This window comes from Planococcus sp. APC 3906, from assembly GCF_030407685.1.
Classification (GTDB): Bacteria; Bacillota; Bacilli; order Bacillales_A; family Planococcaceae; genus Planococcus; species Planococcus koreensis.
The window spans coordinates 56596-97663 of record NZ_JASDCW010000011.1; the positions used below are offsets into that span (position 1 = coordinate 56596).

General features: G+C 47.5%; 40 protein-coding genes (1 of these 40 cut by a window edge). 12 read left to right on the forward strand and 28 right to left on the reverse strand.

What is annotated here, in order from left to right:
- The 4 genes from QMA09_RS08385 to QMA09_RS08400 all read right to left on the reverse strand — a co-directional run.
- Positions 1 to 195, reverse strand: the 5' portion of a protein-coding gene (locus QMA09_RS08385; protein ID WP_290212768.1) for a dihydrolipoamide acetyltransferase family protein. 1224 nt of this gene lie to the left of the window's left edge; the window shows 195 of its 1419 coding nt (coding positions 1–195); it begins with the start codon at positions 193 to 195; its stop codon lies off the left edge, out of view.
- Between the two features lie 27 nt (positions 196 to 222).
- Entirely contained in the window at positions 223 to 1200 is a 978-nt protein-coding gene (locus QMA09_RS08390; protein ID WP_135500266.1) for an alpha-ketoacid dehydrogenase subunit beta, read from the reverse strand.
- A 3-nt stretch (positions 1201 to 1203) separates the two neighbouring features.
- Positions 1204 to 2316, reverse strand: a complete 1113-nt coding sequence (gene pdhA / locus QMA09_RS08395) for a pyruvate dehydrogenase (acetyl-transferring) E1 component subunit alpha (RefSeq protein ID WP_135500267.1) — start codon at positions 2314 to 2316, stop codon at positions 1204 to 1206.
- Between the two features lie 250 nt (positions 2317 to 2566).
- Positions 2567 to 3202 (reverse strand): YkyA family protein, encoded by a 636-nt coding sequence (locus QMA09_RS08400; RefSeq protein ID WP_290212792.1) that lies wholly within the window; start codon positions 3200 to 3202, stop codon positions 2567 to 2569.
- 203 nt (positions 3203 to 3405) lie between these two features.
- On the opposite strand from QMA09_RS08400, the gene def reads away from it, so the two are divergent.
- Complete coding sequence (gene def, locus QMA09_RS08405; protein WP_290212769.1) at positions 3406 to 3972, forward strand: peptide deformylase; 567 nt, start codon at positions 3406 to 3408, stop codon at positions 3970 to 3972.
- 34 nt (positions 3973 to 4006) lie between these two features.
- Here the strand turns inward: def and QMA09_RS08410 are convergent, their stop codons facing one another.
- Positions 4007 to 4777 carry a Cof-type HAD-IIB family hydrolase gene (locus QMA09_RS08410; protein ID WP_135500270.1) on the reverse strand — a complete coding sequence of 257 codons (771 nt, stop codon included), beginning with the start codon at positions 4775 to 4777 and terminating at the stop codon, positions 4007 to 4009.
- Between the two features lie 279 nt (positions 4778 to 5056).
- Between QMA09_RS08410 and QMA09_RS08415 the strand changes: the two genes are divergently transcribed.
- Complete coding sequence (locus QMA09_RS08415) at positions 5057 to 5269, forward strand: DNA-dependent RNA polymerase subunit epsilon (protein WP_135500271.1); 213 nt, start codon at positions 5057 to 5059, stop codon at positions 5267 to 5269.
- A gap of 3 nt (positions 5270 to 5272) precedes the next feature.
- Entirely contained in the window at positions 5273 to 6940 is a 1668-nt protein-coding gene (rnjA, locus tag QMA09_RS08420) for a ribonuclease J1 (RefSeq protein ID WP_290212770.1), read from the forward strand.
- Between the two features lie 62 nt (positions 6941 to 7002).
- Here the strand turns inward: rnjA and QMA09_RS08425 are convergent, their stop codons facing one another.
- Together QMA09_RS08425 and QMA09_RS08430 are read right to left on the reverse strand one after the other, a co-directional pair.
- Positions 7003 to 7662, reverse strand: a complete 660-nt coding sequence (locus tag QMA09_RS08425; RefSeq protein ID WP_135500273.1) for a potassium channel family protein — start codon at positions 7660 to 7662, stop codon at positions 7003 to 7005.
- 116 nt (positions 7663 to 7778) lie between these two features.
- Entirely contained in the window at positions 7779 to 8075 is a 297-nt protein-coding gene (locus QMA09_RS08430) for a hypothetical protein (RefSeq protein WP_135500274.1), read from the reverse strand.
- 335 nt (positions 8076 to 8410) lie between these two features.
- Between QMA09_RS08430 and QMA09_RS08435 the strand changes: the two genes are divergently transcribed.
- From QMA09_RS08435 to QMA09_RS08460, 6 genes are all read left to right on the forward strand, one after another.
- The gene (locus QMA09_RS08435) at positions 8411 to 8953 is read left to right on the forward strand and encodes a helix-turn-helix domain-containing protein (RefSeq protein ID WP_135500275.1); all 543 of its coding nucleotides are present in this window, start codon (positions 8411 to 8413) and stop codon (positions 8951 to 8953) included.
- Positions 8954 to 8968: 15 nt separating this feature from the next.
- On the forward strand, positions 8969 to 10075 hold the full coding sequence (locus QMA09_RS08440) for an ABC transporter ATP-binding protein (protein WP_290212771.1): 1107 nt from the start codon (positions 8969 to 8971) through the stop codon (positions 10073 to 10075).
- Positions 10065 to 10889 carry an ABC transporter permease gene (locus tag QMA09_RS08445; protein ID WP_135500277.1) on the forward strand — a complete coding sequence of 275 codons (825 nt, stop codon included), beginning with the start codon at positions 10065 to 10067 and terminating at the stop codon, positions 10887 to 10889. Before QMA09_RS08440 ends, QMA09_RS08445 begins: the two co-directional genes overlap by 11 nt.
- Positions 10873 to 11676, forward strand: coding sequence for an ABC transporter permease (locus QMA09_RS08450; protein ID WP_290212772.1), 804 nt, complete (start codon positions 10873 to 10875; stop codon positions 11674 to 11676). The genes QMA09_RS08445 and QMA09_RS08450 overlap by 17 nt, the downstream gene beginning before the upstream one ends.
- A 1-nt stretch (position 11677) precedes the next feature.
- Complete coding sequence (locus tag QMA09_RS08455; RefSeq protein WP_290212773.1) at positions 11678 to 12754, forward strand: ABC transporter substrate-binding protein; 1077 nt, start codon at positions 11678 to 11680, stop codon at positions 12752 to 12754.
- A gap of 106 nt (positions 12755 to 12860) precedes the next feature.
- Positions 12861 to 14054 carry an MFS transporter gene (locus QMA09_RS08460; protein WP_135505670.1) on the forward strand — a complete coding sequence of 398 codons (1194 nt, stop codon included), beginning with the start codon at positions 12861 to 12863 and terminating at the stop codon, positions 14052 to 14054.
- A 63-nt stretch (positions 14055 to 14117) separates the two neighbouring features.
- Here QMA09_RS08460 and QMA09_RS08465 read toward each other — a convergent pair whose 3' ends face one another.
- From QMA09_RS08465 to fadH, 6 genes are all read right to left on the reverse strand, one after another.
- Positions 14118 to 15233 (reverse strand): N-acetyldiaminopimelate deacetylase, encoded by a 1116-nt coding sequence (locus tag QMA09_RS08465; protein ID WP_290212774.1) that lies wholly within the window; start codon positions 15231 to 15233, stop codon positions 14118 to 14120.
- Positions 15234 to 15246: 13 nt separating this feature from the next.
- Complete coding sequence (dapD, locus tag QMA09_RS08470) at positions 15247 to 15960, reverse strand: 2,3,4,5-tetrahydropyridine-2,6-dicarboxylate N-acetyltransferase (RefSeq protein WP_135505666.1); 714 nt, start codon at positions 15958 to 15960, stop codon at positions 15247 to 15249.
- A 66-nt stretch (positions 15961 to 16026) separates the two neighbouring features.
- A complete protein-coding gene (locus tag QMA09_RS08475) occupies positions 16027 to 16902 on the reverse strand; it encodes a transcriptional regulator CcpC (protein ID WP_135505664.1) in 876 nt (291 codons plus the stop codon).
- Positions 16895 to 18370 carry an MDR family MFS transporter gene (locus QMA09_RS08480; RefSeq protein ID WP_290212775.1) on the reverse strand — a complete coding sequence of 492 codons (1476 nt, stop codon included), beginning with the start codon at positions 18368 to 18370 and terminating at the stop codon, positions 16895 to 16897. The genes QMA09_RS08475 and QMA09_RS08480 overlap by 8 nt, the downstream gene beginning before the upstream one ends.
- 69 nt (positions 18371 to 18439) lie before the next feature.
- Positions 18440 to 18883, reverse strand: coding sequence for a cyclic-di-AMP-binding protein CbpB (gene cbpB, locus QMA09_RS08485; protein WP_135505660.1), 444 nt, complete (start codon positions 18881 to 18883; stop codon positions 18440 to 18442).
- Between the two features lie 122 nt (positions 18884 to 19005).
- A complete protein-coding gene (fadH, locus tag QMA09_RS08490) occupies positions 19006 to 19773 on the reverse strand; it encodes a 2,4-dienoyl-CoA reductase (protein WP_290212793.1) in 768 nt (255 codons plus the stop codon).
- 137 nt (positions 19774 to 19910) lie between these two features.
- Between fadH and QMA09_RS08495 the strand changes: the two genes are divergently transcribed.
- The gene (locus tag QMA09_RS08495) at positions 19911 to 20372 is read left to right on the forward strand and encodes a YkyB family protein (protein ID WP_183736410.1); all 462 of its coding nucleotides are present in this window, start codon (positions 19911 to 19913) and stop codon (positions 20370 to 20372) included.
- Between the two features lie 38 nt (positions 20373 to 20410).
- On the opposite strand, the gene QMA09_RS08500 is transcribed toward QMA09_RS08495, so the two are convergent.
- The 5 genes from QMA09_RS08500 to QMA09_RS08520 all read right to left on the reverse strand — a co-directional run bounded on the left by QMA09_RS08500 (position 20411) and on the right by QMA09_RS08520 (position 24999).
- Entirely contained in the window at positions 20411 to 21271 is an 861-nt protein-coding gene (locus QMA09_RS08500; RefSeq protein WP_290212777.1) for an NAD(P)-dependent oxidoreductase, read from the reverse strand.
- Between the two features lie 195 nt (positions 21272 to 21466).
- Positions 21467 to 22693 (reverse strand): DUF4129 domain-containing protein, encoded by a 1227-nt coding sequence (locus QMA09_RS08505; protein ID WP_290212778.1) that lies wholly within the window; start codon positions 22691 to 22693, stop codon positions 21467 to 21469.
- Positions 22690 to 23844 (reverse strand): DUF58 domain-containing protein, encoded by a 1155-nt coding sequence (locus QMA09_RS08510; protein ID WP_290212779.1) that lies wholly within the window; start codon positions 23842 to 23844, stop codon positions 22690 to 22692. The genes QMA09_RS08505 and QMA09_RS08510 overlap by 4 nt, the downstream gene beginning before the upstream one ends.
- A gap of 1 nt (position 23845) precedes the next feature.
- Positions 23846 to 24781 (reverse strand): AAA family ATPase, encoded by a 936-nt coding sequence (locus tag QMA09_RS08515; protein ID WP_290212780.1) that lies wholly within the window; start codon positions 24779 to 24781, stop codon positions 23846 to 23848.
- A gap of 29 nt (positions 24782 to 24810) precedes the next feature.
- A complete protein-coding gene (locus tag QMA09_RS08520; protein ID WP_135505757.1) occupies positions 24811 to 24999 on the reverse strand; it encodes a hypothetical protein in 189 nt (62 codons plus the stop codon).
- A gap of 221 nt (positions 25000 to 25220) precedes the next feature.
- On the opposite strand from QMA09_RS08520, the gene QMA09_RS08525 reads away from it, so the two are divergent.
- Entirely contained in the window at positions 25221 to 25832 is a 612-nt protein-coding gene (locus tag QMA09_RS08525) for a CPBP family glutamic-type intramembrane protease (RefSeq protein WP_290212781.1), read from the forward strand.
- A 53-nt stretch (positions 25833 to 25885) separates the two neighbouring features.
- A complete protein-coding gene (locus QMA09_RS08530) occupies positions 25886 to 26569 on the forward strand; it encodes a hypothetical protein (RefSeq protein ID WP_290212782.1) in 684 nt (227 codons plus the stop codon).
- 78 nt (positions 26570 to 26647) lie between these two features.
- Here QMA09_RS08530 and QMA09_RS08535 read toward each other — a convergent pair whose 3' ends face one another.
- The 10 genes from QMA09_RS08535 to QMA09_RS08580 all read right to left on the reverse strand — a co-directional run bounded on the left by QMA09_RS08535 (position 26648) and on the right by QMA09_RS08580 (position 40882).
- Positions 26648 to 27091: a MarR family winged helix-turn-helix transcriptional regulator gene (locus QMA09_RS08535; protein ID WP_175580334.1), complete on the reverse strand. Its 444-nt coding sequence runs from the start codon at positions 27089 to 27091 to the stop codon at positions 26648 to 26650.
- A gap of 93 nt (positions 27092 to 27184) precedes the next feature.
- Positions 27185 to 28534 (reverse strand): TrkH family potassium uptake protein, encoded by a 1350-nt coding sequence (locus QMA09_RS08540; RefSeq protein WP_290212783.1) that lies wholly within the window; start codon positions 28532 to 28534, stop codon positions 27185 to 27187.
- Positions 28535 to 28640: 106 nt separating this feature from the next.
- Positions 28641 to 29924, reverse strand: coding sequence for an anti-sigma-I factor RsgI family protein (locus QMA09_RS08545; RefSeq protein WP_290212784.1), 1284 nt, complete (start codon positions 29922 to 29924; stop codon positions 28641 to 28643).
- Positions 29921 to 30670, reverse strand: a complete 750-nt coding sequence (gene sigI / locus QMA09_RS08550; protein WP_290212785.1) for an RNA polymerase sigma-I factor — start codon at positions 30668 to 30670, stop codon at positions 29921 to 29923. The genes QMA09_RS08545 and sigI overlap by 4 nt, the downstream gene beginning before the upstream one ends.
- A 231-nt stretch (positions 30671 to 30901) precedes the next feature.
- On the reverse strand, positions 30902 to 31678 hold the full coding sequence (locus QMA09_RS08555; protein ID WP_135505649.1) for a TerC family protein: 777 nt from the start codon (positions 31676 to 31678) through the stop codon (positions 30902 to 30904).
- 217 nt (positions 31679 to 31895) lie between these two features.
- Complete coding sequence (locus tag QMA09_RS08560) at positions 31896 to 32975, reverse strand: SDR family oxidoreductase (protein ID WP_290212786.1); 1080 nt, start codon at positions 32973 to 32975, stop codon at positions 31896 to 31898.
- Positions 32976 to 33047: 72 nt separating this feature from the next.
- The gene (locus QMA09_RS08565) at positions 33048 to 36107 is read right to left on the reverse strand and encodes an efflux RND transporter permease subunit (protein ID WP_290212787.1); all 3060 of its coding nucleotides are present in this window, start codon (positions 36105 to 36107) and stop codon (positions 33048 to 33050) included.
- Positions 36108 to 36244: 137 nt separating this feature from the next.
- Entirely contained in the window at positions 36245 to 37813 is a 1569-nt protein-coding gene (locus QMA09_RS08570; protein ID WP_290212788.1) for a peptide chain release factor 3, read from the reverse strand.
- 542 nt (positions 37814 to 38355) lie between these two features.
- The gene (locus tag QMA09_RS08575) at positions 38356 to 39816 is read right to left on the reverse strand and encodes a UDP-N-acetylmuramoyl-L-alanyl-D-glutamate--2,6-diaminopimelate ligase (RefSeq protein ID WP_290212789.1); all 1461 of its coding nucleotides are present in this window, start codon (positions 39814 to 39816) and stop codon (positions 38356 to 38358) included.
- A gap of 10 nt (positions 39817 to 39826) precedes the next feature.
- Complete coding sequence (locus QMA09_RS08580; RefSeq protein WP_290212790.1) at positions 39827 to 40882, reverse strand: M42 family metallopeptidase; 1056 nt, start codon at positions 40880 to 40882, stop codon at positions 39827 to 39829.
- Between the last annotated feature and the right edge of the window lie 186 nt (positions 40883 to 41068).

A 41068-nucleotide genomic window follows, 5' to 3' on the forward strand; every position in this document is an offset into this window, starting at 1 on the left:
TGTTCCTTCTTCGACAATGATTTCTTTAACTGTGCCCGATACTGGCGACGGCATTTCAACTACCGCTTTATCGTTCTGCACTTCAAACATGATGTCGTCTTCTTCAATGCGGTCTCCCGCTTTTACGAACCATTTTACGATTTCACCTTCGTGGATACCTTCACCGATATCCGGTAAACGAAATTCAAAAGCCATTAGTTTCACCCTTTCTATTCTCGAACATTAAAACGTTAGAACTTTTTTAGCTGTTTCTACTATATCCTTCGAATTTGGAAGCCAAACTTGTTCAGCCTGCGAGAATGGGAAGATGGAATCCGGTGCAGTTACACGCAGAACCGGCGCCTCGAGGCTCAAGATTGTACGGTCCATCAGTTCTGCAACGATGTTTGCAGCGATGCCCGCTTGCTTCTGAGCTTCTTGCACGACCATTGCACGCCCAGTTTTCTCAACTGAAGCGACAAGCGTTTCGATGTCAAGCGGCTGGATAGTGCGCAAATCGATCACTTCTACTGAAAAATCTTCTTTTTCAAGTTCTTCTGCAGCTTTCAAGCTTTCTTGGACCATTGCGCCATAGGCGATGATCGTCAAGTCTGTGCCTTCACGCTTCACGTCGGCTTTGCCGAGTGGAATCGTGTATGATTCTTCCGGAACTTCCTGGCGCCCTGAACGGTATAATTTCAAATGCTCCAGGAAGATGACAGGATCGTTGTCGCGGATAGAAGAAATAAGCAAGCCTTTTGCGTCATACGGTGTGGACGGGATGACAACTTTCAAACCTGGCTGTGAAGCCATCAAGCCTTCCAATGAATCCGCGTGCATTTCAGGTGTGTGCACACCGCCGCCGAAAGGCGAACGGATTGTGACAGGCGAATTCAAGCTGCCGCCGCTGCGGAAACGCATGCGTGCCATTTGTCCGCTGATTGAATCCATCACTTCATAAACAAAACCGAAAAATTGGATTTCAGCTACCGGGCGGAACCCTTGAAGGCCTAAACCGATTGCCAGTCCGCCGATTCCTGACTCTGCCAAAGGCGTGTCAAAAACGCGGTCTTCTCCGAATTCTTTTTGCAGCCCTTCCGTAGCACGGAAAACGCCGCCGTTATTGCCGACATCTTCTCCAAAAACCAGAACATTTTCATCGTCTTTCATCTCAGTTCTTAGAGCGTCGGTGATTGCTTGAACCATAGTCATTTGTGCCATCGCTTATTTCGACTCCTTTGCTTTGTAGATATCGAGCTGTTCCTGAACGTTGAATGGGATTTCTTCGTACATAATTTCAAGCATATTCGTAACCGTCTGCTTCGGAGCGCTGTCTGCTTTTTTGATCGCGGCTTTGATTTCATCCTTCGCCTGTTCAATTACTTCGTTTTCTTTTTCTTCGTTCCACAAGCCTTTCGCTTCAAGGTATTTACGGAAGCGGATAAGCGGATCTTTCTTTTCCCACTCGCTGTCTGTGTCCGATGTACGGTAGCGTGTCGGGTCATCCCCTGCCATCGTATGCGGTCCGTAGCGGTAGCAAAGCGTTTCGATCAATGTCGGGCCTTCGCCTTTGACAGCGCGCTCGCGAGCGTCACGTGTTACTGCATAAACCGCCAACGGATCCATGCCATCTACTAGGACGCCTGGGATTCCGGCTGCAACAGCTTTTTGGGCAATTGTTTTAGCGGATGTCTGAAGTTCACGCGGAGTGGAAATCGCGTATTGGTTGTTTTGCACAATGAAGATAGCCGGCGAACGGAATGATCCCGCAAAGTTGATGCCTTCGTAGAAATCTCCTTGAGATGAACCGCCATCACCTGTATATGTAACAGCAACTGCTTCTTTTTTGCGTTTCTGCAAGCCTAATGCAACACCGGCTGCCTGAATGAATTGCGCGCCGATAATGATTTGAGGAGGCAAAATGTTCAAGCCTTCTTCCATTTGGTTCCCCATGAAATGGCCGCGTGAAAATAGGAAGGCCTGGTGAAGCGGCCAGCCGTGCCAGATCAATTGAGGTACGTCGCGGTAGCCCGGTAAAATGAAATCGTCTTTCGTCAACGCGAAATGAGACGCCAATTGTGAAGCTTCCTGTCCTGCAGTAGGTGCGTAGAATCCAAGGCGCCCTTGGCGGTTCAATGAAATCGAACGTTGGTCAAGAATGCGTGTGAACACCATGCGGCGCATCAATTCCTGCAAATCTTCATCCGATAGTTTCGGGTCCGCCTCTTCATTGACGATCTCGCCTTCTTCATTAAGAATCTGGACCATTTCAAACTTTTCTTCAATTGCGTGCAGTGTTTCCACTGGTTGGAACTGCTGTGATTTTTTCGCAGCCATAATAGCAACTCTCCTTTATCTGTATTAAAATTATTTTATTCAATTAGTAATACAATGCATATACTTTTTCAGTATACGTGAGAAAATTTTGCAGGTCAATCATAGCTAACCTATAAGCCATAAGCATTATATGAAAATAGAAAATTCCATCACATTCCATCTGTACTAGTTAAAGTGAAAGACCTGTGCTATATTACAGTGAACTTCCACGAAGCTTTTATAACACAGAAAAAGCGGCCGCGAGGGCCGCTTACTCTTCACTTTTTTCAATTTCGCTGATGACGCTGTTTTTCAGTTCATTGAACTGTTCGGTCTTTTCATTGAATGCTGTAACAGCATCCTGTACAAGCTGGTTCTGGCCATTGACCGCCAGCGCTTTTTCCTGCAAGGACTGGAGAGTGGAGTTTTCATCTTGCAGCATCGTATATAATTCCTGCTGCTGCATGTTCAGATTTTCATAAGCGTCAGCAAAAGCCGCGTGCGCTTCAAAGCGCTCCTGCATCTTCGCCTTTAAGTCCGTCAAACCGGATTTGACGTTCTCTTCGTCGGTTTCTTCTATTACTGCGTCAATTTCTTTGAAATTTTCCTGCGCAGCAGCCATCGATTCCTTCTCACTAGCCAGAAGTTCCAAACGTTCCTTGGCTGATGCAATCGCTTCTTCTGCTTGCGCACCAACTTCTTCCTGCTCTTCCTGAGTCAATGACATGATCGACTCAAAAAGCTGTTGTTCATCCTCTTCCAGTTTCTGCATATCTTTTTGTGTATCGCGATAATCTTTTTCAGCATCAAATGTACTTTTTAAAACGCTATCCAATTGTTCTTCCGCCGCCGGCCCTGAACATGCGCCTAAAAACAGTGCACTTGAAATTACAGTGGCCGTAATCACTTTATTCAATATAAACCCTCCCCTTAATCCTTCCTTTAACTATAATGTCGCCATTTAAAAAACACAACTGCGTGATGGATAGAGCGGAACGGATGACCAATTAGTTATTTTTCCTTCAACATTTCATAAGCTGATTTTCTTTTCCTGAAAAGCTTTTTTAAGATATAATTACTATAACGGCAAGAATGAAAGGATGAAACCTGTTGATATTAATGAAAGACATTATACGCGAAGGCCACCCGACCTTAAGAAAGCGATCGGAAGAAGTGGCGCTTCCCCTATCGGCTGAAGACAAGGCTTTGGCTGAAAGCCTTTTGGAATATGTAAAAAATAGCCAGGATGATGAGCTTGCTGAAAAATACGACCTTCGCGCAGGCGTCGGGATCGCGGCTCCGCAAGTCAATCAAGCAAAGCGGATATTCGCACTTTATTTCGACCCTTCCACTGAAGAGAATATGAGCCTGATCGCAATTAATCCGAAAATTGTCAGCCACTCTGTGGAAAAATCCTATTTGACCACTGGCGAAGGCTGCCTATCGGTTGACCGCGCCGTGCCCGGCTATGTGCCGCGCTATGCACGCATTACCGTTAAAGCATACAACCTACAAGGTGAAGAGTATAAAATGCGCTTGAAGGGATTGCCGGCCATTGCTTTCCAGCACGAACTCGACCATTTGAATGGCATCATGTTCTTCGACCACATCAATGCCGAGAATCCGTTTGCCGAAATTGAAAATGCAACACCAATTGAAAGAGGCTCGGGAGAATAATCTCCCAAGCCTTTTTTTATGCTTTTATGCGCTATTAAATTAAGCCCAAATGTTTGAAGGCTTTCGCTAAACCGTCGTTGTCAACATGATCTGTGATGTAAGAAGCGATCGCTTTTGTCTGCTCATGCCCATTGTCCATCGCGACACTGTATCCGGCGGTCTCCATCATCTGCAAATCGTTCAAGCCATCGCCGAATGCAATCGTGTCTTCGATTGAATGGCCGGTCAATTTGATGAGGCGCTTGATGCCGCTTGCTTTCGTGCCGCCTTTTGGCAAGATATCGCAAGACACGCGGTGCCAGCGCACGAAATCGACCGTCTTGAACTTGTCGTGGTATTGCTGCTCCTCTTGTTCTTCACAAAAAACCAGCGCCTGGTAGATTTCGTTGTCGGCATGAAATCCTGCTTCGGTTTCCGGGTGCAAAAACTTAAGGCTCTTGATGCTTTCCTCAATGTGGGGATGGTAATCGATCGATGACACCATTTTGGTTTCATTCATGAAGACCAGAGGATGGTCCTGCTGTTCTGCATATTCGTAAATCGATTCGAGTGTTTCCGGATCCAGCGATTCTTTGTGGATCGGCTTTTGCTGGTGGACGATATACTGGCCATTAAATGAAATGAATGTGTCGATGTCCAGCTCTTTCCGCAATTCTTCAAACATGAATGGCGCACGGCCTGTTGCGATTGCCAATTCATGGCCGTTTTCACGCGCTTGTGCTAGCGCGGATTTTGCGCTGGCCGGCAATTCCTTGTGTGAGTTCAATAAGGTTCCGTCAATATCGAGCAATAATAATTTTCCCATTGGTTAAAATCTCCATTTCTAAAAAAGAATATGCAAAGCCCGCACCTTTACAATTGTCAGAAAATATAGTATAATGCCGGCAAGGAGTGAGTTAGCCATGCTGAAACGTCTAAAGAGAAAACTGCTTAGACAGCTCAATGGCATCATGAACAAAAAGAAAATCGCATAATTATTCGGCCCTTCTAAAAGAAATTAGGAGGGCTATTCTTTATTTTAGAACATTGTCGTGATAATATAAAGAAAGTGAATTTAATTGAACGTGTAAAAGGAGAGCAAAATATGATTTTTAAAGTATTATATCAGGAAAACCGTGCAGAGGTACCAGTTCGCGAAAACACTCAAAGCCTCTATGTTGAAGCTTCATCCGAGCGTGAAGTAAGAGACCATTTGAAAGACCGCAATTACAACATCGAATTCATCCAGCTGCTTGAAGGCAACCACCTTCAATACGAGCAAGACAGCCCGAATTTCGAATTAGAGAGTTTGGAATAAACGATGAAATTCGTTAAAAATGATCAAGTTGCAGTTTTCGCCCTCGGCGGACTAGGTGAAATCGGCAAAAACACATACGGCGTGCAATTCCAGGATGAAATCATCCTGATTGACGCCGGCATCAAATTTCCGGAAGACGATTTGCTCGGAATCGATTATGTAATTCCGGATTACACTTATTTGGTAAAGAACGCTGATAAGATCAAAGGCCTTTTCATCACACACGGCCACGAAGACCATATTGGCGGCATCCCTTATTTATTGAAACGGATCAATATCCCGGTATATGGCGGCAAGCTCGCTTTAGGTCTGCTCCGCAAAAAATTGGAAGAACATGGTTTGCTGCGCCAAACGAAGATGATCGAAATTGGGGAAGACGATGTAATCAAATTCCGCAAAACTTCTGTCAGCTTCTTCGGCACAACCCACAGTATTCCGGATTCGTTCGGCGTTGTCGTTAAGACGCCGCCTGGCAGCATTGTCCATACAGGAGATTTCAAATTCGATTTCACACCTGTCGGCGAACCGGCGAACTTGTTGAAAATGGCTCAAATCGGCAGCGAAGGCGTTCTTTGCCTGCTGTCCGACAGCACAAACGCTGAAATTCCGAACTTCACGATGTCGGAACGCAAAGTCGGCGAAACGATCAAAGACATTATGAGAAAAGTGGATGGCAGATTGATCTTTGCTACATTCGCTTCGAATATTTACCGCTTACAGCAAGTTACAGATGAAGCGGTAGCGCAAGGCCGCAAAATCGCGGTATTCGGCCGCAGCATGGACAACGCCATGACGATTGGCCGCGAACTTGGCTATATCAATGCGCCTGAAGATGCCTTTGTCGATACCCAAACCTTGAACAGATTGCCGGCAAACGAAACATTGATTCTTTGCACTGGTTCCCAAGGTGAACCGATGGCGGCTCTGTCGCGCATCGCTAACGGCACACACCGCCAAATTCAGATCCAGCCAAATGATACAGTCGTCTTCTCGTCTTCCCCGATTCCGGGCAATACGAGCAGCGTCAACCGCACGATCAACTTGCTGTTCCGCGCCGGGGCTGATGTTATCCACGGTTCGTTGAACAATATCCATACATCCGGCCACGGATCGCAGGAAGAAAACAAATTGATGCTGCGTTTGATCAAACCGAAGTACTTCATGCCGATCCACGGTGAATACAGAATGCAAGCACAGCACGCAGAACTTGCTGTCGATTGCGAGGTACCGCGTGAAAACACATTCATCATGGAAAATGGTGACGTGCTGGCAATGGGCGAAAACGAAGCTTCAGTTGCCGGCCGCATCCCTTCCGGCGATGTTTACATCGACGGCAGCGGAATCGGCGACATCGGCAACATCGTTTTACGCGACCGCCGCGTCCTTTCTGAGGAAGGGCTGGTTATCGTCGTTGTCAGTGTCGACATGAAGAACAATAAAATGGTGTCTGGTCCGGATATCATCTCCCGCGGTTTCGTCTATATGAGAGAATCCGGCACGATGATCTACGAAGCCCAGCAAATGCTGAACCGCCATTTGAAGAAAAAGATCCACGGCAAGGATACGGAATGGTCAGAACTAAAAAATGACATTTCCGATGTCTTAGGACCGTACCTGTTCGAAAAAACAAAACGCCGCCCAATGATCTTACCGGTCATCATGGAAGTGTAAACAGAACTAAAAAGACAGTCCCGCAAGCCATTGATGGCTTGCGGGACTGTCTTTTTTAGCGTTTAATTCAATACTTTTTTCTCAAAGCGGTTGATGTCCGAATCCGAGCCGATAATGATCAGCACATCCGCCAACTCGATTTCCATGTCCGCTTGCGGTGACACGATGATGTCTTTTTCGCGTTTAATGGCAACAATGTTGATGCCGTATTTTGCGCGGATATCGAGGCCAATCAATGTGCGTCCTGCAAGTTTTTCATTGGCCTGGACTTCTGCAATCGAATGCTCGTCTGACAGCTCCAAATAATCGAGTACGTTGTTCGACAGCATATTATGCGCAATGCGTATACCCATATCCCGTTCCGGGTGGACAACGCGGTCAGCACCGATTTTGTTCAGCACTTTCGCATGATAGTCGTTTTGGGCTTTTACGGTGATTTGCTTGACCCCGATCTCTTTCAGCATCAATGTTGTCAGGATGCTGGCCTGAATGTTTTCGCCGATCGCGACAATGACGTGCTCAAAATTACGGATGCCCAGCGATTTAAGTACGGTTTCATCTGTTGTATCCGCTACTACCGCTTGAGTCGCAATTGACGCAAATTCATCCACCCGTTCCGAGTCTTTATCAATCGCCATGACGGCTGCGTCCTGTTCGATCAGTTCACGGACAATGCTGCCGCCGAAGCGCCCTAGCCCTATTACTACGAATTCCTTTTTCATGTCCATCCCCCAAACTCATTGACTGTTCTCATTTTATCACAAGTACCAGATGGATTGACAAGCCTTGTTGCGTTTTCCCCACTTATCCACCACAAAAAGACAATAAAAAACCCCGCTCATCGGCGGGGATCCAGCGGCCTTTTCGGCCGTTTGTCACAATATTCGCATGTGGCATCGCTGCATTTCTCTTCGCGCCATTCGTTGCAGCCTGAGCAATAGCTCGCATCAAATTCGTCGTCGAATGTCAGTTTTGACAGGCAGGAATGGCAATACGTATGAACGTCCATCCAGTTGATGAACTTTTTATCTGCCAAAAGGTAAAGTCCCTGCTGTTCTTGTTTGTAATTCATAATAGAAGATTTTTGGACTACACGTTTTTTAGGGTCCAAGAAAAAATTCATTTTGCTATTCACTCAAATCACTCCCAAAATTGGTTAAGCTTTTTCCGTTTTGCTGCGAGCGGTGGCTGGGATTCCGTTGCACGGAATTCCCGGCGCCCATCAATGCGATGGCGCAGCCAATTAATTTATAAGTTCGCTGTCATTGTATGTTTTGTGTTTTGCACTTTCTCTATGATAGTAAATCATTGCAGTAAAAAGCAATAGATATGTTCCAATTAAGTTTAAATAATATCAATTTGACTCTCCTCTGTTTTTTTGTATAATAAAAGATGCTAATAGTAAACTTTCAATCTACTTTAACTAAACTTTTGTTTGATTGGCTCAGTAATTCTTAATGGAGGGATAATATGGAGATCGGGGCAAAAATCAAGCGCCTGCGCTTAAAGAACGGTTTGACACAAGAAGAACTTGGCGAGCGGACAGATCTGAGCAAAGGGTTTATTTCCCAGCTCGAACGGGATATGAACTCCCCTTCGATTGAAACTCTTTTTTCCTTGCTTGAAGTGCTGGGCACGACGCCCAGAGATTTTTTCGACGATACAGATAAAGAAACGAAAATCAGGTATACGCCGCAAGACCATGTTGTGCACAAAGACGAGGAAGCCGGCTACGAAATAGATTGGCTCGTCGCCACTTCAAATGAAAAAGAGATGGAACCGGTTTATTTGACGCTCTACGGCAACGGGCATTTCAAGCGGTTCGAGCCTTCCCTGGCGGAGACGTTCATCTATGTTATTGAAGGAAGCGTTCGCCTGGTCCTTGGCAGCACTGAATACACAGCAAATACCGGTGACTCCATTTATTACGAAGCTTCCGACAATCACCAATTGATCAATAATGCAGACGGCAAAACGGAATTGATCATTGTCGCCACACAATCTTATTTATAAACCAGGAGGGATCATATGTCTGACCAATCAATCATCCGATTTGATAACGTGACACAAACTTATAACGGGGATGCCCCGGTTCTGAAAGATATCAGCTTTGAGCTGGAAAAAGGGAAATTCTATACACTTCTTGGTCCATCGGGCTGCGGCAAAACGACGATTCTGCGTTTGATTGCCGGCTTTATCACGCCGACGCAAGGCGATATCTATATCGAAGGCAAGAAAGTCAATAAGATACCGGCGAACGAGCGCCAAGTAAACACGGTGTTCCAGGATTATGCCCTCTTCCCTCATTTGAATGTCTTTGAAAATGTCGCATTCGGCCTGCGCATCAAGAAAGTGAAAAAGTCGGAAATCGACCGCCGCGTCAAAGAAGCGTTGGAATTCGTCAATTTGAAAGGCTATGAAAACCGTGAAATTCTGGAGATGTCCGGCGGCCAGCGCCAGCGCGTCGCCATCGCCCGCGCAATCGTCAATGATCCTGAAGTGATTTTGCTGGATGAACCGTTGTCCGCATTGGACTTGAAGCTCCGCACCGAAATGCAGTACGAGCTGCGGGAATTGCAGCAGCGTTTGGGCAAGACATTCGTTTTCGTCACCCATGACCAGGAAGAGGCGCTCGCGATGTCCGATGAGATCTTCGTCATGAAAGACGGAGAAATCCAGCAAAGCGGGACACCGATGGATATTTACGATGAGCCGATCAACCGCTTTGTGGCGGACTTTATCGGTGAATCGAACATCGTTGCCGGTGTCATGGCCGCCGATTACCGGGTGCGTTTCGCCAATAAGGAATTCGAATGCGTCGACCAGGGCTTGAACCCGAACGAGCAAGTTGAAATCGTCATCCGTCCGGAAGATTTGGAAATCACTTCGGTCGAGCAAGGAAAAATGGCGGTCGTCGTCGACACGCAATTATTCCGCGGCGTGCATTTCGAGATTTCCACACTCGATGAAGTGGGCAACGAATGGCTTGTCCATTCCACTAAAAAAGCGGAAGTCGGTTCACGCATCGGGCTCGATTTCGAACCTGAAGCCATCCACGTCATGCGCTTGAACGAAACCGAAGAAGCATTTGACGCGCGGCTTGAATCGTACGGGGCTGAAAGCCATGAGAAATAATTCATCGCGCCCTTTCTACCTGATTCCGTATTATTTGTGGATTGCACTCTTTGTCATCGCACCGATTGCGCTGATCGTCTATTATTCGTTTTTTGACATCAGCGGCAATTTGACGTTCGATAATTACAAGAACTTTTTCTCTTCCGTTTATTTGCGGCTGACGCTCAGCTCGTTCTGGTACGCCTTCCTGATTACGGTGTTCACGCTGATCGTTGCGTACCCGACAGCCTATTGGCTGACCAAGACGAAGCATAAGCAATTATGGCTCCTATTGATCATCATCCCTTCTTGGATCAACTTATTATTGAAAACCTATGCGTTCATCGGCATTTTCGGGCTTTATGGCCCGGCGAACCGATTCCTGAAAGCGATTGGCATCGGCGAACAGCAGATTCTCTTTACTGATTTCAGCTTTATCTTCGTGTCGGTTTATATTTTCATTCCGTTCATGATTTTGCCGATTTTCAATTCGCTCGATAAGATGAATCCCGCATTGATTGACGCGTCACGTGATTTAGGCGCTTCTTCATGGGTGACTTTCCGCCGCGTCATTTTTCCGCTCGCCATCAACGGCGTGAAATCCGGCATCCAGGCCGTCTTCATCCCTGCCCTGTCGCTTTTCGTCATCACACGCTTGATCGCGGGCAATAAAGTCATCACGCTGGGTACGGCCATTGAACAGCAATTCCTTGTCACCCAAAACTGGGGCATGGGTTCGACAATTGCCGTATTCCTGATCTTGTTCATGATCATCATCATGATGCTGACCGGCCAGCGCGACAAAGGAGGCATGGCAAATGGGAAAATTAAGTAAGAAAGGCAAAGCCTATTTGGCTGTGGTCTTCATCATCCTGTATGCACCGATTTTTTACCTGATTTTCTATTCATTCAATAGCGGCGGCACGATGTCGTCGTTTGAAGGATTTACACTGGAGCATTACGGCGCTGTTTTCAGCGACACCCGCCTCATCATCATTTTGATGAACACGGTCATTGTTGCCCTGCTTTCTTCGCTGATTGCGACCGCGATCGGCGTGCTCGGCGCGATCGGCATCGTCTTTTTGCGCAACCGCAAAATGCGCAATGCAGTCTTGTCGCTGAATAATATTTTGATCGTCAGCCCGGACGTCATCATCGGGGCATCATTCCTGATTTTGTTCACGATGATCGGTGTCAAGCTCGGCTTCGCGTCCGTGCTGATTTCGCACATCGCGTTCAGCATTCCGATTGTTGTCATTATGGTGCTGCCGAAGCTGCAGGAAATGAGCGATAGCTTGATCGATGCAGCGGCAGACCTTGGTGCATCAAAACGCGATATCCTGACGAGGGTCATCATCCCGTTCATCAAGCCCGGAATTTTTGCCGGCTTTTTCTTGGCGCTCACGTATTCATTGGACGATTTCGCGGTGACGTTCTTTGTCACTGGCAATGGCTTTTCCACATTATCGGTAGAAATCTACTCGATGGCACGCGCCGGTATCACATTGACGATCAATGCATTGTCAGCTCTCATCTTCATCGTCACGCTTGGACTGGTGATCGGTTATTACAGCTTTAGCCAGCGCGCGTCTCGCAATACGCCAGGAACAGGAGGCCTGTGATATGAAAAGCATCGTACAGACAAGCATAGCGATCCTCATCGTCTCGGCATTGCTGATTTACGGGGTATCTGCATTGGAAAAAGGCTCTTCTGCATCTGGAGGCGGAACAATTACCGTCTACAACTGGGGCGAATACATCGATCCGGAATTGGTCGCGCAATTTGAAGAAGAAACGAACATCAACGTCATCTATGAAACCTTCGATTCGAACGAAGCCATGATGACGAAAATTGAGCAAGGCGGCACCTCGTATGACGTCGCCATGCCTTCTGAATACGCCATCGAAAAAATGAAGGAAAACGATTTGCTGATCCCGATTGATTTGGAGAAGATCCCGAACCTCCAAAACATCGACCCTTATTTCCTGGATTTGCCGTTTGATCCCGGCAATGAATATTCCATCCCCTATTTCTGGGGGACTGTCGGCATCGCTTTCAACCCAAGCTTGCTTGACGGCCAGACGTTCGAAAGCTGGGATGACCTTTGGGACCCGTCTTTGAAGCAGGAAGTCATCCTCGTCGACAGCGCACGCGAAGTGATCGGCATGGGCCTCAACAGCCTCGGCTACTCGCTGAATTCGACCGATCTTGGCGAGTTGCGTGAAGCAACGGATAAACTGAAGACGCTCGGCCCGAATACGAAAGCGATCATCGGCGACGAAATCGTTGAAATGATGCGCCGCGAAGAAGCGGCTGTTGCATTGACTTGGTCGGGCCAGGCAGCCGATATGATGTACGTGAATGAGGAAATTGATTTTTCCGTACCCGAGGAAGGTTCAAATCTATGGTTCGACAACATGATCATTCCGAAAACTGCCGATAATGTCGAAGGCGCACACGCATTCATCAATTTCATGCTGGATGCGGAAGTAGCCGCGCAGAATGCCGAATATGTCGGCTATTCGACGCCGAACCAGGCCGCGATGGAGTTAATGGATCCTGAAGTTACTGGAGACGAGCGATTCTATCCGACAGAAGAAATGCGCGAACGCCTCGAAGTCTATGAAAACCTGGGCCTTGAGATGCTTGGCGTCTACAACGAATTGTTTTTGGAATTTAAAATGGATATGGAAAAATGACAGGCAGAGCTTCTGCCTGTTTTTTTCTTTGGCTTCCGGGTATTGTATTAAATGACGTTGTGGTAAACTTTTAGACACACGAAAGAATAAGAGAGAAGGATCGACGATGGCCCAAAAATCAAATAAATTCGCTTTATATGTGCTGATGTTCAATATGTTCATCGCGATGAGCGGCATCGGGCTGATCATCCCTATCATGCCCGAATACCTCGATACATTCGGGGTTGCCGGCCAAGCGCTCGGCACATTGATTGCCACTTTCGCCTTGGCACAATTTCTGTTTTCTCCGCTGTCCGGTGAACTTTCGGACAAATACGGCCGCAAGAAACTGATTATCATCGGCTTAATCATCTTCGGCTTATCTCAATTGGTCTTCGGCCTTGCTTCCGATTTATGGATTTTATACTTAGCACGCTTTTTCAGCGGATTAGGGGCTGCTTTCCTGATTCCGCCGATGATGGCTTTTGTAGCGGACATCACCACCTACGATGAACGCGGCAAAGGAATGGGGCTTCTCGGGGCTTCGATGTCGCTCGGCTTTATGGTCGGCCCTGGATTCGGCGGCTTTCTCGCAGAAGTCAGCCTGCAATTTCCGTTCTTCGTCGCAACCGCAGTCGCTTTGATTGCAGCCGTGATTTCGCAATTCGCTTTGCCGGACGTTGCTCCGACCATCGAAGCTGCCCCCGCCAAACGCGAAAATCTCTTGCAGCAATTGAAAAGGTCCACCTATACGCCTTACTTCGTGATGCTGATTGTCATGTTCATCTTTGCATTCGGATTGGCCAATTTCCAATCGACGATCGCTTTGTATGTCGATAAGAAATACAGTTTCACGCCGAAGGAAATCGCGGTGCTCATCACCGTAGGCGGCTTTGTCGGCGTCATCGTCCAAACATTCGTCATCGACCGGCTGTTCAAGCGCTTCGGCGAAATGAAAGTCATTTTGGTCAACCTGCTGGTTTCCGCAGCAGCGATGATTGCTGTACTTTTCGTCAACACCTTCTGGACAATCCTGCTGGTCTCGGCCATTTTCTTTACAGCAGCTTCCCTCCTGCGGCCGGCCATCAATACGCTCATTTCCAAACTAGCCGGCAATGAACAGGGATTTGCCGCCGGCATGAACAACGCCTATATGAGTTTAGGAAACATGATCGGGCCTGCGCTTGCCGGAATCCTCTTCGATATCGACATGAGTTTCCCGTATATTTTTGGAACAGCCATCTTGATTACCTGCTTCTTCCTGGCAAATACGTGGTCATTGCGAAAACGCCAATTGCTTGCTGAAAGCCGGTCTAGCTGACGGCCTAATCGAGTGGCTATAATAAAAAAACAGACAGACGGCCACATGGCTGTCTGTCTGTTTTTATTGGCTTTTGAAAAATTCATAGATGAATTGCGGCAGCGTTGCCAATACCGCTTCATCCGGATCCAGTTTGGAATGGTGAAGGCCGTAAGGAGAACCGACACCCGCCCAAAACATGAGCCCCGGAATCTGATTGGTGAAATAACCGAAATCCTCACCCGTCATCGCCGCTTCGGCGCGCTGAGCAGAAACGCCTTTATAGCCGGCGGCGAATTGCAGAAATTGTTCTGCCAATTCTTCGTCATTATTCACTTCCAGGTAACTTGAGCCGTAATCGATGGTGACTCGGCAACGGAAACCTTCTTCTATTGCGCGGCAATGTGCTTCAATGCGGGACTTCATGTTCTGCATCGATTCCAAATTCAATGTGCGGATCGTCCCTTCAAGCCGCGCGTGTTCCGCTATGACATTCTGGACGGTCCCTGCAGTGAATTTGCCGACCGTCAATACCGCGGAATCCATCGGGTTGACGTTGCGGCTGACGATTGTCTGCAGCTGAAGCAATAGCGATGCCGCTGCCACTGCCATGTCTTCCGCATGATGCGGAAAAGCGGCATGGCCGCCTTTGCCTTGAAGGTCGATGAACAATTCCGAAGTGTTAGCAAACAACAAGCCCGGCTTTGTCGATACCGTCCCTGCCGGCATTTCCGGCGCGATGTGCAGGGCAAAAATGCGATCTGGCAAAAATGCAGGCATGTCGGCTTTCAGCCATTCCCGGAACGGCAAGGCACCGCCCGGCCCTTCTTCCGCGGGCTGGAACAAGATCACCACGTCATCTTTGATCGGCTCTGCAGTTAATTTCTCCAGCAATCCAAGCGCAACCGCCATATGGACATCATGCCCACAGGCGTGCATACGGCCTGGATGGACAGATGCAAAGTCATTGCCCGTTTCTTCCGTAATCGGCAAGCCGTCGATATCCGTGCGCCAGCCGATCAATTTGCTCGGGGCCGTGCCGGAAACCTTTACGGCCAAGCCGGTCTTCCATTCCACCACTTCCAGGCGCGCTTGCGGAAGCTCCTCGATGATGCTTTTCAACAGCGCCTGGGTTTTGACTTCCTGGAATCCGATTTCCGGTATTTGATGCAAAGCTCGTCTGATTTTTACTAAATCCATCGCAAATCGCCTCTTATAACTGGCGAAGTTCTTGTTTGATTTCCGTTTTCGAACGCGTTTTCTCGTCCATCAATTTAAGGACGCGCGCTGGCGTACCGCCGACTACTGAGTTGGCTGGAACGTCTTCGATGACAATCGCGCCGGCTGCAACAACTGCGCCTTCACCGATGCGGACGCCTTCCAAGACCACTGCATTCGCACCGATCATGACGTTGTCTTCTACAATGACAGGAGTCGCTGATGCAGGCTCGATCACGCCGGCCAGCACTGCGCCTGCTCCGATGTGGCAGTTTTTGCCGACAGTTGCGCGGCCACCCAAAATAACACCCATATCGATCATTGTGCCATCGCCGATTACCGCTCCGATGTTAATGACAGCACCCATCATGATGATGCAATTATTGCCGATTTCCACATTTTCACGGATAAATGCGCCTGGTTCGATGCGGCTATTGATGTTTTTCATATCCAATAACGGGATTGCTGAGTTTCTGCGGTCATTTTCTACCACTGAGTCTTCGATAGCTGCGCTATTCGCTTCAAGTGCTTTTTGCACTTCCGCCCATTCACCGAACACGATGGCATGATTGCCTTCGCCGAAAACTTTAGAGCCTGTGCCGTAGTCCAAAGAAGCAACGTTTTGCCCTTTAACATATACTTTGACTGGCGTTGATTTTGTTGCATTCTGTATGTACGAGATAATTTCATTTGCATCCATTTGTTTCATCAATAAAAACCTCTTTCTATGAGTGATGGTGTTATTATAACGGATTCAGAATAATAATTCAGTACTTTAGCTTAATAAAGCGGCATGTTTTTTCACGATATCGACAAATGCTTCTACTTGGCGCAGCTGGAATGCGGATTCGTAGCCGATAAGCCACGTATCACGAGTCAACTCCAATTCTTCCGCGCTGCTCGACAGCGGAATCTTGTGGACGCCTTCTGTCCCAGTCAGCGTGATGGAAGGCAGAATCGCATAGCCAATGCCGTTGACGGCCATTTGCTTGCACGTTTCAATCTGGTCGACGGTAATTTGGCGCTTCGGGCTTGAGGAAAAATGCTTTTGCCACCATTGTTGGATTTCCTCGTAATAATTCGAATCGCTTTTAAACTGGATGAACGGCCGTTCCGTCTTTTCCACTTGTTCGAGCGAAGTGATTTCCTTATCGACCAAATACAGCGTATCGCGGAATAAATGCATCTTCGTGCCTTTCCAATCGGTCTGTCCCCGGACGATGCCGACATGCGCTTCGCCTTCATATAGCGCACGGACGATATCCGAACTCCATCCGGTGATCAGCTGGATTTTCGCTTCCGGATAAAGCGTGACGAAATCTTTCAGCACTTTCGGCAGCCAATTCTGGCCAATGATTGTTGCGCAGGCGATTTTCAATGTACCGTGGACTTTAGACGTCAATGTATGAAGAATCTCGAATACCTCTTCTTTTCGCTCGATCATGTCAATCGAATAATTGATGACAAGCTCTCCCGCAGGCGTCGGCGTCAACCCTTTCTGCGAGCGGATGAACAATTGCTGCCCCCAGTCTTTCTCGATGGACTGCAGGCGCTGCGACAAAGCCGGCTGTGACAAGAACAGCCGTTCAGCCGCTTTCCGCATATTGCCTTCTTCCGCCAGCACTTTGATGATCAGTTCTTCATTAGCCATCGCTTTTCAGCCCTCTCTTTCGCGGCAGCCCAAAAATCAGCAGCAAGCTGATCAAGGCAAAAACCGCGGTCAACCCGTAAACGTTCTGAGATCCTAATTCGAGCCCTTCCTGCAGCACGCTGATCGTCTCCGGGGATAACGCTGCCCGGCTCTTCTCTGTCAGCAACTCGTTGACCGAGTTCAGCGTAAAACCTTCCCCGGTGCTGCGGAAATAATTCAGCAGCGTCACATTCAATACACTCCCCAACAATGCTGCGCCAATCGTACTCCCTAGATTCCGCATAAAAATGTTTGAAGCAGTCGCGGAGCCGCGCTGTTCATAGGAAACCGCCGATTGGATCGAAACGATGAACGCGGTGCTAGTAAGCCCCATCCCGACGCCGATGAAAAAGCTCGACATCGCCGCCCACCACGGGCCGAAACTTGCCTGCATCAGGACGAACAAGACGGTGCCGATAACCAATGACACGCCGCCAAGCAGCGAGGTTTGGAAATAACCGATTTTCAGCAGCAGTTTTCCTGAAAAGAACGCTGCAATCGGCCAGCCGATCGACATCGCGGTCAGCGTGAACCCGGCAATTGTCGCGGACTGTTCCATGACGCCCGTGACGTAGGCAGGCAAATAGCTCGTAACGCCAATCAGGATAATGCCTGTAAACAAGGAAACCAAGTTCGCGAATAAAATCGATTTATTGCGCCAAATGGAAAATGGCATCATCGGATCTTCCGCTTTTCGCTCCACAAAAACGAACAGGGTGAAAATGGCGGCCGCCCCGCCCAATAGCAAGAATGACTGAATAGATGCCCAGCTGAAACCGACGCCGCCTTCCACGAGCCAATAAAGGAACATGGACAGCGCAAGCGTCAGAAGAGCTGCTCCAGCGAAATCGATCGCCGGTTTCTTATGGTTCACCGGTTCCACCAAAAAGAACAGCACTCCCAGCAACGCCAGAATGCCGAGTGGGATATTGACCCAGAATACGTATTCCCAGCCGACTGTCGCCACTAAGACGCCGCCAATTGCAGGTCCGGTGACTGCGGAAATTCCCCAGACACTCGACAAATAGCCTTGTATTTTCGCACGTTCTTCATTCGTGTAGATATCTCCGACGATTGTCGTGGCAATCGGCAATACAGCTCCCGCTCCAATTCCTTGGACAAAGCGGAATAAGATCAATTGGTCCATTGATGTTGCCAGCCCGCAAAGAAGCGAACCGATCAGAAACAAGATGATCCCGACAGCGAATATCGGCTTGCGGCCAAAAATATCAGATAGCTTCCCATACAGCAGTACCGTAACCGTACTCATCAGCAGGTACGCCGAAAACACCCAGCTGTATTTGGAAAATCCGCCAAGCTCTGCAGATATGCTCGGCATCGCGGTTGAGACGATCGTCGCTTCCACTGCCCCGATGAACATCGCCAGCATGACGGACGCTAACACCAGCGGACGATTTGTTTTTTTCATATATTATGCCCTCTCTCTTGATGACAGAAAAAAGGCCTCGCAATGAGACCTCAAATGGCTATCCGATTCTTATTTTTTCAACTGGTAAATTTGCTTTTTCAATTGTTTCAGGACGACTCGGCGAGTCAAAATCCCCATAAACATTCCATCATCATCGATGACACATAAAAAGTTCTGGTCAATCAGCAGGTCCAATGCCCGCCGGAAGCGTTCATTAATATGGATCAGCGGAAAATCCCGCTCCATGATATCGTCTACTTTGATGTCAGGCAGCCGTTCATATTCAATGTGGTCGAGCCCCAGAATGGCGTCAGTTATACGCTGGGCGTTGATCAAACCGCGAAAACGGTATTTCGGATCCAGTACGGGAATCGCGGAATAGCCTGTTTTTGTCAAAACCAATAATGCGTGTTCTGCGCTATTGCCGACTTGGACATGGGCAACTTTTTCAGAAGAAATGATGAATTGTTCGATTGGCATATCAAGAAAATCTTTGCTAGGTAATGAAATCATGTACTCTACTCCTTTAACTTCATAAACGAGCCAACCTAAATCCGGTCGTTTTCATCATAACATATTACGGTAGCCGAAACTATTTTTCACTTTGTATTTGGCGAATAAACTGTAAGAATTTTCTAGAACGGGAACTTGTTTAGCCATTGTCCGCCGTCCAATGTGACAATCTCCCCGTTCATATAAGAAGCTCTTTCCGACATGATGAACGCTGCCAGTTCTGCCACTTCTTCCGGCTTCCCAAGGCGTCCAAGCGGAATAGATTCAAGTGTGCGTTTTGCCGCTTTCTCGGATTCCCATAATTTATCGGCTCCGCCTGTGCGTTCAATCGGCCCCGGTGCAATGCCGTTGACCCGGATGCCGTATTGCGTGCCCCATTCCACTGCCAATGTACGGGTCAATGACATGACTCCTGCTTTGGCGGCCGCGGAATGGGCAACACCTGCTCCTGCGTTCCATGCATAAGTGGCGAGCATGTTCAGGATATTTCCTTTCGTGCCATTTTCAATCCAGTAATTACCGACCGCGTGTGAACAGAAGAACGTGCCGTTCAATACGATATCAATGACAGAACGCCAGCCGTTAGGCGACAGCTTTTCTGCATGGACGATGAAATTGCCTGCCGCATTATTGACAAGGCCATCGATGCGCCCGAATTTCTCGTGTGCGAAGCTTACCATCGCTTTTGCGTGTTCCGGTTCACGGACATCCATTTGGAATACTTCCACAGAACCATTAAGCGCTTCCATCGAAGTGACAGCAGCATTCAACTTTTCCATATCGCGCCCCGTGATGATGACATTCGCACCTTCTTTTGCAAAACGTTCTGCCATATGATAGCCCATGCCGCTCGATCCGCCTGTTACAATAATCGTCTGCCCTTTGAACATTTCCATTTTCCCAATCCCCTTTTATGTGGTATTTTTCAATCCGGCGCCGCTGCCCGTCCAGTATACAGGTTCCCATTTATTTGGTATGATGGACATGCTTAATTAAGCAAATTCCAACTACAGAAAGGAATGGGTCCATGGCTACACAAAAAACGGATGCGGAAATTGCCCAAGCTATCTTCACCGTCAACCGGCACGCGAAAACCGCCCCTGACAACCAGTATTTATACGCCTTGAAAAAAGAAGCCTTATCGGCGATGATCAACAAAAACCGCGCCAAAAAAATCGGTCTTCACTTCAGCAAAAATCCCCGGAAAAGCCAACAACAATCATCAGTCCTCGTTCAATGCGGAAACTACTATTTTCACATGCTTCCGAAAAAAGAAGACTTTGAACAGCTTGACCATTTAGGCCAGTTGGATGAATCCTATCGGAATCCACCCAGCAGGATGAACCTGAAAACCGCCAAGGAGATCCTCAGCTCTTTCACTGGCCTTCAGCCGCAAAAGAAAGAAACTCCCCAAGCGCCTTTCGCCAAAACCTACCAGCCGAGAGACGCTGACCGGTTTTATTCACCTAAAAAATCCTATTTTGATTGACCTTCTCTTCCGCAGGCTCCCTGAGCCTGCGGATTTTTTTACTCTTCGTAATACTTGATCAATGCTTGTGTGCCGTTTTCGCCGTAGCCTTTATCAGCCAAGCTTTCATACATGCGCAATGATTGGCGAAGGCCTGGCAGTTCAAGCCCCATGGCTTCAGCTTCTTCAGCCGCGATTTTCATATCTTTGATGAAATGCTTTATGTAGAATCCTGGCTCGAAATCGCCATTGATGATGCGAGGCGCCAAATTGGACAGCGACCATGAACCCGCCGCGCCGGATGAAATCGACCGCAGCACCTGTTCCGGATCAAGTCCCGCTTTTTTCGCGTAGATCAGCGATTCGCAGACACCGACCATATTGGAAGCGATGATGATCTGGTTGCACATTTTCGTATGCTGGCCAGCACCCGCAGCCCCTTGATAGACGATATTCTGTCCAAGCAATTCGAATAACGGCAAAACCTCTTGGAAAACTGCCTCTTCTCCTCCGACCATGATTGACAAGGTGCCATTCTGTGCCCCTATGTCACCGCCAGACACCGGGGCATCCAACGATTTCACCCCTTGATCCTTAGCCGCTTCGTAAATCCGCTGCGCCAGTTTTGGCTGTGACGTGGTCATATCGACCACTACTGTTCCTATTTTAGCGCCTGCCAAGATGCCGTTATCGCCGAAGTAGACTTGTTCGACATCCGATGGGTATCCGACCATCGTGAACAATGTCTCTGCATGTTCCGCTGCCTGACGCGGCGACTCCATTAGCTTTGCCCCTAAAGCCACAAGGTTCTCCGCTTTTTTTGCCGTCCGTGTATAAATCGCCACTTCATGGCCAGCCTGCAATAAATGTTTGACCAGGCTATTGCCCATGACACCAGTCCCTATAAATCCAATCTTCATATGCAATCACTCCTTCTCTATATTACCAGTTTAGCAAAAATCTTCTGTTAATTCACATAAATATTAAACAACCCTGATCGCTGGTCCAAAAAATGCGCAAAAAAAAGAAGCCGATCCGCTATTCGGACCGACCACAAAAGGGGGAAATGAGAATGTTGCTGTGTTCAAGTATACTATGCCCCGTCTATCAAAAGCTTAAACCTTTTCTTTGAAATTCTTTTCTGAAAGCTGCTCGATTTCTTGCAAGAAAGGATTTGCTTCAGCGGCCGAAACTTCCCCTTGGCCATACCGGACAAATTCATATGTTGCAAAAAAATTTTCGGATGCCTGCCACCCCATACGCGCTGTCCATTCCCGGACAGTCTCAGAAGCGAATCGGCCATATCCTGCTGCTTCAGCCTGCCGCTCGAAATCACGGTACACTGCCCGGATGTGCTGCAGGCCCACTGGCGCAGCAAGAATATCGTCTTGATGCTCGAGATCTGAGTTTATGGCAGCGCTATTCATGTTCATCCGTTCAATTGACAGATGCTGCTCTAATTTAGGCTCTGTTTTATCCGGACGCCATTTCTTGAGCCATAGCACCAGAGCGGCGGCTATCCCCAATAGCAATATGGCCAACATCACTTCAACCGGAAAATCGGCGGCAGCCGGCACTGACTCCAGCTCGTTTTTATCCGCTGTTTCAGAAGGCCCCATTTTATCGATGGTTTGCTGCGCTTGTTCTGAGTTTGACAAAGCCGATAGCGAAACGCCCAATTTTTCCATCAGTCCGGAAAATGGCCATAGCACCAAATGCAGCAGCCAGCCTGCGGCGGCCCCTGCTCCTTGCCTGGTGTTTTCTGCGATAATATAGACCAGCCATGCTGAAAAGGCGCTTGCAGCCAGTACAATGCCTCCTGCTGCCGCAAGCTGCGATAAAGCGACGCCTTCCGGCCGATGCTTCAAATACCGGTAGCACAAGCTGAGAAGCACATTCAAGACAATTGCCGCTGCGAAAAGCGTATACAGGATCCGTTCCGTTTCTTGTGCGGGGTTAAACATTGTTGTTAGCATGGCAATTGCAAACAACACGACGATCAATAACATCGGTTTGCTAAGTGCTTCGCCGCCATCTTCGCTTCCTGAAAAACGGGCGTGCAGACGATAAATGGCAGCCAGCATCAATGCAGCTGCGAGCCATAACGGAAATCCGATCAGCAATCCCCCCAGTGCGGCGGCTCCGGCGATGGCAGCTGCCAACCAAACACTATAAGAAAGCTTCCCAAACAGCCAGAAAGCGGACAACGCTGCGGCAAAACTCAAAATCGGCCAGAACAGCAGCAGGGGATGCAGCGCTTCATCGGTCAAAATGACAGCGATAAACGAAATGGCGAAAGCATCCATCACAAATTTGGAGGCGGCATTAAAACGGCTGCTCATGCAGGTTCCCTCCCTTGGCGGCTTTTCAATACAGCCAGCTGGGTTCGTTTGCCCCATTTTGCTGTGATGTTTGCGATATCAGCCTTCTCATCGGTCAATACATATGCCGTAGAAGGCAATCCATCATGTCGCTCCAAATGGTTCGCCATTGCATTGAAAGGCATTGTTGAATGATCCTTTGACAATACAGACAGCAATTCCAATGCTTTCTGCCTCTGCTTCTGGCCTTCCCCTGATGGGAGGTAAAGGTAAGGAACCGCCCCTGCTGCACGAACGTTTACAGCCAGCGCGTACGGAATGCCTGCCCGGTAACAGCTTTCAATGTAAGAAGCCAATTCTTCTGCCCGTTCTTCCAAATTCGGGATTGTCGCGTAATGCGAAGCGACGTTCACCGCGAACAGCACCGATTCGTTCGCTACTTGGGTGAAAATTTTGGTCTGATAACTTTGCATGCGGGCGCTCGCCTTCCAATGGATGTGGTGGAATTGGTCAGTCGGGAGATATTCCCTTGTGCCCACAGGCTGAAACGGATCATCAAACAGCGTGTGATTCAAATTGAAATAGCCGGCTTTTTGGCTGGAAGGCCTGTTGTTGAATGGGAAATTCCTCAGTTTCGGATAAACCATTTGTTCCTGCAGCAGCCGGTCCTGATACTCCAGCAGCACATGTCCGTCGCCGAATGGCAGCGGAATGTCCAATTCCATTTTTTTCAGCCTCGCCAACCCCCGATGATGTCCGATCACCGGTATCTTCACAATCATTTTTTCTTTGAAACCAATTGTAAAAGGCACATCCACTTCAACAAGCTCACCGAACTGTTCGTTATGGCTGTCCATGGGCTGGACCGCATCCTGAAACCAAACTTTCAGCGTTCCTCCCCATATCGGCAATCCGCCATTTTCAAACTCCAATTCCCATTCGGACTCTCCGCCATACAAAATACGGCGGCGCACGAAAACATTATGGTAGGCGAGTTTTTTTCCTGCCTGCTTTATATAAGCCCATTGCAGGCCGAATACGGCAGTTCCGAACGACAGCACTGCCGCTGCTTCATACTGGAGAAACACAAAAGCCATAAAAAGGGCTACGGCCAGCACCCCTAAAATGATGCTTTGCTGCCTCGTCCCTTCTTCGTGGCGAATCCACCCCATCTTAAAGCGCCTCAACAGGCATCGGGATGGATTCGGCGATTTCCTGCAGGACTTCCGACGGCTTGGCGATGAGCATCCCCTCACCTGTCAGGAGAAGGCGGTGCAAAGCGACAGGCTGCAATACGTATTTCACATCATCGGGCGTCACAAATATGCGCCCTTCGATAAACGCACGCCCTTGCGCGGCATGGACAAGCGCGAGCGCTGCGCGCGAACTCAAGCCCAGATCGACCAACGGATGCGCTCTTGTTGCCTGGACGAGCTTGATGATGTAATGCTCGATGTCTTCATGAATCGACACTTTCTTGGCAGCTTGTGTCCACGCCTGAACTTCACTGATGGATGCCACTGCGCTGATTTCTTTTTTATGCGATGCATTGCCACGGAAATCCCGGATGATCTTCAGCTCTTCCTCGAAACTCGGATAGCCGATTTCCAATCGGAATAAAAATCGGTCCAATTGAGCAGCCGGAAGGGGGAACGTCCCTTGCTGCGACTCCACAGGATTCTGTGTGGCGATGACGATAAACGGATCAGGCAGCTGCAGCGTTTCCCCGTCGATGGTCGCCTGTTTTTCTTCCATCGCTTCAAGCAGGCTGGATTGTGTCCTAGGTGTGGCGCGATTGATTTCGTCTGCAAGCAACAGGTTCGTCAACACTGCTCCTGGGCGCAATTCGAATTCTTGTGTCTGCGGGTTGAAAAAGCGAATTCCCGTCACGTCCGATGGCAAAACATCCGGCGTGAACTGCAAGCGCTGAAATCCCCCTTGGAAAGACCCGGCAAATGCTTTTGCCATCCATGTCTTGCCTGAACCCGGAACGCTTTCAAGCAATACGTGCCCTTCTTGAAGCAGCGCGATAAGCATAAAATCAATTTCTTTTTCACGGCCAACAATCAGGCTGTTTAAATGCTCCCTTATTAACGTTAATTTCTCCACTTTTCATTTCCCCCTATGTATGCGTCAAGTCATTTCGATGGTTCTTCTGTGTAATTGTAGATCGTTACGCCATGATGGTGTGCAACGCCGCGGAAATGCTTGAAATCTTCACGCGCTATTAAAACTTGGCGGAATTCCAGGAAATCTTCTTTCTCGATTGTCAAAGATTCCAATGCCCCGCTTTTCAATTGATCCAGCAATTCTGTGTAATCTGTCATTTTCCCTTTCCCCTTTCATCTTCGATTCGCCAATCAGCTTCTGCTATAATTACTAAATGGAAGAAGGCATTCAGATCCAGCGGGTGCTCCCACTGGTTTGGCATTAGCTATTTCCAAAGAAATGTTAATAACTTCGATTATACAGCATCATCTGAAGTTGAACATCTTTGGCTTCGCCGTTAGCTCTCATGAAAAACGGCTGTTATCTAGGAGGAAATATTATGTTGAATTTTATGAAAGAACATCATTTACTGCTGCTGATCCCTTCAGCTTTTCTGCTCTATTTCATCGCGTTTCAAAATACAGCAATTTTTTGGTATATGTATACATTCGCTTTGTTATTGCTCATGTCTTATGCGTTGCTGTTCACGAAAATTTTCGATGAATTGCCTACATGGAAGTCGCTATTGTTCGGGCTCGGCTATGGGACGCTGATTTACGGTCTTATCGCGGGCAGCTATGGAGTGCTGCAATTATTGCCGTTTCCAATCGAGGATTCCATTTCAAACTTCTTGGAGAACTTTGCGCCCATATCCATCTGGCATTATCTTCTACTAATGTTCATCATCGTTCCTGGAGAAGAAATCTTCTGGCGCGGCTATGTCCAGCAAAAATTGAAGAAATATATGCCGGCTTCCTTCGCAATTTTAACGTCTTCTGTGCTTTTCGGACTTGCGCTGGGGCTCGGCGGATTTATTCCAGGCATGTTAGCCGCTGCAGCAGCGGGCATGATTCTTGGTGCTCTCTATGAATGGAAACGCAGTATGCCGCTATTGATCATCACTCACCTGGTAATGGTCATCCTCTTGTTTTTGGTAAAACCTTTGCAATAAGTGAAACGTCTTGTGCGCATTAAACGTCAACTATAGGAAAGGGAGGAATTATTATGAAAAAAAATAATTTATTTTTGGCAGCAGCGGTATTGACGGTCGGCGGCCTATTGGCTGCATGTGGAAGTTCTGAAACCGAACAAGAGCCGAATGGGGCTGAAGAAACTCCAGAAGAAACGGATCCGGTCGAAGAAACTACAGAAACACCTGTAGAAACTGAAGAACCGGAAGCTGAAGAAGAGCCTGCGGAGGAAGAACCTGCACAAGAAGAGCCTGCAGAAGAGCCTGAAATAGCCGAAGAAGAACCTTCGAAAGCTGAAACTGAAGGCGAACTGGCAACGAGCGACGAACAGCAGTATAAACTGTATGTGCTGCCTGGCTTCCAATTGACTCCTGAAGAGCCTGGCAAAGACGCTTTGCTATGGGAAGAAGATTCTGCGGTATTCATGCGCATTGAAACTTTCAACAAAGAAGACATTGAATTTGCACAAGCAGAAGCCGCAATGAAGGAAGCGTTGGCAGCTTCAAACCCGGATGCTGAAATAACAGAAGCCGCAGCTCCACAAGGTGCGAAATTCCTCAACTCCATTGCTTATGAAATACCTACGCCTGAAGGAAAAGTCACTGGCGTCGTGTATGAGAAAGAAAAGCTGATTGTCCGCCTCACCGTTTTTGACACAACAGAAGTTAATGCAACTGCAGACTTCATCGACATGGGCAGCACAATCGAGCGCCCTTGATAAAGTATATAAAAAATGCGCACTGGACAAAGTCCAATGCGCATTTTTTCATTTTTTGATTGGTTGTTCCTGAATCCATTAATAGGAAAGATCTTTGATCGACAAGCCGAGTTTCTTCATCAGCTCGATTGCCTGATCTTTTTCTTCGCTCGTCAATGCATTGGTCAATTCATGCAAATTCTTTTCATGTTCAGGAAAAATCTCGCTCATGAATTCTTTGCCTTCCGGTGAAATCGCAGCGTACGTGACGCGGCGGTCTGTGGGGCAATTCACCCGCGTGATAAAGCCGCGCTTTTCAAGTTTATCAATAACGTACGTGATCGAGCCACTTGCCAATAAAATCTTCCCGCCAATTTTTTGAAGCGGCTGCTGGCCTTTGTGGTATAGAAGCTCCAATACCGCAAATTCAGTCGGATTGACACCATGTGCCTGAAAAAATTGGTTGGTCTGTTCTGTTATCGCCTTATGCGCCCGCGACAAGACGATAAAAAGCTTCAAAGACTGTTTCACATCTTCGCTCATAATTTATCCACTCATTTCCGATTTAAAGATCCTCTTAAAACAATTATATTCTTTTTTTTGGAAAAAGGCACGGTTGTTTAGCCTTTGCCTTTATTAGCCGATGATTACACGTTCTTTCGGGTAATGGTACTTCGTCGGGTCGGTCTTGCCCCCGATGGTGAAGAGGAACGAAATCAGGCCGACACGCCCGATGAACATCAACAGCATAACAATGACTTTACCGAAATCGGACAAGTCACTCGTTATGCCAAGCGACATTCCGCAAGTTCCGAACGCGGATGTGATTTCAAATAGGATTTCAACTGCCGTCGCATGAGGCTCTGAAATTAACAACGCCATTGTGGCCACAAGAACCATGAATCCGGCCAAAATGATGACCGCAAATGCCCGAAAAACATCAATCAATTCAATTTCCCTTCTGAATATCTGGATGCTGTTCTTGCCTCTCGCAAAATTGATCAAAAACAAGACAGCGATAGCCAAGGTAGTTGTCCGGATGCCTCCGCCGACAGAGCTTGGGGAAGCCCCAATAAACATCAATGCGCTCAAAAAGACGTTCGTCGCATCGCTAAAAGCAGTAATATCCATTGTCGTCAAGCCGCCTGAGCGGGATGATACTGAATGGAAGATGGATGCAAATAACTTTTCGTGCCAAGACATGCCGGCAAAAGCATTGAAATATTCCAATGCCAGATTGCCGATGCTTCCGACAAGCAGCAAAATGCCGAATGTGCTTGTTGTAATTTTCGTAAACAGCGAAAAACGGAAATTCTTGTTTTTATTGGACAGGAATTCTTTCAATTCGATTAATACCGGAAAGCCGATTGCCCCTAGAATGATCAAAATCATGGTGATGATCTGCACGAAATAATCATTGAAGTAAGGGGTAAGCGAGTTGCCAGTGATATCGAATCCGCCGTTTGTCGTCGCTGATACCGAAGCGAAAACCCCGTGGAGCAGCGCTTCGTTGAAAGTGTCATAAAACTGTGTAAAATACGAAGTCAAAATAATAGCGCCGATCAATTCAATCATCAATAGAATTTTAATGATTTCCCGGATCAGCTTCACCACACCTGACATACTGAATTGGTTATGATCAACCATAATCAATTGGCGTTCGCGCAATCCGATGCGCTTGCCGACCAGCAGCCAGAAGAACGTGCCGATAGACATGATTCCGATTCCGCCCAGCTGCAAGATGAACATGAGAACCACGATTCCAAAAACCGAGTAGGTTTCGGAAATATTCACCACCGTCAATCCAGTGACGCTGACAGCGCTGATGGCTGTAAACATCGTATCCATATATGACAGCTGTACTCCCTCTAGGTGGACATTCGGCAGTTTCAACAGCAAAAAGGAAATTGCAATTGCTACAAAGTAATAAGACACGATCACTTGGGCCGGAGTTAGACTTTTAATTTTTTGAAACGTTTTATTCATGGAGTTCATTTCCTTTCGGCCACATTATCCTCTCCCTATTCTATGAAAAGAAATGGCAAAAAGAAAGGGCAAATCATATTTCTTCCATTCAAAAAGAGCAGAAGAATCACTTCTGCTCTTGCTTTTTGCCAGTTTTAGCGCCTTTAGCGTCTTTAACAGGCTGTTTTCGCTGCTGATTCTGTGAATGCCTCGCTTCCGCTTGGATCGGTTTTTTCGGTTTGGCATTAGCCGCTTTTGCCTTCTGCTTTGGCTTCGCTTTCTGCTTTGGCTCCGCTTTTTGCTTTGGCTTCGCTTTCTGTTTTGGCTTTGCTTTCTCAACGGTTTTTGGTTTTTCTGCCGCTGGTTGATCCTGCTTCAAAACTGACGGCGCTTTTCCCGGCTGCCCTTTTGCAGCTGGATCGGCCCCCTCGTTTGATGCAGGTTTCTTTACAGGGATTTTTTCGGCTGCCTTGGATTTTACCGCATTTTCTTTCGGCTTCACTTTTTCGGATTGGGCCGGCGGGAAAGTTTTTTCTGCTTTAGCCGCTGCAGGCGGTTCAACAACTTTCTCCAGTGGCTTTTGTTCAGCTTTTTCCTTAGTGATCTGCCCTTGCCCTTTGCCGGGATTTGCTGCCGGTTCAAATTTCACTTTCATTTCTTGTTCCATCGCTTTGTTTTTGACGCGAGACTCATGTTTTTCAGTTTTCAACGCTTTAATATCCTTGTCTACATCCATTATGGCATCTCCGTCGGTTTCTACGTTTTCTTCATTAGAAAGTGAGGTGTAGTTTTCAACTTTCTTCCCGACCGGAACATCTTCTTCAACCGACTTTTCCCATTGGGCAATAGTCGCTTTTTTCACATGGACATCAATATCCCTTTTGACAGCTGCAGTGGACGCCGCCAACACCATTTGCTCGAGTTGAGTTTCAAGCGTTTCGGCATTTTCTTCAGCTGCAGTGGTTATCGTCACTTTATGAGTATCATCTTTCACGGAGATGGCGATAGAGCGTTCAATCAGTTTGTCCAGCGCTTCGCCTTTCCAATCTCCCAATCTGCTGATAAGCTTCTCTCCGCCCTCATCAAGTTCCCTAATGGATATGACGTGAATCGCTTCATCCACTCCGAATTCAATGCTGGAATCCATTTCCAGTTGGACGTAAGCAAATGCATCTTCAGAAGGAAGCACTGCACTTACAAATAAACCCAGTGTAGCAACTGCTGCGATGGCAGGAGCAAATACTGGCCGCCACTTCCATTTTGATTTTGCTGCCAGTGGATAAAAGAACCCTTCTTGTCCAATTACAAGCGGTGCTGCCGGATGGCCATGCATAAATCGGCCATCACTCATGAGGAAAACGGAGCGGTTTTTCTTTTGTTCTATGTATAAACCTTTTTGGATTTCCCTCAAAGCAACCGCTCCTTTAAATAGTCTTTTAAATAATGCAATTCACTATCGATCAATATTGCCATGGCGATGATGTATTTTCTATTTCGTTCAAGCGTTTTGCGCGAAACCCGGACAAGCTTTTCAATATCTTTGATCGGCAATTTTTTCTTGTCGGTCAGGTAATCAAAAAAATCATCGGTTTCGGCAACCAGCTGAGCAATTTGCATACAGGATTGCCGCGCATCTTCATGGGCGGGAGACACTTTCACCAATTGCTGAAAGTCCAGCCCAAATGGCGCTATAAGCTGCTGATATGCCAGAATCTCTTCTTTCCGCTTTTCAGCCTGCTGCTCTTCCTTGTAAAATTTCTCCGCCTGGCGCCCTTCAATCCAGCCGTTTGAATCTTTTTCATCAAAGGCGGCTGTAAAGTCATGGCTGTACTCCTGGCGGCTGCTTTCTTTGCGGATGAAATCAATAATGCGGCGGCGTATAATCATATGGGCAAATGTCAGAAATGAAGCATTCTTGCCTTCTTCATATCCCAGCACCGCTTCGTGGAAAGCGGACAACGCGATGCTGTATTCATCGTCGCTGCTGCTGACAAACCGTTTGCACACTTGTGAAGCCGTCTTTTTCATAAAAGGTCCATACGATTCGAGCAACTCATCCAGTGCATCCGAATCTCCCTGTTGTGCAAGTAATGCCAATTCTTCCGCTGTGCATTTTACATTGCGGCCGAATATACCGCTGATTGCAGTTATCAGCACGCTGTTCACCTCTTCTCTGACCTAACGTTACTATCATTGATTGTAACGGCAGATATTGTAAAAGAAAAGGGGATAACCGCTTATATCATAGGTATTCGGCTATTATTACATTTTTATGTCGGTAGCATTAAATAATTATTTCAAAAGAAAAAAAGACCATCAGCTGTCCGGATTATCCGAACGTGCTGATGGCCTCAGGAGCGCTGCAATCGCGCCTATCTCTTAACTCTATTAAGCATTTTCTTTTTTGTTTTTGCGAACGGATACAAGACCGCCGACTACCACGATTCCCATCAATACTGTCCAGAACGTCAACGTCCAAGGAGTCGAGTGCGGGAAGTCATGCGGCAAAACGCCGACTTTATCGTGAGACAAGGTCATAACAAGAAGTTTTACCCCTACCCATCCGACAATAACAAATGCGGCTGTTTCCAGCTGTGGATATTTTTCAAGCAATTGAACGAATTTGTGGGCTGCGAAACGCATAATGATTACACCCATCAAACCGCCGGCTAGCATGACCGTGAATTGCCCTGCATTGATGCCGCCGATGTCGTCGATGCCGAAAACAGGAAGATGCGGCAAGGTCACGGCAAGCGCAACAGCTGCAAGCATTGAGTCAATAGCAAACGCGATGTCGGCCAATTCGACTTTCAATACTGTCATCCAGAAACCAGAACCTTTTTTCGGTGCTTTTTCTTCGTCGAGGCTTTCGTCGCTATCCCCTTTTCGCTGGTCATAAATACTCTTAATCGAGATAAACAGCAAATATGCTGCCCCCAACGCTTGAATCTGCCAAATGTTCACTAGCAGCGTGATCATGAATAATGCCGCGAAACGGAACACGAATGCCCCTAGTAAACCGTAGAACAATGCTTTCTTCTGTTGGTCTTTCGGCAAATGCTTGACCATTACGGCCATTACTACAGCGTTATCCGCTGCAAGCAATCCTTCAAGCCCTACTAACACTAATAGGACCCATGCATACTGTAATAATTCTGCTTCCATTCTTTCTCCTCCTGTTTTTTGCCAGCAAAAAAGACCCCTGCCTAAATAAAGGCAAAGGTCTCGCTAAGCAATTAAAATCGCTATCATAACCGATGGTTACTAACCATGTATTGACGATTATGAAATAGGTTTCCCTACAGCTACTCCCCCTTGACTGAAAGTCAAAGTGTATTGAGTTGAAATGTTATTATAGCATTATTTTTATTGTTGTAAAACATTAGCGTATGACAATTTGGTATTTTTTGTCCGTTTTGTGCGATTCATAAAACCGGACCATCTGCGGCATAGTCTCCAGGAAATCGGCGCATTGAATCCCGCTGCCTTTCAGAAGGGCCTGCGCCTCAGCTGTGTCAAATGATGCCTGCCAAGTCAGGTAATCCAAGGTTTCTTTTTCCACGCCCAAAAACTTGCGGACCGGCGAAGCCGATAACGACCATTCAGCTAAGCGATGCGGCACACGGGCTTTCGGCATTTTACCGGTCATCTCATTCACCATTTTACGGTAAACTTCTTCGACCGGATGCGGATTCGGGTCAGTCAAATGCACCGTTTTCCCTGCCGCTTCGGGCAGTGAACTCAAGTAAATGCTGGCGTCCAATATGTAATCGATCGGCACAACGTTGATATAAGCCGATGACCGGCCGAGATACGGGATTGCTGGAAGTTTACGGACCTTGTCAATCATGTTCAAGAAGAAATAAGGCCCATCAAACTTAACCGTTTCGCCGGTAACCGAATGTCCTCTCACAATGCCAGGGCGGATAATAGTGACCGGCACCTGCTTTTTCAGTTCTTCCGTCAGCACTTCTGCTTCAAACTTGGTCTCCTCATAAAAGTTCTTGAACTTTTCGGGACGGATCAGTTCATGTTCATATAGCATTCCTTGCCTTGAGCCAGCTACATAAGCGGTACTGAAATAGATGTAGCGCCTCAGCTTTGGCAGGGACAGCACGAAGTTATTGACGTTCTTGGTGCCTTCCACGTTCACTTTCCACGCCGCCTGACGCGGCACCGCCAAATCATAAATTGCTGCCAAATGCCAAAAAACCACTTCTTGCCCTTTTAGGTATTCGGCATCTTCAGCAGCCAGGCCCAGCCCCGCTGCGGTTATATCTCCTGGGATCAAGCGGATCGGCCGGCAGCCGGTTTCCTGCTGGATTTTTCTCCCTTCCTGTTGAGCTTTTCCAATCTCCGATGGCAATACTATCGCTGAGATTCCATGTTTCCCGTTCACTGATCTTCGGATAAGCTGGCTTGCGATAAAACCTGGAAATCCTGTAAAAACAATTTCAGACATGATTGACACCTCCTCTATTTGATTATACATAATATTCCAACATAAAAGACAATAAAAAAAGAGCCCGAGGGCTCATCTTTTATTCATCTTTCTCGTTTCCCGATCAAAAAGGCTATAGACAATCGGTACGATGTATAAAGTTAGGAACGTGGAGCTGATTAACCCGCCAATAACGGTGATTCCCATCGGCTGGTTGATTTCAGTTCCTTCACCGATTCCCAGTGCCAGTGGCAGAAGGCCGAGAATGGTCGTCAATGCGGTCATCAGAATCGGCCGCAGGCGATCACGCACCGATGTTAGGATGGCTTCGTATGACGCCATGCCCGCTTGTTTTCGTTGGTTGATGTAATCGACAAGGACAATGCCGTTATTGACGACAATCCCAACAAGGACGAGCAGCCCGATGACGGCCGTGATGCTGATCGGCGTGCTTGTGACAAACCAGGCAATCGCTACGCCTATGACCATAAGCGGCACAGTGAACATGATAACAAGCGGGTATTTGAATGATTCGAACTGTGCTGCCATGACGATGTACACAAGCACTATTGCAAGCACTACTGCAAGCAGCATGTCGTTGATGGCATTATCGAATAGTTCACGGTCCCCTCCGAACGAAATGGATGTATTGTCATCAAGATTGAGCCCTTCGAGCGCTTCGTCCACTTTATCAGACATATCCCCCAGTGTGACATCGGATCTATGCTGCAGCGTAAACGATACGCTATCCGCTTGGTCAACCCGTTTGATGTCTACAGGCCCTTGCGAAATTTCGATATCTGCCAGTTCTTGAAGTTCAAGGAATTGGCCAGAAGGTGCACGCAGCTTCAGCATACGCAACTTTTCGACACTGTCGCGGAACTGCGGATCCATTTCTGTGAAGACACTCAAAACCTCGTCTTCTTCTGTCAATACCTGGGTTGTTAAAACCCCCCTGGTCAAGTTATTGACTGTCTGGGCAATTTGCGCCGGAGCTAATCCATTTTCAGTAGCAGCTTCTTTTTTAACAATCAGCTGAATCTCCTCGACCGTCTCTTCGCGGTCATTGGTCAGCTCGGTCACTTCCGGAACTTCCCGAAGCTCACTGCTGATTTTTTCGATAGCTTCATCCAGCCTTGCCTTGTCAGTATCTGTCACAGTGAAGGACAGCGTATTCGGCGAAGAACCAGCTGCCGTCTGCAAATTAAAGCTGACTTCTGCCTGTTCCCCTATTTTTTCCAGTATGCGTGGTTGGACGTCGTCGACGAAATCGAATACCGATCGGTTTCTTTCATCAAGCGGGATCAATTTAATGTAAAGTTCAGCGATATTGGTTTGTGCCGTTCCTTGCGCCTGTCCCTGCTGGGTGCTGCCGATAAGGCTGACGTAGACATCGACATCGTCTTCTTTTTTCAATTCTTCTTCAATCATATTCACGACTTCATTTGTCGCTGCGGTTGAGGAACCATTTTCAAGTGCTACAGAAACTGTGACGAACCCTTCATCGGTTGCCGGCAAGAATTCCGTTCCAACCCGGAACACGCCGAAAGTTGCCACCCCTAGGAATATCAATGTAGTCAGCAGCACGATCAAGCGATGGGCCAATGCCCATTTGATTGAACGCTCGAAATTCTTCAGGCCTTTCGAGCGGCGCTGCCTTGCTTCGATGTTGCCTTTCGGCTTGTCAAGCATCCTTGATGCCAGCATCGGAATGACTGTTAAAGCAACGGCCAGGCTGGCAAATAAGCTGAAGGAAATCGTAACAGCAAATTCAAAGAAAATTTCCCCGATCAAGCCTGTAATGAAGACGACCGGAACGAAAACTGCGACAGTGGTTAAAGTAGAGGCAGTGATTGCGCCTGCCACTTCTTTCGTGCCTTCCGATGCCGCTTGCTTCGGATTTTTGCCCATGGATAAATGGCGCTCAATGTTTTCAATAACTACAATGGCGTTGTCTACTAGCATCCCGATACCGAGTGCCAATGCGCCTAGCGTCATGATGTTCAATGCGAAGTCCGAAAAATACATTAAGACAAATGTAACAATGACGGAATATGGAATCGCTACTCCGATGATGATCGGGCTCTTGATGCCGCGCAGGAAGAAAAACAGCACGAGCATCGCGAAAATACCACCGTATATAAGCGTTTGGCCAATATTGCCAACGGCCAGTTTCACATAATCCCCTTGGTCAAAAAGGACATCCGTTTCGACTCCTGCAAAACGTTCTTCTTCTAGCAATTCATCCAGCTTAGCTTGAAATGCTTCCGACACATCTGCGGTGTTCGCACCGGATTCCTGCAACGCTGACAAGAGCACGGCGGGTTCTTCATTTGCTCTTGTTTCGCTGCTAAGCTCTTGCTCGCCAAGCGTCACTTCCGCCACGTCGCCGACCGTGACATTGCCGCCGTCCATTGGGTTAACAGTGACAACCAAATCACGGATTTCGTCTTCGCTGGCCAATGAACTGAGGACACGAGTCGTTAACTGGCGGCCGTCATCTGTCTGAATCGGCTCGCCTGGCAAGGAAATATTATTGGCTTGAATAACTTGGACAATGTCAGATTGCTGCAAGCCCTTTTCTTCCAAAAGCTCCTGGTCCAAGGAAATGAGAATCTGTTCAGTCAATGAACCGGAGATGTTAACACTGGCTACACCTTCCGTCTGTAGCAATTCCGTCTCCAGCTCTTCAGCTAGCACACGGACATCTTCACCGCCTTCAGTTGCACGGACTGCCAATTGAATAACTGGAAATTGAGATGGATCGAATTTAAAAAATTGCGGTTTATTGGAGTCGTCCGGAATCGGGGTCTGGTCAATACGCTGCATGATATCCGTTTGGACATCATCTATATTCGTCGACCAGTCAAATTCCAGCAATATGAAGTTGGAACCTTCTTCTGAAGAAGATTGCAATGATTCTATTCCTGGCAAAGTCGATAAACTTGCTTCAAGCGGCCGTGTGACTTTTTCACTGACTTCTGTCGGACTGGCGCCTGGATAATTGGTCACGACCACACCAATCGGCGGATTCAATTCAGGAATTAATGTGACGGGTATTTTAAAAAATGAAACGGCCCCTAAAATGATGATTAAAAACATAATAACAATGGTGAAAACCGGTCTCTTTATCGAAAAATCGCTTATTTTCATAAACTCATACCCTCTCTTTAACTCGTGCTTTAATCATAAAAAAAAACAAATGGAACCGCAAACTTAAATAGCCTCCGCCACATATTTGTCACTACTGCGCATATTGGCGAAAAAAAAACCTGCCTAAGCAGGTTTTTTTAAAGAAGGCTGTATAATTTGATTTCTGGATTTTTGTCTTGGAACCAGCGTGTCGCAAACTCATTTTCGAATAAGAACACGAGATTGTCATAACGGTCTTTCACCAGCATCGAACGGCTGCTCGACATCGATTCTTTGACATCTTCCTCGTTTTCGATCCACCGTGCAATTTTGTTGCCGACCGGTTCCATCCGCACGTCTACGTTGTACTCGTTTTTCATCCGGTGTTCGAACACTTCAAATTGAAGCTGTCCGACCGCACCTAAGATGACTTCCTCCAAGTGAAGCGTTTTATAGTACTGGATGGCGCCTTCTTGCACAAGCTGCAAAATCCCTTTATGGAAATGCTTCTGCTTCATGACGTTTTTCGCTGTCACTTTGACAAAAAGCTCCGGCGTAAACTGCGGCAACGCTTCAAACTGGAATTTCTTCCCGCTTGTTATCGTGTCCCCGATTTGATAGTTTCCGACATCGTGGAGGCCGATAATATCCCCTGCCACTGCCTCACTGACCATTTCGCGGTCATCTGCAAGAAATTGCGTCGTTTGAGTCAGCTTGAACGATTTTCCTGTCCGTGCCAATGTGACGTTCATGCCTTTTTCAAATTTCCCCGAAACGATGCGAACGAACGCGATGCGGTCGCGGTGTGCCGGGTTCATATTCGCCTGGATTTTGAAAATGAATCCTGAAAACGGATTTTCCAATGGATCGATCAATTCCGTGTCCTGCGTAAGTCGCGGCTGTGGCGGCGGCGCAAACTGGAGGTACGTTTCCAAGAATGTCTCCACGCCGAAATTCGCCAATGCACTGCCGAAAAATACGGGCGTCAACTCGCCTTTTTTCACTTGTTCGATTGAGAAGTCATTGCCCGCTTCTTCAAGAAGGTCGATATCTTCAAGAGCTTGGGTATAATATGATGTTTTCGTCATTTCGTGTTCACCGGCAAGCCTGCCATTTTCGTCCAACGGCATGAAACGGTCACCTTGCGAACGGAAAGGTTCGATGCGCTTGTTGTACCGGTCGTAAATCCCAAGGAATTCTTTCCCCATGCCGATCGGCCAATTCATCGCATACGACTGGATGCCCAGCACTTCCTCAAGTTCTTCCATCAATTCTAGCGGCTCTTTGCCTTGGCGGTCCATTTTGTTGATAAACGTAAAGATGGGAATGCCGCGCATTTTACAGACTTTGAACAATTTCACCGTCTGGGCTTCAATCCCTTTGGCCACGTCGATAATCATTACAGCACTATCCACCGCCATCAATGTACGGTAAGTGTCTTCACTGAAATCTTGGTGTCCGGGTGTATCCAAAATATTGACGCGATGGCCGGCGTAATCGAATTGCATGACCGAGGATGTTACAGAAATCCCCCGCTGCTTCTCGATTTCCATCCAGTCGGATGTAGCGAACTTGCCGCTCTTTTTGCCTTTGACGGTTCCAGCATCCCGGATAGCGCCGCCGAAAAGCAATAGTTTTTCAGTTAAGGTTGTTTTCCCGGCATCCGGGTGGGAGATGATTGCGAAAGTTCTTCTATTTTGAATTTCTTTTTTTAATTGGTCTGACATGTTTATACGCTCCTTTAATTCTACTCTTCCCATATTAGAGAAGGGTGCCGCAAAAGACAAGAAATTTCAATAGCCGCCAAGAAAAAAGAAGCCGTGTGCGGCTTCTTTTACAGGCTGTCGAAAAACTTAGATGTTTGTTATGCATTTCGCTTCAGGCGGACGCGTTCCGCGGGCCTGGCTTCAGTCTCCTCGTCGCTGTCGCTACTGCGGGGCCTTCAGCTCAGGCTTTGCCCGCTGGAGTCGCCGCCTTCCGCTTTATTCAAAGATATTTCTTTATAACAAGTTATTTCTTTTACTGAAGAACACGAAAAATACACTTTCTGTAGTTTCTTTCATGTTCTCCAGATATGAAGCAAAACAGCGGAGACGCCTGCGGGGCAGCGTAGCGACGAGATAGCCGAGACCCCACAAGGAGCGAAGCGACTGAGGAGGCTTGGCGCTCGCCCGCGGCAAGCGCAGCTGTTTTGCGGAATATCGGCTCCACCAGAAAAAGGATTTACCTTTCTTAACAAGCTTAAAAAGAAGCCATGTGCGGCTTCTTTTTACAGGAATTTTTTCATTGCTTGTTCGACTGCTATATCCTTGTCGCTATGCGGATATTTTGTGGCTCCGATAATTTGGTAATCCTCGTGCCCTTTGCCGGCAAGAATGATGATGTCGCCCGGCTCCGCTTGGTCTACGGCGTGTTTGACTGCTTCAGCACGGTCTCCGATGCAGGCGAATCGGGAATGCGTCATCCCCGCTTTCAAATCCGTCAATATGCTGTCGTATTCTTCATGCCTTGGATCATCAGTCGTTAAGACGACGTAATCTGCGACAGATGCTTTTGCTGCCATGATTGGCCGTTTTGTCTTGTCGCGGTTGCCGCCTGTGCCGACCAGGAAGATGATGCGGTTCGTTTTAAAATCAGTTACTGCATCGATGGCTTTTTCAATTGCATCTGGTGTATGGGCGTAATCGATGAAAATCGATACTGGCGCTTCCAGTTCGACTTTTTGCATACGCCCTTCAACCGGCGCAATGCGCGATAAAGCCTCCAGCACAGAATGCAGCTCGTAGCCTTCCGCATACAAGGCTGTGATTGCGGCCAATGCATTGGACACATTGAAATGGCCCAGCAACTTCATGGAAACCGCGAATTCACCTTCCGGGCACAATAGTTTGAACTTCGTTCCTTCATTGTCCATCGCAATTTCCACTGCTTGAAATTGCGCAGGCTCTTTTACGCCATACGTATAGACAGGATGGGATGTCATTTCGGCATAGCGTTTCGACCAAGGATCATCGGCGTTGAGCACCGCCCGCTTTTTCTCTTGCAGGTTCTGGCCGAGCTGGGAAAACAGCAAGCCTTTTGCATGGCCGTATTCTTCCATCGTGCCGTGGAAGTCCAAATGGTCATGTGTCAAGTTCGTGAATATAGCTGTGTCGAATTCGACGCCCGCTAATCGGCCGAGTACCAGCCCATGGGACGATACTTCCATCGTCATATGGGAACAGCCTTCATTTTTTGCACGGGCAATCATTTTCTGAGTGGTCAATGCATCGCTAGTCGTGTTCGCTGATTGATGCAGTTCACCATTCAGATTAAAGCCGATTGTCCCTGACAGCGCCGATGTTTCGTCCAGCTCCATCAACATCGAATGCAGCATGCCAGCGACACTCGTCTTGCCATTGGTGCCTGTGACGCCAATCATTTTGAGTGCTTTTGAAGGGTAGCCATAGAATTTGGCAGCGAGCAATCCTAGCACACGGTCCGAATCCTCGACAATCACTACCGCCGCACCAGTTGCTTCAATCGGCCGTTCCGCCACGATCAATGCGGCTCCTTGTGCTGCTGCCTGTGCTGCGAAATCGTGGCCATCGACTGTGTAGCCTTTGATGCAGATAAAAAGAGAGCCATTTCTTGCATCCCTGGAATCCATCGTGATGTGGTCAATCGTTTCAGGCAGCTGCCCTTGCAAAAGTTTATAAGGAATATTTTCGATCAATAATTTTGTGTTCATGAAAATCCTCCTACTCTGTTACTAGCGGAGACAATACATATGCATGAAGCAATGCTGCCGCAGCTTTAAGTGAATCGACATGTGTCCGTTCGTACGAATGGGAAGCTTCGATTCCCGGTCCGAAAAGCGCATGTTTGACGTCGTATCCTGCGCGGATCGCTGCGGATGCGTCAGAACCGTAATATGGATAGATGTCTACTTTATAATCGATATCATTGGTGTTCGCCAAGGCGATCAAATGTCGAGTCAGCCCATAATGATAAGGGCCGCTGGAGTCTTTTGCGCAAATCGATACGGTGTACTCATCCGATTGCTGGCCGTCGCCGATTGCGCCCATATCAACAGCGATATATTCCACTGTTTCTTGCGGGATATTCGAATTGCCGCCATAGCCGATTTCTTCATTATTGGAAATGTAGAAATGGGTGGTGTGCGGCAGCGCTACATTGCCGCTGCTCAATTGCTTCACCAATTGCAGCAATAATGCCGTACTGGCTTTGTCATCAAGGTGGCGGGATTTGATAAAGCCGCTGCCGGTTTCAGTATAACGGGGATGGAACGATATAAAATCCCCTACTTCAATTCCAAGCGCCTTCACTTCTTCGGCTGAAAACACTTTTTCATCCAGCCGCACTTCCATATTGTTTTCGTCACGGCTTGCGGTGCCGGCATCTTTGTATACATGGACAGTTGTCTGGTGCATCAGAATCGTGCCTTGCACAGTATCTCCGTCCGCTTTATGTATAAGGCAATTTTCCCCTTCAATCGCGTTGAATTTAAATCCGCCTACTAAAGATAGCTTCAATCGGCCGGAAGGTTTGATTTCTTTCACCATTGCGCCAAGCGTATCGACATGTGCGGTCAACAAACGATGCGCTTTTTGGTCCGTTCCAGCGATAGTTGCTATTATAGCCCCTTTATGGGTTTCAGTATACGCTACATTCCACTTTTCCAAGTGATTTTTGATGGTCTTTATGATGTCCATTGTGTACCCAGATGGACTCGGAATTTCTGCAAGCTCTTTTAGCAAATCGAGCGTTTCTTGTTGTTTCCATTCGAATGACATAGCAAATGCCTCCTCTATATCTATTTATCATATCAAAACACGGCATTTTCGCACAGGAAATTGTGGATTTACTGTGCATTTATTGAAATTGGAAGCAAAAATCCTTGCACGAACCGCCAAGCCCTGACTTTTCTTCCTGAAAATTGAGTGAGAACCGAAATTATATAGTAATATTAAATGCAAATC

Bases quoted from the DNA above. Each gene is read 5' to 3' on its own strand.
- QMA09_RS08475 (WP_135505664.1), bottom strand. From the start codon at position 16,902: ATGGCTAATGAAGAACTGATCATCAAAGTGCTGGCGGAAGAAGGCAAT.
- pdhA (WP_135500267.1), bottom strand. From the start codon at position 2,316: ATGGCTGCGAAAAAATCACAGCAGTTCCAACCAGTGGAAACACTGCAC.
- QMA09_RS08440 (WP_290212771.1), top strand. From the start codon at position 8,969: ATGTCTGACCAATCAATCATCCGATTTGATAACGTGACACAAACTTAT.
- QMA09_RS08570 (WP_290212788.1), bottom strand. From the start codon at position 37,813: ATGTCAGACCAATTAAAAAAAGAAATTCAAAATAGAAGAACTTTCGCA.
- QMA09_RS08505 (WP_290212778.1), bottom strand. From the start codon at position 22,693: ATGAGCAGCCGTTTTAATGCCGCCTCCAAATTTGTGATGGATGCTTTC.
- QMA09_RS08535 (WP_175580334.1), bottom strand. From the start codon at position 27,091: ATGAGCGAAGATGTGAAACAGTCTTTGAAGCTTTTTATCGTCTTGTCG.
- QMA09_RS08410 (WP_135500270.1), bottom strand. From the start codon at position 4,777: ATGGGAAAATTATTATTGCTCGATATTGACGGAACCTTATTGAACTCA.
- QMA09_RS08445 (WP_135500277.1), top strand. From the start codon at position 10,065: ATGAGAAATAATTCATCGCGCCCTTTCTACCTGATTCCGTATTATTTG.
- QMA09_RS08435 (WP_135500275.1), top strand. From the start codon at position 8,411: ATGGAGATCGGGGCAAAAATCAAGCGCCTGCGCTTAAAGAACGGTTTG.
- dapD (WP_135505666.1), bottom strand. From the start codon at position 15,960: ATGAAACAAATGGATGCAAATGAAATTATCTCGTACATACAGAATGCA.
- QMA09_RS08450 (WP_290212772.1), top strand. From the start codon at position 10,873: ATGGGAAAATTAAGTAAGAAAGGCAAAGCCTATTTGGCTGTGGTCTTC.
- QMA09_RS08555 (WP_135505649.1), bottom strand. From the start codon at position 31,678: ATGGAAGCAGAATTATTACAGTATGCATGGGTCCTATTAGTGTTAGTA.
- QMA09_RS08495 (WP_183736410.1), top strand. From the start codon at position 19,911: ATGGCTACACAAAAAACGGATGCGGAAATTGCCCAAGCTATCTTCACC.
- QMA09_RS08530 (WP_290212782.1), top strand. From the start codon at position 25,886: ATGAAAAAAAATAATTTATTTTTGGCAGCAGCGGTATTGACGGTCGGC.
- QMA09_RS08500 (WP_290212777.1), bottom strand. From the start codon at position 21,271: ATGAAGATTGGATTTATAGGGACTGGTGTCATGGGCAATAGCCTGGTC.
- QMA09_RS08480 (WP_290212775.1), bottom strand. From the start codon at position 18,370: ATGAAAAAAACAAATCGTCCGCTGGTGTTAGCGTCCGTCATGCTGGCG.
- QMA09_RS08455 (WP_290212773.1), top strand. From the start codon at position 11,678: ATGAAAAGCATCGTACAGACAAGCATAGCGATCCTCATCGTCTCGGCA.
- QMA09_RS08415 (WP_135500271.1), top strand. From the start codon at position 5,057: ATGATTTTTAAAGTATTATATCAGGAAAACCGTGCAGAGGTACCAGTT.
- QMA09_RS08575 (WP_290212789.1), bottom strand. From the start codon at position 39,816: ATGAACACAAAATTATTGATCGAAAATATTCCTTATAAACTTTTGCAA.
- QMA09_RS08560 (WP_290212786.1), bottom strand. From the start codon at position 32,975: ATGTCTGAAATTGTTTTTACAGGATTTCCAGGTTTTATCGCAAGCCAG.
- rnjA (WP_290212770.1), top strand. From the start codon at position 5,273: ATGAAATTCGTTAAAAATGATCAAGTTGCAGTTTTCGCCCTCGGCGGA.
- QMA09_RS08565 (WP_290212787.1), bottom strand. From the start codon at position 36,107: ATGAAAATAAGCGATTTTTCGATAAAGAGACCGGTTTTCACCATTGTT.
- fadH (WP_290212793.1), bottom strand. From the start codon at position 19,773: ATGTTCAAAGGGCAGACGATTATTGTAACAGGCGGATCGAGCGGCATG.
- QMA09_RS08540 (WP_290212783.1), bottom strand. From the start codon at position 28,534: ATGAATAAAACGTTTCAAAAAATTAAAAGTCTAACTCCGGCCCAAGTG.
- QMA09_RS08510 (WP_290212779.1), bottom strand. From the start codon at position 23,844: ATGGGGTGGATTCGCCACGAAGAAGGGACGAGGCAGCAAAGCATCATT.
- cbpB (WP_135505660.1), bottom strand. From the start codon at position 18,883: ATGATTTCATTACCTAGCAAAGATTTTCTTGATATGCCAATCGAACAA.
- QMA09_RS08525 (WP_290212781.1), top strand. From the start codon at position 25,221: ATGTTGAATTTTATGAAAGAACATCATTTACTGCTGCTGATCCCTTCA.
- QMA09_RS08465 (WP_290212774.1), bottom strand. From the start codon at position 15,233: ATGGATTTAGTAAAAATCAGACGAGCTTTGCATCAAATACCGGAAATC.
- QMA09_RS08390 (WP_135500266.1), bottom strand. From the start codon at position 1,200: ATGGCACAAATGACTATGGTTCAAGCAATCACCGACGCTCTAAGAACT.
- QMA09_RS08425 (WP_135500273.1), bottom strand. From the start codon at position 7,662: ATGAAAAAGGAATTCGTAGTAATAGGGCTAGGGCGCTTCGGCGGCAGC.
- QMA09_RS08460 (WP_135505670.1), top strand. From the start codon at position 12,861: ATGGCCCAAAAATCAAATAAATTCGCTTTATATGTGCTGATGTTCAAT.
- QMA09_RS08580 (WP_290212790.1), bottom strand. From the start codon at position 40,882: ATGTCATTCGAATGGAAACAACAAGAAACGCTCGATTTGCTAAAAGAG.
- QMA09_RS08520 (WP_135505757.1), bottom strand. From the start codon at position 24,999: ATGACAGATTACACAGAATTGCTGGATCAATTGAAAAGCGGGGCATTG.